A 56,203-nucleotide genomic window follows, 5' to 3' on the forward strand; every position below is an offset into this window, starting at 1 on the left:
GGTTCGAGCCCAAGTGCGTCCACCATTCCTCCCTTTCATTTGCTGCAGAGCAGCACGCGTGCCGAGTTGAGGCATCGAAGGGTTGAAGCACGGGAAACTTGATCTGCCGTGGTGGTTTTATTGCTCATGCCGAGCGAAATCGAGATTCAGCGTATCCAGCGTGAGACCGGTATGGACCGGATGCAGGCCATCTATCACCTTCAGGCACGCCACTTTCTGCTGCGCCGCACAAACCGCTTTCGGTAAGGCCGACGCCCGACTGACACTTCAGCAAGGACGGTTTTCGGACGATTGAGGCTTGCGCCTCATGGCCATGCGTGGAAGCGGTCGCTGCGACTTGTTCGTGGCAAAAGGATCGCCGGAAACGATGGCGCAGGCTTTCGTGCGTGATGCGCGCACTCCCGACCGGATCGGGCTCGGCACCATCCTCGGCATCGGCGGGGCGCTGCTCTTCTTCCTCCTGAGCGGCGCGCTTGCCTATTCGAACATCCAGGCGCTGCGCGGCGACACGGCCCGCGTCGTCCGCACGCACGAGGTCATCACCGAACTCGGCAACCTGCTCTCAGCGGTCCAGGATGCCGAGACGGGTCAGCGTGGTTACCTCCTCACCGGTAACGAGCGCTATCTGGAGCCCTACCAGCAGGCGCTGGCGAGGACCGAGGCGAGCGTCGCGACGATCGAGGCGATGACCAGCATCAGTTCCGCGCAGCGCACCAACCTGCAACGCCTGCGCCCTCGCCTCGATGCCAAGCTTGCCGAGCTCAGCCAGACGATCGAGCTTCGCCGGTCGCGCGACGTTTCGGGTGCGCTCGCGCTCGTCAACACCGACCGCGGCAAGATCGCCATGGACGCGATCCGCGACCAGATCAGCCAGATGCGGACGGAAGAGCGACGGTCGCGCGAGGCCCGCCTGACCCAGATGGACGCGGCGTTCTGGACCGCGACGATCAGCGGCATCGTCACCGCGCTGCTCGGCGGCGCGCTGGCGCTGGCGGTCGGGGTGCTGCTCCATCGCACCGCGCTCGCGCGCGTCCGCCAGAGCTGGTTCCAGGCGGGCGAGGTCGAGCTGGGCCAGGCGATGCTCGGCGACAAGAGCGTGCGCGATCTGGCGGCCAACATCCTCGACACGCTGACGCCCTATCTGGGCGCACAGGCGGGCGTGCTGTTCAAGGGCGAGCATGGCCTGTTCGAGCGGATGGCGACGCTCGGCGTGCCGGCCGATGCGGCAGTGCCGGAGCGGTTCACGCTGCGTGAGGGGCTGCTCGGCCGCGTCGCCGCCGACGGATCGCCGATGGTTTTGACCGACGTGCCGGAGGGCTATCTGACGCTCGGCTCGGCGCTGGGCCGTGATACACCGCGCCACCTCGTCATCGCGCCGCTGATCGCCGATGGCGAGGTCAATGCCGTGGTCGAGTTCGGCTTCCTCCATCCGATCGACGATCGCACGCTGGAGCTGCTGACGCGCATCGCCTCGCCCGTCGGCATCGCACTCCGCTCGGCCAAGTATCGCAGCGAGCTTCAGGCGCTGCTCGACGAGACCCAGCGCCAAGCCAACGAGCTTCAGGTGCAGAGCGAGGAGCTCAAGGTCTCGAACGAGGAGCTGGAGGAACAGGGCCGCGCGCTAAAGGAATCGGCGGTGCGGCTCGAGCAGCAGCAGGTGGAGCTGGAGCAGACCAACACGCAGTTGGAGGAGCAGGCCCAGCTTCTGGAAGCGCAGCGCGACGACCTCGCCAAGTCGACCGCGGCGGTGGAGCTCAAGGCGCGCGAGCTCGAACAGGCAAGCCAGTACAAGTCCGACTTCCTCGCCAATATGAGCCACGAGCTGCGCACGCCGCTCAACTCGCTCTTGATCCTGTCGAAGCTGCTCGCCGACAATCCGGACGGCAACCTGTCCGACGATCAGGCGCAATATGCACGCACGATCCAGGCGTCGGGCAACGACCTTCTCAACCTCATCAACGACATTCTCGACCTGTCGAAGATCGAGGCGGGGCATGTCGACATCCATGCCGAGCCGGTGTCGATCAACCGTCTGGTCGGCGACCTTCGCCAAACCTTCGATCCGATCGCGCGGCAGCGCGGGCTCGACTTCGCGATCGAGATCGATCCGGCGGCGCCCTCTGGTCTCGGCACCGACCGGCAGCGCCTGGAGCAGATCCTCAAGAACCTGCTCTCCAACGCTTTCAAATTCACCGAGCGCGGCACCGTCACGCTGGCGATCGCGCCCGCCGACGGCGATCGGCTGGCGCTGACCGTGGCGGACACGGGAATCGGCATCACCCCCGAGCAGCACCGCGCGATCTTCGAGGCGTTCCGCCAAGCCGATGGGGCGATCAACCGCAAATATGGCGGCACCGGCCTCGGCCTGTCGATCTCGCGCGAGCTGGCGCGGTTGCTCGGCGGCGCGATCACGCTGGAGAGCGAGCCCGGCAAGGGCAGTCGGTTCACCGTGACGATCCCGATCGATTACGACCCGTCGCTGGTCGAGCAACGGTCTGAGCCCGCCCCGCCGCGGCTTCGGCCGAACCCGCGCCGGCGCTCCCGCCCCGCTCCCGCCCTCGCCCGGCTGGCGCCCGTCGAGGATGATCGCGACCAGCTCGAAGCCACACGCCGCATCCTGCTGATCGTCGAGGACGATCGCGTGTTCGCCGGGATCGTCCGCGACCTGTCGCGCGAGGCGGGATTTCAGGCGCTCGTCGCCGGCACCGCTGAAGAAGCGCTGTCGCTCGCGCGCGAATATCGGCCGAACGCGATCGTGCTCGACCTCGGCCTTCCCGATCAGTCTGGCCTCGCGGTGCTCGACCGGCTCAAGCGCGAAGATGCGACGCGGCACATCCCGATCCATGTCGTGTCGGCGAGCGACCAGACGCACACCGCCTTCTCGCTCGGCGCGATGGGATATCTGGTGAAGCCGGTGAAGCGCGAGGATCTGGCTCAGGCACTCGGCGCGCTGGAGGCGCAGCTGACGCGCACGATGCGCCGCGTTCTGATCGTCGAGGACGATCCCGTCCAGCGCGAGGCGGTTGGCAAGCTGCTGGCCGGGCCGGAGGTCGAGGCGGTCGGCGCCGGAACCGCGGCCGAGTGCCTGCAATTGCTGCGCGAGCAGACGTTCGATTGCATGGTGCTCGACCTGTCGCTGCCCGACGCCTCGGGCTTCTCGTTGCTCGAGACGCTCAGCCAGGACGAGGAACACGGCTTCCCGCCCGTCATCGTCTATACCGGCCACGATCTGAGCCGCGAGGACGAGCAGAAGCTGCGCCGCTATTCGAACTCGATCATCATCAAGGGCGCCAAGTCGCCCGAGCGCCTGCTCGACGAGGTGACCCTGTTCCTCCACCAGGTCGTGTCCGAACTGCCGCCCGAGCAGCAGAAGATGATCCGCCAAGCGCGCCACCGCGACGCGCTGCTGGAGGGACGGCGCATCCTGATCGTCGAGGACGACGTCCGGAACGTCTATTCGCTCAGCAACATCCTGGAGCCGCGCGGCGCCAGGATCGCAATCGCGCGCAACGGACAGGAGGCGCTGGACGCGCTCGACAAGTCCGCGGGCACCGCGGAGGCGATCGACCTCGTCCTGATGGACGTGATGATGCCGGTGATGGACGGGCTGGATGCCACGCGCCGCATCCGACAGGATCGGCGCTGGACCAAGCTGCCGGTCATCATGCTGACCGCCAAGGCGATGCCGGACGATCAGCGCAACTGCATCGCGGCCGGCGCCAACGACTACATGGCCAAGCCGCTCGACGTCGACAAATTGCTCTCGCTGGTGCGCGTATGGATGCCAAGATAGCCCCGCCCGCGACCGAGGCGGTCGAGGATATCGAGATCCACCTGCTGCTGGAGGCGCTCTATCGGCGCTACCATTATGATTTCCGCCACTACGCCCGCGCGTCGATCAAGCGGCGCCTGCGGCAGGCGCGGGCGCAGCTCGGCTTCACGAGCTTTTCGGCGATGCAGGACACGCTCCTCCACGGCGATGCGCTGGTCGGGCAGCTGCTCGACTATCTGACCGTGCAGGTCAGCGAGCTGTTTCGCGATCCGGGCTATTTCCGCGCGATCCGCGAAAAAGTTGTGCCGCACCTGCGCACCTATCCCTCGCTCAAGATCTGGATCGCCGGGTGCAGCCAGGGCGAGGAGCTCTACTCCTTTGCGATCCTGCTTCACGAGGAGGGGCTGCTCGACCGCACGCTCCTCTACGCGACCGACATCAATCCCGCGGCGCTGGAGGCGGCGCAGGCGGGCGTCTATCCGCTCGACCGGATCGCGGCGTTCACGCAGAACCATCAGCAGGCGGGCGGCCGCACCTCGCTCTCCGACTATTACACCACCGCCTATGGTCGAGCGGTGTTCGACAAGAAGCTGCGCGCGCAGGTCGTGTTCTCCGACCACAGCCTCGTCACCGACGCCGTCTTCGCCGAATGCCAGTTCGTGTCCTGCCGCAATGTCATGATCTATTTCGATCGCCCGCTTCAGGACCGCGCGGTCGGGCTGTTCAAGGATTCGCTCAGCCGGCGCGGGTTCCTGGGGCTGGGGTCGAAGGAAACGCTGCGCTTCTCCGCCCATGCCGACGCGTTCAGCGAGTTCGTGCGGGAGGAAAAGATCTACCAGCGGGCCGAACGATGAGTGCGGTCGTCATCGGCGCGTCGGCGGGTGCGGTGGAGGCATTGTCGCGCATCCTGCCGCGGCTGCCCGTGGACTATCCGCTCCCGCTCCTCATCGTCGTCCACATCCCCGAGACGCCCTCGACGCTCGCCGCGCTGTTCGCGGACAAGTGCCGGATCGCGGTGCGGGAGCCCGAGGACAAGGAGCCGATCGCACCCGGCACGGCCTATTTCGCGCCGCCCGGCTATCACATGCTGGTCGAGGCGGGCGGCACGATCGCGCTCTCGGTCGAGCCGCCGGTGCTCTACTCGCGCCCCTCGATCGACGTGCTGTTCGAAAGCGCGGCGGATATCTTTGCGGCGTCACTGACCGGCGTGGTGCTGACCGGCGCCAATGACGACGGCGCCCGCGGCGCGGCGGCGATCGTGGCGGCCGGCGGCACCGTCCTGGTCGAGGACCCCGCCACCGCCTATGCATCGGCGATGCCCGCCGCGGCGCTGGCGCGATGTCGCGATTCCCAACCTATGTCACTCGACGCGGTCGCCGATTTCCTGCTTAGCCTTGTAGCATCATGACCCACGCCGCCGACATCACCCATTTCCTGATCGTCGACGACCTCGAGGAAAACCTGATCGCGCTGGAAGCGCTGCTCAGGCGCGAGGGGCTGGGGTTCCTGCGCGCACGATCGGGCGAGGAGGCGCTGGAGCTGCTGCTGACGCACGAGGTCGCGCTGGCGCTCCTCGACGTACAGATGCCGGGCATGGACGGCTTCGAGCTCGCCGAGTTCATGCGCGGCAGCGAGCGGACGCGGCACGTGCCCATTATCTTCGTGACCGCGGGCAGCGCCGACACGCACCGGCGCTTCCGCGGCTATGAAGCGGGTGCCGTCGACTTCATTCAAAAGCCGATCGAGCCCGACATCCTGCGCGGCAAGGCCAGCGTCTTCTTCGACCTCCACCAGCGCCGCCGCGCGCTCGCCGACGCCGCCGACCAGCTTGAGGGTCAGGTGCGCGACCGCACTGCCGAGCTGGAGAACGCGCTCGACCGGCTCCAGGCCGAGATCGCCGAGCGCGAGCGCGCCGAGGCGTCGCTGCGCCAGAGCCAGAAGATGGAGGCGGTCGGCCAGCTGACCGGCGGCATCGCCCACGACTTCAACAACATGCTGACCGGCATCATCGGCTCGCTCGACCTGATGCGGCGGCGAATGGCGATGGGCCAGTTCGAGGATCTCGACCGCTACATCGACGCGGCGACCACCTCTGCACAGCGGGCCGCGGCGCTGACGCACCGCCTGCTCGCTTTCTCGCGCCGTCAGTCGCTCGATCCGGCGCCGCTCGACCTCAACGCCCTGATCGGATCGATGACCCAGCTCGTCGAGCGCGCACTGCCCGAGCAGATCGAGTTCGAGCTGGCGCTCGCCGCCGAGCTCCCCAACGCACTCGCCGACGCCAACCAGCTCGAGAACGCGATCCTCAATCTCGCGCTCAATGCCCGCGACGCGATGGCCGACGGCGGCAAGCTGGTGATCGAGACGGGCGTGTCGACGATCCGCGATCTGGGCGACGGTCCCTTCGTGATGGTGGCGGTCTCCGACACCGGCACCGGCATCCCCGCCGACGTGATCGAGAAGGTCTTCGACCCGTTCTTCACCACCAAGCCGATCGGCCAAGGAACAGGCCTCGGCCTGTCGATGGTCTATGGCTTTGCCCAGCAGAGCGGCGGTGCGGTGCGGATCGACAGCGAGCCGGGACGCGGCACCTCGGTCAAGCTCTACCTCCCGACGACCCAGGCGCCGACGATCGCCGCCGTGCCCACGCCCGTCCTCGCGCGCGGCGGATCGGGCGAGCGCGTGCTGATCGTCGAGGACGACCAATCCGTCCGGATGCTGGTGCGCGAGGTGCTGGAGGAGTTGCGCTACGAGGCGGTCGAGATCGGCACGCCGACCGACGCGGTGCCGCTGCTCGCGTCCGACCAGCGCATCGACCTGATGATCTCCGACATCGGCATGCCGGGCATGAACGGCCGCGACCTGGCGACGCTGGCGCGGACGCATCGGCCCGAGCTGCCGATCCTGTTCATCACCGGCTATGCCGAACAGGCGACGCTGCGCGGCGATTTCCTGGGCACGGGCATGTCGATGGTGACGAAGCCTTTCTCGCTCGAGACGCTCGCTACGCGGATCGGCGAGCTGATCGTGAGCCGTCAGCCCGCCTGAACGCCGGTCAGATCACGCCCGCCTTCATCTGCTTGACCGCATGGTCCGCAGCGCGGGCGGTCATCGCCATGAAGGTCAGCGACGGATTCACGCACGACACCGACGCCATCATCGCCCCGTCGGTGACATAAAGGTTCGGCGCGTCATGCGCCTGGTTCCAGCCGTTGAGTACCGACGTCCGCGGGTCGCGACCCATGCGCGCGCCGCCCATCTCGTGGATCGCCTCGCCCGGAATGTGCGTGCCGCGGTTGCTGGTGACGTTGGTCAGGCCCGCCTGGCGGAGCATCAGCTCGCCCTGCGCCTGCGCGTCGTCCATCATCTTGATCTCGTTGTCGCGGAACGTGACGTCGAAGCGGAGCAGCGGCATGCCGCGGCTGTCGGTCTTGTCGAAGTTCAGCATCACGCGATTGTCTTCGTAGGGCAGGCACTCGCCGAACGCGCTCATGTTGAAGCGCCATGGGCCATAGTTGCGCATGCCGTGCTTCATCGACACGCCGAAGCCCTCTGGCACCGGCTGGCGGCGGCTGGCGCCGCCCTGATAGCCATAGCCGCGCTTGAACGGCAGTTCCTCGTCCTTGAGATTGCGGAAGCGCGGGACATAGACGCCGCCGGGGCGACGGCCATATTCGACGAACTCGGTCATGCCCGGCACGTCGCCGCCCAGATTGACCTTGAAGATATGGTCCATCACCGCGCTGCCGAGCGCGCCGTTCGAATGGAAGTGGCTGCGCTGGCTGCCCTCCGCCCGCGAGTTGAGGAGGACGTGGAGCGACCCCATCGCAGAGGCGCACAGGAACACCATTCGCGCCTGCACGACCTCGGCCTGGCCAGTATTGGCGTTGACCAGGCGAACGCCGGTGACGCGCTTCTTGGCCGGATCATATTCGACGTTGGTCGCCCAGGTGTCGGGCCGGAGCGTCAGCCGCCCCGTCGCGCGCGCCGCCGGGAGCGTCACCGCCTGCGTCGAGAAGTACGCGCCGAAGCTGCAACCGCGGTCGCACTGCGCGCGCTTCTGGCACCGCGAGCGGTTCTGATCGGGCTTGTCCTCGGTGATGTTGGACAGGCGCGCGTTGATGAGCTTGCGGCCCGGGAATTCGGACTCGAGCCGCCCCTTCAGCCACTTCTCCGCGACGTTCATCGGGAACGGCGGCATGAACTCGCTGTCGGGCAGATAGTCGAGATTCTCGCGCCCGCCGGACACGCCGATATACTTCTCGACATAGCTGTACCACGGCGCGACGTCGTCATACCGGATCGGCCAGTCGGTACCGATGCCCTCGCGCTTGTTCGCCTCGAAGTCGGTCGGCGCCCAGCGGAAGCTCCAGCGGCCCCAGGTCAGCGACTTGCCACCCACCACGCCGCCGCGCACCCAGTGGAACGGATTGGGCGCGTCGAAGTCGTACGGGTTCAGCCGATCGTTGGTGAAGAACGGCTGATTGGCCGGCTGAACCCAGAAGTTCAGGCCCTTATAGTCGCTCTTGGTGAACGCCGCCGGCATGCGGTTGCGCGCCGGGATCTCGAACGCGGACTTACCGTCATAGGGATAGTCCTCCCCATGCTCGACCATCCGGCCGCGATCGACCATCAGGACGCGCAGCCCCTTTTCGGTGAGTTCCTTGGCGGCCCAGCCGCCGCTCACGCCCGAGCCGATGACGATTGCGTCGAAGCGATCCGTTGCTGCCATGATGTCTGCCTGTCGAATTCTGAAATGGGGTCGAGCGAGCGGAGGGCGCTCAGGCCGAGAAGATGCGCGTCACCTTCGACGCCGGATAGGCGCCGTCATAGTCGCCGGGCACCGGCAGATAGGTCCGCTCCTGCGTGATCCCGATCTCCGACGTGAAATAGCCGGTGACGACGAGCTGGCGGAACGCCTCGAAGAACTTGGCGCCGTTCGGGATCTGGTCGTTCATCGCCAGCGTCAGCAGCGCGTCCTGCTGAGCGCCCGATACCTTGAGCGCAGGCTTCTTGTAGTCGGCCATGCTGCGTGCATCGATTGCGCCCAGTCCGCCGACGATCAGGTCGCGATCGTCGCTGATCGCCCAGTCGCCCATCATGTGCTCGATATACTCCGGCACTCCGGCGGCGATCGCGCCCGGCGTGTCGGTGGTCGGCATCACCCGCTCGCTGAGTGCGGTGACGAGCGCGCGCTGCGCGGGCGTGAACACGACCGCGGGCTTGCCCGTGTTGATCTTGGGGATCGGCTCATAGCCGGCCGCGCGCGCGAGCGGCGCGAACAGGCCGGCGCCGAACACGCCGGCGATCCCTGCCAGTGCGGTGCGGCGATCGATCGAGAACCCATTGGCCGGTTCGATCATCGTCACGCCCTCGCCTTTCGGCGATCCGCCAACCACTTAACCATCACCCTCTCCCGTCGATCGTTGATGGATCGTATAGGATCGATACAATCCTGTCGACAGGCTTCTACGTCAGGCGGCCTCTCGCGTCGACGATCCTTCGTCGACATCGGGCTCGTCCTCGGTATCGACGCCGCGCTCCAGCCGCGCCTCATCCTCGATCGCCTCGGCCTCGGTGATCCCGAAGCGGGCGGCAACGTCGGGTGCGTAGCGCAGCAGGTCGGGGCGCAGCCGCATCAGGCTCAGATCCTTGGACTTGCCCTCCAGCATCACGTCGAACACCAGCCCCTCGGCCATCCGCATGAAGGTCGCGAACTCGAAGGGGTTGGTGAAGTCGGCATGACCCGTCCAGATCGGCGGGCGCAGCACGGTGCGGACCCGCGCCGTCGGCTTGACCGGCGCCTTCAGCATCGCGCCCTTCTGCGCCCTCCCCGCCTTGGCGGCGGCGCGCTGCTTGGGCGTGATCTTCTGCTTGATCTCGCGGAGTTCGGTGCGGGGACTGGAGAAATGGATCTTCGGCCGCACGCCCGCGGGCCAGGTGGCGAGAAAGCGCTCCAGCGTCTCGCGCATGTCGAGCCGTTCGGGGTTGAGGCACCAGAAATGCTGATAGTCGAAGATCAGCCGCACCTCCGTCCGCTCGTGGATCCAGAGCGCATCGGCGGCGGAGAAGCGGATGTCGTCATTCTCGAGCACCAGCCGGCGGCGGACATGCTCCGGGCATTGCTCCCACCCCTCGATCCAGCGTGCGCGGCTCGCCTCGTGGTCGCCGTAAACGCCGCCGACATGCGTCACCATCACCGCCTCGTCATCAAGGCCCATCCGGTCGAGCATCTCGGCCTGGCTCGACAGGTCCCAGATGCTCTTGCGCGTCAGCTCCGGGTCCGGCGCGTTGAGAAGGACATATTGGGAGGGGTGGAACGACAGCCGGATGTCGTACTCGCGCGCCTTGGCACCGAACGCGCGCAGCTCCGCATCGCTCTCGGCGACCATACCGTGGAACTGCGGCAGGTCCGGATGCGTGGCATAGGGCGCGATGTCCGACGACAGCCGGTACATGTCGAGCCGCTCGGCCTTCAGATAGTCGAGCACCGCGTCGAGCAGCTCCAGCGAGCATTTGAGATGCGGGTTCTTCTGCCAGCGACGCGTGTCCTGCGTCTTCATGCCGGGCTTTCCCATCACCTTGACCGGAAAGCCGAGACGCAGCGGGCGGGAAGGATCGGTCAAGCGTGCACCTGTCGTAACATGAGACAGGGTCAACGACATCGCCCAGCCTAAGCTCCTTTCGCACCTTCAAATTTTCCTCGGCATATTTCCGCGGCGCATCCGTTTGCCCGGCACCGCGTTCCTGTCGCTGACCCCATCAAAGGAGCCCGGCATGGCGATCTTCAACAAGGACATGGTCGAACTCGCGACCAAGAACGAGCTTTGGCAGAAGGAGGTCTATCGCGACAACAAGGTGCAGGTCGTGCTGATGAGCATCCCGGCCGGCGAGGAGATCGGGCTGGAGACCCACCCCGCCGACCAGACGACCTTCATCGTCGCGGGCGAGGCGCAGGTGACCGTCGACGGCAGCCGGACCAAGGCGGGCGTCAACCACATGGTCGTCATCCCCAAGGGCGCCGAGCACAACATCGCCAACAAGGGATCGGGCGCGCTCAAGCTGTTCTCGGTCTACGCGCCCCCTGCCGAGCCCGAGGGCGCCGCCTTCAAGACCAAGGAAGAGGCGGAGGAAGCCGAGAAGGGCCTGCTCGCCAAGGCGGCCGAGAAGGTCAAGGAAGCGGTTGGCCGCTGAGGCGCGCGGGCGTGACGGGCACGAAGCGCGGCGACGTTCCCGTCACGCCGGACGGCCGGTACATCGTCGTGCGCGGCCGGCTGTGGCGCCGGTCCAACCCAGCGTTGGCCGAGGACGTTCGGCAAGCGCTCGTCGCCGATCTGATGAGCGCGCGCCGGGCGGTCGGCACGGCCCGGCGCGCGGGCGACAAGGATGCGCTCGCCGACGCGGGCAGGCGCGTGGATGACGCAAAGACGGCGCTGGGCGAGCGCGGGCCCGTCTGGTGGGACGATGGCGCTCCCGACCTCAACCGCCACATGGCTCGCACCACGCCCTATAGAGATTGGTTCGAGGGGCTCGCATAACGTTCATAACCTGTATCACAGGCGCAAACGCCGCCGGGTGCTAGGCTGGGTCCGACGCCACCAACGGGAGTAAAGATGGTCAAGCGCAGGTTGCCGCGACATGTGGGCTTCATCCCCGACGGCAATCGCCGATGGGCGACCGATCGCGGCCTCGCCAAGCAGGACGGGTACGCGCACGGCATCGAACCCGGTCTGCGCCTCTCGGACCAGTGCATGAGCCTCGGCATCGAGGAAGTGACGATCTATTGCTTCACCAAGGACAATCTGAAGCGGCCCTCGGCGCAGCAGGCGCGCTTTACCGAGGCGTCGGTCGCCTTCGCCCATGCGATCGCCGATCGCGGGGCGGCGGTGCTCGTCGTCGGTGACGAGCGTTCGGCCAAGTTCCCGCGCGAGCTGCTCGACTATCGCGAGCGCCGCGGCGACGGGATGAAGGTCAACCTCCTCATGAACTATGGCTGGGAGTGGGACCTCGACGGGCTGCGCGGCGACGGGTTGCGATCGAAGGACGTCTCGCGCCTCGACCTGATCGTCCGCTGGGGCGGCGGGCGTCGGCTGAGCGGCTTCCTACCGGTGCAGTCGGTCTATGCCGACTTCTACATCCGCGAAGAGCTGTGGCCCGATTTCGAACCCGATCAGTTCGACGCCGCGCTCACCTGGTTCGCACAGCAGGACCAGACGCTCGGCGGCTAGCCGCGCCCGCGCCGCGATCGGGTCGGCAGCACCAGATGCTCGACGAAGTTGCCGATCTCCCGGCACCGATTGCCACGGTCGGTGACCTGATCGTCCAAGCCGAGCCGCCAGGCGAGATCGCGGCGGCCGGGCTCGTCATGCAGCGCCTCGACCAACAAAGCATGCGCCTCCACATCGTCGTCGCTTTGCGCAAGCGAATGCTCGATCAGGTCGTCGGCCTGACGCCGAAGCGCCGCCGCCACCTCGAACAGGCTGAGTTCGGGATGATACTGAACGCCCCAGAAGATGCCCGGGCCGCTGCGGATCTCCGCTGCCTGCACCGTTGTCACGCCATTGGAGGCGAGCAGCACCGCTTCCTCGGGCAGCGACGCGACCTCATCGGTGTGGATCGCCGGCGCATCGAACGCCGCCGGCCGCCCGGCGAGCAGCGGATGCCCACGCCCCGCATCGGTCGGCGCGATGCGACGGGAAAAGCCTGCCTCGCGCCGGCCACCCATCGATCGCACCGTCCCGCCCGCGGCGACCGTCGCCACCTGAAGCCCGGCGCAGGAGCCGAACGACGGCGTGCCCGACGCAAACACCGAGCGCATGAACGTGATGATCCGGCGACACTCGGGCGTGTCGTCGTACAAGTGAAGCGGCGATCCGGTGAGGAACACCGCGTCATAGGCATCGAGGCCGTCGGGCGGCACCGCATCCTGCCCGTGGTCCGCCGGCGTCACCCGCGTCGTTCGTGCGCCAGGTGCGATCCGCTCCAGCAACGCCTCGTACGTCTCGCCCGAACTTCGCCCGACGCTTCGCCGCCTTCTGTCGCGCGCTTCGGGCGGCTCGCTTTCGGCGATCAGGAAATTCAACACATCTTGAAGCACATACGCCCCTTTGTCCGCGAGGCTTCCTAACGGATGATAGGCGGATCGGCTCCGCCCCGCGTCTTGTTCTGATCGCCCGGCCCCCGATATGCGCCGGCCAGACATGAAGGAGCATCCCGCATGAAGGCGATGGTGACCGGTTCGCCCGCGACACTCGAAACACTGGCCTTTGCCGACCGGCCCGACCCGGGACAGCCCGGCGCCGGCGAGATCCGCGTGCGCCTTCACGGCAGTTCGCTCAACTATCACGACCTGGGCGTCGTCACGGGTCGGATGCAGGGCAAACCGAACGGCATCGCGCTCGCTGACGGCGGCGGCATCGTTGAGGCGGTGGGCGACGGTGTCGCCGAATTCGCGGTCGGCGACGCGGTCGTCTCGTGCTTCTTCCCGGACTGGCACGACGGCGCGCCGACGATCGGCGACTTCAGCCGCACGCCCGGTGACGGGATCGACGGCTATGCCACCGAAGCCGTCGTCGTTCCGACGACCGCCTTCACCCACGCCCCGCGCGGCTATGACGCGGTCGAGGCGGCGACGATCACTACTGCCGGCCTTACCGCCTGGCGCGCGCTGGTCGGCGATGGCGGACTGAAGGCAGGCGACGTCGTGCTGCTGCTCGGCACCGGCGGCGTGTCGATCTGGGGGCTCCAGATCGCCAGGGCGATGGGCGCGACCGTTGTCATCACCTCCTCCTCGGGCGAGAAGCTCGAGCGTGCGCGCGACCTGGGCGCCGACCACGTCGTCAATTATCGTGAAGTCGAGGCTTGGGGCCGCGCCGTCCGCGACTGGACCGGCGGGCGCGGCGTGGACCATGTGCTTGAGCTTGGCGGCGCCGGCACGCTGGCGAACTCGATCGAGGCGGTGCGCGTCGGCGGGCACATCGCGCTGATCGGCACTGTCACCGGCACCGCGGGCGACGTGCCCACCGCCGCGCTGATGGCAAAGCAGGCTCGGCTCCAGGGATTGATCGTCGGATCGCGCCGCCAGCAGCAGGACTTTGTTCGCGCGATCGACGCGACCGGGATCAAGCCGATCGTCGACCGCCGCTTCCCGCTCGATGCGCTGCCCGAGGCGTTTCGACACCAGCAATCCTCCGCGCATTTCGGCAAGATCGGGATCGAGTGGTGAGGTGAGCGACGCTCGATCGATCGCGTCAAACATACGTCAGTTTGGGGGATGCCAAGGCGGGCGCGGCGCTGCTAGGCGTCGGCCATGATCGAACCGACCGTTCCCGCCCCCCTGCCCGTCCGGCGCGACTGGTCGGAGGATGAACGGCTGGCCGCGCTCGACCGCTATGACGTGCTCGACACCCCGGCCGAAAGCGATTTCGACGAGATTGCGCAGCTTGCGGCCGACGCGCTGGAGGCGCCGATCGCGCTCGTCAGCCTGGTCGCGCGCGATCGTCAGTGGTTCAAGGCGGCGCGCGGCTTCGGCCAGACCGAGACGCCGATCGAACAATCCGTCTGCGCTCATGCGCTGCGCACCGACGGCTTCCTCGTCGTGCCGGACCTCAGCGCCGACGAGCGCTTCGTCGCCAACCCGCTGGTCACGGCCGAAAACGGCATCCGCTTCTATGTCGGTGCGGTGCTGTATGGGCGGGAAGGATTGCCGCTCGGCACGCTGTGCGTGATCGACCGGGTCGCGCGGCCGAACGGCGTCACGCCGCAGCAACGCCGGCTGCTCGAGCTGCTCGCGCGGCAGGTGACCGCGCAGCTCGAGCTCCGCCGCGCGCTGGCGGAGGAACGCGCGCGCCATGCCGAGCGTGCGGCGATGGAGGCGCGCTACCGGCTCGCCGCTCGCGCGACCAACGACGCGATCTGGGATTGGGACCTCGTCGCCGATCGGGTCGAATGGAACGAGGCGCTGACGGTGGCCTACGGCCATCCGCTCGCCAGCGTCGGCAGCAGCGGCGACTGGTGGATCGGCCGCATCCATGCCGACGATCGCACCCGGATCGCCGACGGCATCCATGCCGCGATCGACGGGGCCGTCGTCAACTGGAGTGCCGAATACCGCTTCGAGCGCGCCGACGGCAGCTATGCGCCGGTTCTCGATCGCGGCTTCATCCTTCGCGACGAGGATGGCCGCGCGGTGCGGATGATCGGCGCGATGCTCGACCTGTCGGAGCGGCGCGCGCACGAGGTCGATCTGCGCGCGAGCAACGATCGCTTTCGCGCGGCCGTCGCGGCGATCGAGGGCTATGTCTGGACGAACACGGCCGATGGCGAGATGCGCGGCCCTCAGCCGGGCTGGGCGGCGCTGACCGGGCAAGGCGAGGACGAGTATCAGGGCTATGGCTGGGCGGCCGCCGTCCATCCCGACGATGCGCCCGGCACCATCGCGGTCTGGCGCGCCGCGGTCGAGGCACGCTCGACCTTCGCCTACGAACATCGGGTGCGGACGGTCGCGGGCGAGTGGCGCCGGTTCCTGATCCGCGCCGTGCCGATGTTCGACGCGGGCGGGACCATCACCGAATGGGTCGGTATCCACACCGACGTCACCGAACGCCGCGAGCAGCAGGCGGCGCTTCGCGAGAGCCAGGCGCGGCTCCAGTTCCTCGACGACCTCGGCCGCGCGATCGCCGAGGCGGTCGATGCGGATGCGATCATGGCGACCACCACCCGCATGGTCGCGCAGCATCTGGGCATCAGCAACTGCGCCTATGCCGACATGGACGAGGACGAGGACGGCTTCAGCATCCGCGGCGACTGGGCGGCGCCGGAAACCACCAGCATCGTCGGCCATTACAGTCTGCGCGACTTCGGCGAGCGCGCGGTCGAGACGCTGCACGCCGGTCAGCCGCTGGTGATCGCCGACAATGGCGTCGAGCTTCCCGAAGCGGCCGCGGCGACGTTCCGCGCGATCGGGATCACCGCGACGATCTGCATGCCGCTGGTCAAGGGCGGACGGCTGACCGCGCTGATGGCGATCCACGATCGCGTGCGGCGCGATTGGACCGAGGAAGAGCTCGGCCTGATCGCCGCGGTGACCGAACGGTCCTGGGCGCATATCGAGCGCGTCCGCATCAACAAGGATCTGGCCGACCTCGCCGCCAGCTTGGAGGCGCGCGTGACCGAGCGCACGCGCGAACTGCTGGCGGCCGAGGATGCGCTCCGCCAGGCGCAGAAGATGGAAGCGGTGGGCCAGCTGACCGGCGGCATCGCGCACGACTTCAACAATCTGCTGACGATCGTCATCGGCAGCGTCGACATCGCGCGCCGGGCGCTGTCGACGGGCGATTCGATGCGGGCGACGCGCGCGATGGGCAACGCGCAGAAGGGCGCCGAACGCGCCGCGGCGCTGACGCAGCGACTGCTCGCCTTCTCGCGCCGCCAGCCGCTCGATCCCAAGCCGCTCGACGTGGGTCAGCTCGTCGCCGGCATGTCCGACCTCGTCGCCCGCGCGCTGGGGGAGACGGTGGCCTTAGAGGTGTCAGGCGACCCCAATCTCTGGCGGACCGAGGCGGATCCCAACCAGCTCGAGAACGCGATCCTGAACCTCGCCGTCAACGCGCGCGATGCGATGCCGGATGGCGGCCGCCTCACGATCGAGACGCGCAATGCGTGGGTCGAGGAGGGCGACACCGCGGCCGAGATCGCGCCGGGCCAATATGTCCTCGTTGCCATCACCGATACCGGTCACGGCATGGATCGCGACACGGTGACCCGTGTGTTCGAGCCCTTCTTCACCACCAAGGAGGTCGGCCGCGGAACCGGGCTCGGTCTCAGCCAGGTCTATGGCTTCGTCAAGCAATCGGGCGGCCACGTGAAGCTCTTTTCGGAGGCGGGCATCGGGACGACCGTCCGCCTCTACCTTCCGCGCCTGATGCGCGAAGCTGAGGTCGCCGGGGACGAGCCGACGACGATCGCCGCGCTTCCCTCCCACCGCGAGGAGACGATCATGGTGGTCGAGGACGATGACGACGTCCGCGCCTACACCGTGGAGGTGCTGCGCGAGCTCGGCTACCGCGTGCTCGAGGCGCATGACGGCACGTCGGCACTCCGCCTGATCGAGCGGCGAGAAACCGAGGTCGACCTGATGTTCACCGACGTCGTCATGCCCGGCATGTCGGGCGCCGAACTCGTCAACCGCGCGCACGCGATCAATCCGGGCCTCAAGGTGCTGTATGCCAGCGGCTACACGCGCAACGCGATCATGCAGGGCGGACGGCTGGAACCCGGCGTCGAGCTGATTGCCAAACCCTTCACCTATGAGAGCCTGGCGCGAAAGGTCCGCGAGGTCCTGGAAGCAACCTAAATCCTCCCCTGCAAGGGGAGGGGGACCATGCCGAAGGCATGGTGGAGGGGTGTCGCCGAAAGCGCCACGCTCGGGGCGAGTACTCCTCCACCCCGCTTCGCGGCGGTCCCCCCTCCCCTCCTCCGGGGAGAAACTCGCGCCGTATCCTTCGCCTTTCCACTTGCGACCCTCGCCGCTTCGGCTAAAGCGCGGCGCGTTGTCGGGGTCCTGCCCCGGCGGCATGATCGCGCCGGTGCCCGCAAGGGCTTCAAAGGGAATGCGGTGCGGGCCGATCGGCCCCAATCCGCGGCTGTCCCTGCAACTGTAAGCGGTGAGCGAGACGTGCACGCGTCCCCGACCAGGGACGCAGCCACTGGGGCAACCTGGGAAGGCGCGCGTCGAGCCTTGACCCGCGAGCCAGGAGACCTGCCAGCGCTGTCGCTCATCGCCTTGGCCCAGGGGGTGGCCGCGGCGCGGGACCTGCTTCCGTTCGAGCGACGAAGCCGCGCGGCCTGGGGGCCGTGAACGGCGCCGTTCGTTCGGGGCACCGCGTTCGCCTCCTCGCCCGGCGCCCTCGTCCGCCACGGACAGCCCCCGACTGCGTCCTTTGGAGCAACGCGGGGGAAGAACCATGAACAAGACCCAGATTTCGTTGATCGCGCTGGCGGCCGCATCGTTCGGAGCGCCGGCCTTTGCCCAGACCGACCCGAGCCAGCCGGCGCGCGATGCCGACGGCAATCCCATCGTCGTCACCGCATCGCGCTCCGCCGGCGCGGTCGAGGCAGCGGACGTGCCCGCCTCGCTCACCGTCCTGTCCGCCGAGGATCTGGCCGAGCGGCAGACGCGCTTCGTCAGCGACGTGCTGCGCGACGTCCCCGGCCTGGCGGTCAGCCAGACGGGCGGTCGCGGTGGCCTGACGCAGGTCCGAATTCGCGGCAGCGAGAGCAACCACGTCCTCGTCCTGGTCGACGGGATCGAGGTGTCCGACCCCTATCAGGGCGAGTTCGACTTCAACACGCTGATCGCCGACGACGGCGCCCGGATCGAGGTGCTGCGCGGGCAGCAATCCTCGCTCTACGGCTCCGACGCGATCGGCGGCGTCATCCATTACATCACCGCCACGGGCCGCGAGGCGCCGGGCATCTCGATCCGGGCGGAGGGGGGATCGTTCGGGACCGCAGCGGGCAATGCACGCATCGCAGGGGCCGGCGAGACGGTCGACTATGCGGTCACCGGCACGCTTTATCGCACCGATGGTCAGCCGACCGCGCGGGGCGGCGTCCGCGATGTCGGCGTCACCAGCGCCGCGGGCAGCGCCAAGCTGAGCTGGACGCCGTCCGACAATCTGCGCCTGACGGCGGTCGGCCGCTACAGCTTCACCGATGCGCTGACCAACAACAGCGATGGCGATTTCACCAGCCCCACCTTCGGCTACACCGTCGACAGCCCCGGCGTCCGCACGCGGATCGACGGCGCCTATGGCCTCGTCCGCGGCGATCTCTCGCTGCTCGACGGCCGCTGGACCCATGCGCTGACCGGCCAGGTCGCCGATACCGTCCGCCAGGGCCTGTCGCCCGCCGGCGTCGATTACGGGAACAAGGGACGCCGCTGGAAGGGCAGCTACGAAACCGGCCTGCGGCTCGGCGACGACAATGTCGGCCACCGGCTGACCGGCGCGGTCGATTACGAGCATGAGGCGTATCGGACGACCACCCCCTCCCCCTTCGCGTTCCAGGGGCGTCGCACGACCGAGAATTGGGGCTTTGTCGGCCAGTATGAGCTGACCGTCGGCGACGCGCTGTCGGCCGGCGCCAGCGTCCGCCACGATGCCAATGACCGCTTCGCCGACACGACGACTTGGCGCGCGCAGGCCGGCTATCGCCTGCCCTTCGGCCTGCGTGTTCGCGGCGCCTATGGCGCCGGCGTCAAGAACCCCGGCTATTTCGAGCTCTTCGGCTATTCGGACGGGCGCTATATCGGCAATCCGAACCTCAGGCCCGAGCGGTCGGAGGGCTGGGAAGCCGGCGTCGATCAGGAGGTCGGCACGCGCGCGACGATCGGCGCGACCTACTTCGACAACCGGCTGAAGGACGAGATCTTCACGACCTTTCCCGCGCCCGATTTCGTCGCGACGCCGGCGAACCGGACGACCCGGTCGAAGCAGCACGGCGTCGAGGCGTTCGTGTCCGCGCGGCCCGTCGATCAGCTCAAGATCGATCTCGCCTACACCTATCTCGATGCCGAGGAGAATGGCGTCGAGGAGATCCGCCGGCCGCGCCACATCGGCAGCGTCAACGTCACCGCGTTCAGCGCCGACAAGCGGCTGTCGGGCACGTTCACCGCGCGCTATAACGGTCGCCAGCTCGACAGCGCCTTCATCGACCCCAGCTTCGTGCCCGTCACCGTCGAGCTTGAGGAATTCGTGATGGTCAATCTCGCGCTCGACTACCGCCTGACCGATGCGGTGTCGCTGTTTGGGCGCGTCGAGAACCTCGTCGGCGAGCGGAACGAGGAAGTGTTCAGCTTCGTCGGCACCGGCCGCGGCGCTTACGGCGGCGTTCGGGCGCGCTTCTGATGCGAGCGGCGGCGGCATCGCTGATGCTGCTGCTGTTGGTGGGCGGGTGCAGCCAGCATCCGCCCGCCGTCCCGTCCGCGGTCGCCCGGCCGCTGCGGGTGATGAGCGTCAACCAGTGCACCGACCAGATCGTGCTCGCGCTGCTTCCGCCCGAGCGGATCGCGTCGGTCAGCTGGTTGTCGCACGATCCGGCGGGGTCGCTGATGGCGCCCGCGGCCGCTCGCGTCGCCGTCAATCATGGCCAGGCCGAGGAAGTGCTGCGACAGGCCCCCGACCTCGTGGTCGCCGGATCGTTCACGACGCCGGCACTGCGCGGCATGCTGCGCCGGATCGGCTGGCCGATGATCGAGGTCGACCATGCCCAGACCTTCGACGATATCCGCCGCACCGTCCGCCAGGTCGCCGCGGCGGTCGGCGAGCCGGCGCGCGGTGAGGCGCTGATCGCCGATATGGACGCGCGCCTGGCACAGGCCGCTCGCGGAACGACGCGCCATCCCCGCGTCGCCGCCTGGGACGGCAGCGGCTTCGGCGCGGCCGCCGGCACGCTCTACGACGAAGTGCTGACAGCCGCCGGCGCGCGCAACGTCGTGCGGGAGATGGGCGGCTACAGCTATGGTCGCCCGGACATCGAGACGCTGCTCAAGCTGGACCCCGACCTAATCGTTCAGGGCGCCGCGGTGCGTTCGGGCGGCAGCCTGGGCGACGACGTCACCCGCCACCGCGTCGTGCGCGAGCACTGGCGCGGGCGGACGCTGCGCATCTCGCAGGCTTATTATGTCTGCGGCACGCCGATGATCGGCGAGGCGGTCCTGAAGTTGCAGGGTGAAATGGCGAGATGAGGCGCGCGGCGCTCGGCCTGATCGCGCTGGCGATGGTGGCGCTGGCGGCGGCGTCGCTGCTCGCCGGGCCGGTGTGGCTGTCACCCGCGACGGTGCTGGCGGCGCTCGCCGATCCACAACCGAGCCTCGCGCGATTGCTGATCGTCGAGGTGCGACTGCCCAGGCTCGTGCTGTCGTTGATGGTCGGCGGCATCCTCGGACTCGCGGGTGCCGTGCTCCAGGGATTGCTGCGCAATCCGCTGGCCGAACCGGGGCTGCTCGGCGCGTCGTCGGGTGCGTCGCTCGGCGCGGTGATCGCGATCTACTACGGATTTGCCGCAAGTGCCGGGCTCGCCACGCCCGCCTTCGCGCTGATCGGCGCGCTGGCCGCGGTGGGGATCGCGTTTGCGCTGTCCCGGACGGGCGGCACCCTGTCGCTGATCCTGGCGGGCGTTGCGGTATCGACGCTGGCGTCGGCGGGGGTCAGCCTCGCGCTCAACCTCGCGCCCAATCCGTTCGCGGCCTACGAGATCGTCACGTGGCTGATGGGCTCGCTCGCCGACCGGAGCTGGGACCATGTCACGCTCGCCGCGCCGTTCATCGTCATCGGCGCTGTCCTCCTGTCGCTGACCGCACGCGGACTCGATGCGCTGACGCTCGGCGAGCGGCAGGCCGAAAGCCTCGGCGTCGATGTCGGGCGGCTGCGACTGCTCGCGTTGATCGGCACCGCCGCTGGGGTGGGCGCGGCGACGGCGGTGACGGGAGCGGTCGGCTTCGTCGGGCTGATCGCCCCGCACCTTGCGCGCCCGCTCGTCGGCCATCGGCCCGGCGCGGCGCTCGCGCCTGCAGCGCTGATCGGTGCGGCGCTGGTGCTCGCCGCCGATGTCGCGACCAAGATCGCCGGACCGGCGCTCGACCTCAAGCTCGGCGTCCTGATCGCGGTCGTCGGCGCGCCCTTCTTCCTGTGGCTGGTTCTTCGCGTGCGGAGTACGGCTCCGTGACGTCGCTCGCCCTGGAAGGCGTCGGCCATCTCCGCTCGGGCCGCAAGGTGCTGGAGGCGATCGACCTGCGGTTCGCGCCGGGCCGGCTGACTGCGGTGATCGGACCGAATGGGGCGGGCAAATCGACCCTGCTGGAGGTCGCTGCCGGCCTGCTGCGGCCGACGACCGGCGTCGTGATACTCGATGGTGATCCGCTGGCGACGCTCCGCTCGCGCGATCTTGCAGCGATCCGCGCCTATCTGCCGCAATCGCCGCGTGCGGAATGGCCGGTCAGTGTGGAGCGGCTCGTCGCGCTGGGGCTCAGCCAGCATCTGCCCGCGTTCGGCCGCCTCCCTGCCACATGGCAGCCGGCGATCGACGCCGCGCTCGCCCGGTTCGACCTCACCACGCTTCGCGATCGTCAGGCGACGCGGCTGTCGGGCGGCGAGTTGGCGCGTGCGATGCTGGCGCGCGCGGTCGTGGCCGAGCCCAAGCTGCTGATCGTCGATGAGCCGAGCGCCGGGCTAGATCCGCGCCACGCGCATGAGGCGGGGCGCCAGCTTCGCGCTCTGGCTGACGAGGGGTGCACGGTGATCGTCGCGCTCCACGACCTCGATCTCGCCGCGCGCATCGCGGACGATGTGGTGGCGCTAAAGGAAGGTCGCCTGCTCGCCGCCAGTGCGGCACACGACGTGCTGACCGGGCCGCTGCTCGGCGCGCTCTACGACATGCGGGTGTCGGTCGAGCGCGGCGAGCGTGGCGCCACCATCCGCTTCGGCAACTGACCGCACCCTGACCCATCGCCGTGCTTCCCATCTGCACGGGCGAACGGTAACAGCGGTATCCATATGCGAAGCGACGACCCCATCAGCGAGGCCGATCCGGCGACCGGACGCGGGATCGTCACGTCGTTCGACGTCGCGGCGGCAGCGGGCGTGTCGCAGTCGACGGTGTCGCGCGCGCTCCGCAATCTCGACAGCGTCAGCGCCGAAACGCGCGAGCGTGTGCTTGGGGCGGCGCAGCAGCTCGGCTATCTTCCCGACCTGCGCGCCGCGCGGCTGCGACAGGCGACGACGGGCTGCATCGCGCTGGTCCTGATCGTGCCGCCGGGGACCGGCCGCGCGGCGCTCAATCCCTTCTATTACGACCTTGTCGCCGCGATCGAGGCGGCGGCGGCGGCCGAGGGGCGGCGGATCCTGCTCTCTTTCCAGGCCGAGGATGCCGGATTCGATGCCGAGTTCGAGCAGCGGCGCGAGGCCGACGGGATGATCGTCGTCGGCAGCGCGACCAATGGCGCGGGCTGGACGCACTTTACTCGCGCTGCGCAGCAGGGTCGCCGCGTGGTCGGCTGGGGCTCGCCGCACGACCGCCTTCCCACCGTTCGTGCCGATAATCGCGACGGCGCGCGCCAGGCGGTCGAGCACCTTTATGCGCAGGGTCGCCGCCGCATTGCCTTCGCCGGTCCGGGCTGGGAACGGCATGCCGCCTATGCCGAGCGGCGCGAGGGCTATCTGGCGGCGCTTGCCGAGCGCGGGCTCGAGCCGATCGACGTGTCGGGCGCGACGGTCGGCGAGCGCGAGGAACAGGGTGCCGCCGCAATCGCCGGTCTGACCGACGTGACGCCGCAGCCCGATGCGCTGTTCGCCGCGAGCGACCTGGTGGCGCTCGGCGCGCTGCGCGCGCTGCGGGCGCGCGGCCTTCGCGTGCCCGACGATGTCGCGGTGGTCGGCTTCGACGGCATCCAGGGCGTACGGCATTGCGATCCCGCACTGACCACCGTCGCGCAGGACGTCGGGGCGGCTGGCCGAGCGCTCGTGGATGCGCTCCTGCGCAACATTGCGGGCGCGCCCGCGCATGGCGGCCGCGTCCCCGTCCGGCTTATCGTACGCGGCAGTACCTGAGCGCGGCTTGCCCTTGCGGACCGCGCACCGCATCAATGTGGATCAAGCGCGTAGGAGGAGAGCCCGATGGCGACGGCGATAGACGATCGGTTGGTCCGCTATAACGGCGTGTCGCGCACGCTGCACTGGATCATCGCGGTGCTCGTCATCCTCAACCTTGCCGGCGGACTGCTGCACGACGCGCTAGAGGGTGTGGTCGCGGTGATGCCGTTCCACAAGGCGACCGGCATCCTGATCCTGGCGCTGACGCTGGCGCGGATCGGCTGGCGGTTGACGCACCGCCCGCCGGCCTATCCCACGCATGTTCGCGGGCTGGAGCTTGCCGGCGCCTGGACCGTGCATATCGGCCTCTATGCGCTGATGCTGCTGATGCCGCTCACCGGCTGGATCATGAGCTCGGCCGGTCGCTATCCGCTCACTTTCTACGGCCTGTTCGACATTCCCAAGTTCGCGGTCACGCGCGAAGACCCGATCACCGGCATCGCCGCCAACGGGCACGGTCTGCTCGGCTGGCTCATGCTGGCGATGGTCGTGCTGCATGTCGCGGCGGCGATGCGCCACCACTTCATCCTCAAGGACAATGTACTCCGCCGGATGGCGTGACCGGGCGCCGAAGTTCAGCGCCCGCCCCGCCCCTCACTTCAAGGTCGCGGTATCGAGGTTGAGCGCGCTCGCCGGCACGACTTCCAGGTTCGGATACGCCTTACGCAGCGGCTCGACGAAGCTCTTGGCGTCGCCGACGACGACGATGCTCGCGCCCTTGGTGTCGAACAGCCGCGCCGCCGCGGCCTGCACCGCCGCCGGATCGACCCCCTCGATTGAGGGAATGAAGCGATTGAGCTCATCGATCCCGACCTGCTCGACGACATAATCGCCCACCAGATCGGCGATCCCGGCGTTGGTCTCGATCGTCCGCCCGAAGCTGCCGACCAGCACCGCCTTGCGCGTGCCGAGCTCGGCCACCGGCGCGGGCTGGCTGCCCAGGCGCTGCATCTCGGCGGTGATGATCGACACCACCTCCGGCGCGGAGGGGTTCTTGGTCTGGGTGGCCGCACTGAACGGCCCAACGCCGCGGCGGGCATCCAGGCTCGACCGCGCGCCGTAGGCGAGGCCGCGCTTGATGCGGATCTCCTGATTGAGGCGTGAGGTGAAGCCGACGCCCAGCGTCGCATTGGCGACCTGGCCGGCATAGAATTGCGGGTCGGCGCGCGCGATGCCCGGCCGCGCGACGACGACGCCCGCCTGACCCGCATCGGGCAGATCGACGACCACCACCCGCGGCGCCGGTACCGCGCCATCGACCTTGGCGGCGGGGGCCGCCGCACCCTGCCCGCGCCAATCGCCGAACAGCTTCTGCGCCAGCACCTGTCCGGCCGCCGCCCGTACGTCGCCGACGAGGATCAGCGCGCTGCGCTCCGGCCGCCAGCTTGCGCGATAGGCCGCCGTCAGGTCAGCCGGCGTTATCGTCTTGAGGCTGGCCGGCGTGCCGCTCTCCGGATTGCCATAGGGTTGCGCGCCGAAGACTGCGCGCGCCGCGACGAACTGCGACAGCGCGCCGGGGTCCTTCAGCTGGACGGTCAGTCCGTCGATCGACTGCGCGCGGGCGCGGTCGAGTTCCTCGATCGCAAAGGCAGGGTTGCGGGCGACGTCCGCCAGGATCGCCATCGCCGGTGCAAGCTGGTCCGACTTGACCGACAGCGATACCGCGGCGCCGTCCCACTCGGCATCGCTGCCGATCGAGCCGCCGAGCGACTCGACCGCCTGCGCGATCTCGGTCGCGCTGCGCGTCCTGGTGCCCTTGGTCAGCAGCCCCGCGGTCATGCCGGCGAGCCCCGCCTTGCCTGCGGGATCGAGCGCCGCACCGCCCTCCGCGACCATTTGTGCGGACACGAGCGGCAGGCCGGGCCGGTCGACGACGATGACGCGCATCCCGTTGGCGAGCTTGGTTTCGACCGGCCGCGGCAGCGTCGGGACGATCGCCGCGCCGGGCGCGGGCGGCGCGATGCGCTCGGCAGCGCTCGCCTGCTGGTGGATGACGATACCCGGCGGAACGGTCAGCGGCGTGGCGCGCACGGTGGAGGCGATGGCGATCGTGTCGCCCTTCTGCCCGTTCGCCGCGTCAGTTCCGTTATAGAGGATCGTCGAGGCGCGCTGCGGCGTCAGGTATCGGCGCGCGACGCGCTGGACGTCGGCAGCGGTGACCGCGGCGACCGCGGCCAGCCGCTTGTCGGCGGCGGCTGGATCGCGTTCGACGATCACCCCTTGGGCGAGCTGGAACGCCTTCCCCTCCGCCGTTTCGCGGCTTTGCAGCGCTTCGGTCAGCAGCTCGTTCTTGGCCTCGGCGAGTTCGGCGGCGGTGACCGGCGCGTCGCGAAGCCGCGCGATCTCGCCCGTCAGGCCCGCCTCGCCCTGCGCGGCGGTCTTGCCGCCGGCCAGGATCGCGTAGACGCTGAACAGCCCGGTGCCCTGCTTGGCCTCATAGAAGCTCGACGCCTGCGCCGCGGTCTGATCGCGATAGACGAGGCTCTGGTACAGGCGCGAATTCTCGCCGCCCGCCAGCACGGTGTTCAGCACCGACAGCGCGGCGGCATCCGGGCTGTTCGCCGGCGGGATCGGCCAGCTCACCAGCACCGCCGGCAGCGGCGTGTTGGGCTCATAGACGGTGTAGCGCTTGGCCGCAGTCGGCTCCGGCTCGGCCACCGTCACGCGCGGGATCGGCCGATCGGGGCGCTTGATCCCGGCGAAATACTTGTCGACCCAGGCGTCCAACTGGCGCGGATCGAAATTGCCTGCGACCACCAGCACCGCATTATCGGGCCGGTAATAGGTCGCGTGAAAGGCGCGGATGTCCTCGACCGTGGCGGCGTCCAGATCCTCGATGCTGCCGATCCCCGGCCGGGCGTAGGGATGGACGCGGTACGCCGACATCGGGCGATAGAGGTAGAACAGCTTGCCATAGGGCTGCGCGAGCACGCGGCTGCGCAGTTCCTCCTTCACGACGTCGCGCTCGGAGGCGAACACCTTCGGATCGACGACGAGCGAGGCCATCCGGTCCGCCTCGGCGAACAGCAGCCGCTGGAGGTGGTTGGCCGGCACCACCTCGTAATAGTTGGTGTAATCGTCGTCGGTGGACGCGTTGTTGTAGCCGCCGACATCCTCGGTCAGCCGGTCGAGCTGCTCGTCGACCAGGTTGCGCGTGCCCTTGAACATCAGATGCTCGAACATGTGCGCGAAGCCCGATCGGCCGGCGGGATCGTCCTTCGACCCCACATCGTACCACACCTGCACCGACACGTTCGCCGTCTTGGTGTCGCGGATGGCATACACGCGCAGGCCGTTGGGGAGCGTACGCTGGGTGAAGGCGATCGGCTCGACACGGGTCGTGGCGGCGGCGGGCGCACGCTGCGCGAGCGCGGGGACGGGCGAGAGCAAGGTGGCGGCGAGCAGGACGGCGGCGAGACGGGGCATCGGTGACTCCGGAAACGATCGGGCGAGTTGTGGCGCCGCGGCGGCGGCTGTCAATCTTGCGCCGCCGTCGGTTAGCAGCGGCGCCGATCGTCCCGCGATCGGACAGCTGCGAATCGCCCCCTCAATTCTTTACGTCCCGTGCGTTATGGGCGGCGCGATGAAGGTGCGGCGGATCAGCGGACGAGCGGCGGCGGGCGCAATTGCGCTCGCCTGCGTCGCCGCGTTCGGCGCACACGCCACCATCGCCAGTCGCGATCAGGACGAGACGCCGGCGCCCGCCCTGTCGGACGGGTACGATGCCGGCGATCACTTCCCGGGCGCGGCGCTGGAGACGGCGATCGCCGACAACGCAGCGCCCGCGCCCGGCACGACGGGGACGATGCCGCTGCCCGACCTGCCGGTGCCGAGCGACGCCGTGCTGACCGCGGCGGCAGGGATCGTCGCCGCCCAGCCGTTTCGCCTGCGCGGGTCGGCGATCGACCAGTCGCGCGCGCTGCAATGCCTGACCACCGCCATCTATTACGAGGCGGCGAGCGAGCCCGATGCGGGGCAGCAGGCGGTGGCGCAGGTGATCCTCAACCGCGTCCGCCACCCGGCGTTTCCGGCGACGGTGTGCGGCGTGGTCTACCAGGGCTCCGACAAGCGCGGTTGCCAGTTCAGCTTTGCCTGCGACGGGTCGATGGCACGCGTGCCGGCGCGCCGCTGGTGGGACCGCGCGCAACGGGTCGCCGCCGCAGCGCTGAACGGTCAGGTGTTCGCGCCGGTGGGGCTGGCGACGCATTATCACACCTATGCGGTGACCCCGTCGTGGAACCGCGGCCTCGTCATGACCGATGTCGAGGGCGCGCACTTCTTCCATCGCTGGAAGGGCTATTGGGGCACCGCCTCCGCCTTCCGAGATCGATATTTCGGCGGCGAGCCGGCGCCCGCGCCGCTCCGGCCGGCGATCACCCTGGCTGCCGCGAGTCCGGCGATGCCGGTGGAAGTCGCGGCGCCCGCGCTGGTCGTGCCCGGCATTCCGGCCCCGCCCACCGCAGCGCTCGTCACCCCGCCGCAGCAGGTACAGGCGCCCTATGTCGACAGCGGCACCGCCGTCGCCGACCGATCGGGCGACTCGCAGATCCTCGACAAGTGGAAGGATGCGGGCAAGCCGATCCGGTGAGCGCATGTCCCACGAACACGACGTCACCCCGGACTTGATCCGGGGTCCCGCTTCTTCTGCGTTGACCAAACAGCGGGACCCCGGATCAAGTCCGGGGTGACGAAGGAAGGGCGGCCCCGCTTGGAGCCGCCCGCGCCCTGGTTACCAGCGGCGCCCCTGGCGATCGTTCTTCTGGACCTTGATCCGGGCCGACAGCGCATCGAAACGGCGGTCGAGGTCGCGGCGCTCGCCGACCGACAATCCGCCGCCCGAGCGGCGATACTGGCGCTCCAGCACCTGAAGGTCACGGAACTGGGTGCGCAGGCGCACCGCCTCGCGCCGGTTGAGCGAGCCCGAGCGGACACCCTGGTCGATCCGCTGCTCCAGCCGCGCCTGACGCGCATTGATAGACTGCCATGCCTGAGCACTGGCGGCGACGGGCAGCGAGGTCGCGGCGACGGCAAGGCCCGCGATCATCAGCGAAAACTTCTTCATGGTTTCTCTCCTCCGAACACGGCCGGGGCGGCCGATGGATGGAGATATGGAACGCACCTGTCGCACCGATATCGCGGGGATCGTGCGAAATTGTCGCAAGCCATCCCCGCTCCGCCGCGTTCGTTCAGGTCAGTCCATGCCGGGATAGGTGTTGAACTTGGGCAGGTCGGGGACGGTGTCGAGCCATGCCAGTCGGTCACGAACCATGATCTCGGCGCCCGGCGGCGCGGCCTCGGGCGTGTCGAGCGTCGCCGACTGGACGTCGACCAGCCCCGGCAGCACCGCGGGATTGCGATAGAAGAGCCCGGTGCCACAAGTGCCGCAGAACTCCCGCGTGACGCCCGGCGAGGATTCATGCCGCACCGGCGTTCCCTCGACCGAAACGGCCTCCTCCTTGAACGCGATCCAGCCGACCATCGGCGCACCCGATGCGCGGCGGCAATCGGCGCAATGACAGATCGCGTGATGCTCGGCGCTCCCCTCCGCCGAATAGCGGACCGCGCCGCACTGGCATCCACCCGTCATCGTCATGGCTTCCTCCCGACTCGTGTTCGATGTATGTTCCCACGGCGATGCCGCTGTGGCAAGCACCGCGCTTGCCGCTCCACCCCCCTCTCCCTACGTGCGAAACGATGACCGATCCGCGACAAGAACTGGCCGACCCACCGTACCTGAAGGGCCTCAACCCGCCGCAGCGCGAGGCGGTGCTGACCACCGATGGGCCGGTGCTGGTGCTGGCGGGCGCGGGTACGGGCAAGACCGCGGCGCTGACCGCCCGGCTCGCGCACCTCATCTACACGCGCAAGGCTTGGCCGTCGGAGATCCTGGCCGTCACCTTCACCAACCGCGCCGCGCGCGAGATGCGCGAACGCGTCGGCCGGCTGGTCGGCGACGCGGTCGAGGGGATGCCGTGGCTCGGCACCTTCCACTCGATCGGTGCCAAGATGCTGCGCCGCCATGCCGAACTGGTCGGGCTCCAGTCGAACTTCACCATCCTCGACACCGACGATCAACTTCGCCTGCTCAAGCAGCTCATCACCGCCGCCGACCTTGACGAGAAGCGCTGGCCCGCGCGCTCGCTCGCCGGACTGATCGACGAGTGGAAGAACAAGGGCTGGACGCCCGAGGACGTCGATGCGGGCGAAAGCGAGCGCTACGCCAATGGTCGCGGCCAGGATCTGTACCGCCAGTATCAGGCGCGCCTGCTCGCGGTGAACGCTTGCGATTTCGGCGACCTGCTGCTCCACGCGCTGACGCTGCTCAGGGGCAATCGCGAAGTGCTGGAGCAGTATCAGCAGCGCTTCCGCTATATCATGGTCGACGAGTATCAGGACACCAACAGCGTCCAGTATCTCTGGCTGCGCCTGCTCGCGCAGCAGCGCCGCAACCTGTGCTGCGTCGGCGACGACGACCAGTCGATCTATTCCTGGCGCGGCGCGCAGGTCGAGAACATCCTGCGGTTCGAGCGCGACTTTCCCGGCGCGACGGTGATCCGGCTGGAGCAGAATTATCGCTCGACGCCGCACATCCTGGGCGCGGCGGGCGGCGTGATCGCGCACAATGGCGGCCGGCTGGGCAAGACGCTCTGGACCGAGCTCGACGCGGGCGAGAAGGTGCGCGTTCTCGGCGTCTGGGATGGGCCGGAGGAAGCGCGCCGCGTCGGCGAGGAGATCGAAAGCCAGCAGCGCCGCGGCCTCAGCCTGGACGACGTCGCCATCCTGGTGCGCGCGCAGCATCAGACGCGCGAGTTCGAGGATCGCTTCATCGCGATCGGCATGCCGTATCGCATCGTCGGCGGCTTCCGCTTCTACGAGCGGGCCGAGATCCGCGATGCGCTGGCATATCTGCGCGTCGTGTCACAGCCGGCCGACGACCTCGCCTTCGAACGGATCGTCAACGTGCCCAAGCGCGGTCTGGGCGACAAGGCAGTTCAGAAGGTGCACCAGCTCGCCCGTGCCGAGGGCCTGCCGCTGACCAGCGCCGCCGCGCGCATCCTCGACACCGACGAGCTGACGCCGCAGGCGCGCCGGTCGCTCGGCAATCTGGTCGGCGACATCGCGCGCTGGCGGCAGATGGGCCAGGAGCTGCCCCACCCCGAACTCGCCCGGCAGCTGCTGGACGAGAGCGGCTACACCGCGATGCTCCAGAACGAGAAGTCGGCGGAGGCGGCCGGGCGGCTGGAGAACCTGTCCGAACTGATCCGCGCGATGGAGGAATATGAGAGCCTGGGCGCGTTCCTCGAGCATGTCAGCCTGGTGATGGAGCGCGAAGGCGGCGTTCGTCAGCCAGAGGTGACGATCATGACGATCCATGCCGCCAAGGGGCTCGAGTTCGACACCGTCTTCCTCGCCGGCTGGGAAGAGGGCCTCTTCCCCTCGCAGCGCGCACTCGACGAGGGCGGGACGGCGAGCCTGGAGGAGGAACGTCGCCTCGCCTATGTCGCGATCACGCGGGCGCGGCGGCGGGCGACGATCCTCCACGCCGCCAATCGTCGCATCTATGGTCAGTGGACGAGCTCGCTCCCCAGCCGCTTCGTCGGCGAGCTCCCGCCCGAGCATATCGAGGCGGAGACGACCATGTCGGGCGGGGAGAGCCTGTGGCGCGCCAACTGGTCCGAGCGCGCCGATCCGTTTGCCGACGTGGGCCGCGGCACCGGGCGGGGCCCCGGTTGGCAGCGGGCGGCTGCGGGCGGCTTCACCCGCGACCCGCCGCGCGTGGTCGAGGCGCGCGCATCGGCGATCAGCTTCGGCAACAAGGGGCGAGACGACCTGTCCAAGGGGATGCGCGTCTTCCACCAGAAGTTCGGCTACGGCACGATCGACGCGATCGAGGGTAACAAGCTTGAGGTCGAGTTCGAGCAGGCCGGGCGCAAGCGGGTGATGGACAGCTTCGTGTCGATCGGGTGAGCGACTGCGTCGACGTCACCCCGGACTTGATCCGGGGTCTCGCTTCTTCTGCTAGGTTGGAAAGGAGCGGGACCCCGGATCAAGTCCGGGGTGACGAGGGGTGGAAGCAACAACAGGTAAAGAATTGCCGTTTATGGCGGGCCGGTGACGCCGCCATCCCCCGCTCGTGACGCTACCGTGCCCGCCGGTGCCGCCCGCTGGATGGATGCGCTGCGCGGCGTGCTTGCGCTGGTTGTCGCCTTCTCGCACGGCTGGGGGCTGATCGTCGCCGATCACCGGCCGGGTGATGCGCTGGTCGGTCGCCCGTTCTTCTTTCTCGCCGGGTTTGCGCATCCGGCGGTCATGCTGTTTTTCGTGCTCAGCGGCTTCTGGATCGCCAAGAGCGTCGCCTCGCTCGACGCGCGGGGCTGGTCGTGGCGGAGCTACCTGACCGATCGCTGGAGCCGGCTCGCGATCGTCATCTATCCTGCGCTGGTGATCGGCGGGCTCCTCGATGCGGCGGGGCTGTGGTGGCTGCGCACGCCGACGCATCTGGGCCAGACCGATGTCTGGTTCCTGCCGACGGATCTCACCCCGACCCTCTCGCCGATCGCAGTGATCGGCAATTTTGCCTTCGTGCAGCACATCCTCGTCCACCCGCTCGGCAGCAATGGGCCGCTCTGGAGCGTGGCGTACGAGTTCTGGTTCTATCTCTGGTTCGCCGCGCTCTGGCTCGCGTTCCGGCATCGGCGGCCCGAGCCGCTGCTGCTGACGCTGGCGCTCGGCCTCGCCTTCCCCGCGATCCTCTACGGCTTCTCGGCCTGGCTGACCGGTGCCCTGGCCTATCATGCGCGCGGGCGCCTCGGTGCGCGGGCGCTGGTCCCGCTTGGGGTACTCCTGGGCGTCACGCTGCTCTGGGCGCGAATGGGCGATTGGTTCGCGGAGGACCTGATCCTTGCCGCTGCCGCCGCCTTGTTCGTGGCCGCGATGGTCACGCGTGACCCCAGATTTCCCCGTGCGCTGGAGCCGCTCGCTCGCTTCGGCGCGAGCGGCAGCTTCTCGCTCTACGCGATCCACTTTCCGATCATGACGATGGCGGCGGGGCTGATCGTCGGCTCGCAGCGGTTGACGCCCGGCGTGCCGGCGATCGCCGTGGTGCTTGGCGTGCTGGCGGCGGTGCTGCTGATTGCGATCCTGTACGCCCGGATGACCGAGGCACGCACGCCGCGGCTTCGCGCCTGGCTCCAGCGCTCACGGCGACCGGCGCAGCCCGCCGAGTAGAACTCAGCGTTCGACCGCGAACACGACCTCGCCGCCATATTTGTCGTCAAGCGGGTTGAAGAGCTCGCTGACCTCGAACGGCTCTTCGGTGCGGGCGATATCGTTGAGCCCGATCAGCTTGAACGTGCCGAGCTTGACCTCACGCGGCGGCTGGCCGTTGAGACGGACCGTAACCGCATCGACGAACATGTCCCCATGCCGCGTCCAGATCGCATGCGGGGCGAGCAGCACCTCGGTACGGTTATAGGTCGCCGTCACGCACGCCTTACGTACGATTGCCTCGAAGATGGTGGGCGCGGGGCCGGCGGGCGCAGCGGGTTCGGTCACGTTGGTCTTTCCTGAGGCTTCAAAAGCGACGTCCGCCTAGCGCCTTCGCCGCGATGCAGCAACGATTGTAACCATCGATCTTGTTCCCTTTTCGGCAAGAGCCGACCCTCGGTTAAGCGGAACGTGCACGCGGCGCGCTCGTTCGAGCGGCTCCATCTGAAGGAGCCTTTTCCAATGCCCTATGTGAAGACGCAGGACGGAACCGACCTCTACGTCAAGGACTGGGGCAGCGGCCGGCCGGTCGTGCTGCTGCACGGCTGGCCGCTCAACGCCGACAGCTGGGAGCCGCAGGCGATCGCGCTGGCAGAAGCGGGGCACCGCGTCATCGCCTATGACCGGCGCGGGTTCGGTCGGTCGGGCCAGCCCTGGAGCGGCCACGACTATGACACCTATGCCGACGATCTGAAGACGGTGCTGGAGGCGGCGGGCGCCACCGAAAACGTCGCGCTGGTCGGCTTCTCGATGGGCGGCGGCGAGGTCGTCCGCTACATGAGCCGTCATGGCGGCGCGGGCGTCACGCATGCCGCGCTGATCGGGTCAGTCGCGCCCGGCATCCTCAAGTCCGATGCCAACCCCGACGGCGTGCCGGAAGCACAGCTTCAGGAGATCGCCGGCCAGATCGCTGCCGACCGCGCCAAGTTCTTCCAGAGCTTCCTGCGCGATTTCTACGGCGTCGGCGTCATCTCGCACCCGGTCAGCGACCCGCTGGTCGAGCAGTCGTGGAACGTCGCGATGCAGGCGAGCCTCCATGCGACGCTCGAGGCGGCGAAGGCGTGGGGGTTCACCGACTTCACCCCCGACCTCGCGGCGGTGAACGTGCCGACGCTCATCATCCATGGGACCAGTGACGCGACGGTGCCGATCGGCGCGACCGCGCATCGGGCGGCGCAGGGGATCGCGCGCAATCAGCTCGTCGAATATTCGGGCGCGCCGCATGGCCTGTTCGCGACCGAGAGCGACCGCCTGACGCGCGACCTGCTCACCTTTCTGGGTGGCTGATCCTCAATCGTGATGGCGATGGTGCCGCCGCCGCCACTTGGCGGCGGTGCGCACCCGCCAGAACCAGTCGGCGGCGAAATAGCCGACCACCGCGCTGACCGCCGAAATGACGAACAGCCCGAACAGCATCGCCGGCGCGGCCTCCGATAGCAGCCAGCCGATCCACTGCGACACGCTGGCGTGCGAATCGATCAGCGCCATGAAGCCCGATACGTCGGCGCTGCGCCCCAGCAGGAAATTGCCGAGCCATGCCGACGCCAGCAGGATGAAGGGCGTCGTCAGCGGATTGCTGAGGAAGGTCATCCCCGCCGCGATCGGGATGTTCGCGCGGAACGGCAGCGCCAGCATGGCGGCGCCCGCGATCTGAAGGCCGGGGATCATCAGGAAGATTCCGACGAACAGCCCCAGCGCCGTGCCACGCGGGACGGACCGGCGAGTGAACCGCCACAGCGCCGGCGCAAGCACCCGGTGCGCGACGGGTCGAAGGATGCGGACCTGCTCGAGCTGTTCGCGCGTCGGCACGTTCGCCGCGATCTGGCGCGCCAGCCAGTCCTTGCGCTTGGGTTCACGCATGTCAGCCGCGGTCGCGCAGCAGGCGCTGCTGCTCACGCTTCCAGTCTCGCTCCTTGATCGTCTCGCGCTTGTCATGCGCCTTCTTGCCCTTGGCCAGCGCCAGCTCGACCTTCGCCCGCCCGCGTCCGTTGAAATAGATGCTGAGCGGCACGAGGGTCATGCCCTCACGCGCGACCGCGCCGTGGAGCTTGCCTATCTCGCGGGCATGAAGGAGCAGTTTACGCGGACGCTTGGGCACGTGATTGTGCCGGTTGCCGTGGCTGAATTCGGGAATGTTGGCGTTGACCAGCCACACCTGCTCGTCGCGCACCTCGGCGTAGCTCTCGGCGATCGATCCCTCGCCAAAGCGCAGCGACTTCACCTCGGTACCGGTGAGCGCCAGCCCCGCCTCGTACACGTCCTCGATGAAATATTCGAAGCGCGCGCGCCGGTTCTCGGCGACGACCTTCTTCTTGTCGAACAATGTGGGGCGGGGTCGCGACATGGGATCGCGGGAGATAGGCGCGCGTTGCAGGAAAGGGAAGCCGGGTTGCGCCGTTCGCGCGGTCGCGGCATCCTGAGCGTCACTAGGATGGAGGACGAGATGGTTCGACCGTTGATCTTCACCGCCCTGCTGGCGTCATTGTCGATCCCGGCAGCGGCGCAGACAGCGCCGCGGGCCGATGGTGGCTCGCTGAGCACAATCGGGTCGCCGACGAACACCTTCGGCCATGCGCGGCCCAGCGAAGGCGTCGTGTGCCTCTACAATCGGGGGCGGAAAGCGAACGAGTGCCACAGCCGCGCCGAATGGCAGCGGATCGCCGACCGGATGGAGCCGGCCCGGCGCTGACCGTCAGCCGATGCCCGCGTGGGCGAGCGCGGCATCGACCGCGCGCTTCGATGCATCGGACGGCTCGGTCATCGGCAGGCGCAGCTCCGGCGAGAAGCCCGGACGGACCTTCGACAGCGCATTTTTGACCGGGCCGGGCGAGGCGTCACTAAACAGCGCCAGGTGAAGCGGGAACAGCTTGTCCTGAAGCTCCAGCGCTGCGGTGTAATCGCCGCGCGCGCAGGCGGCCTGGAAATCGGCACAGAGCCGCGGCGCGACGTTGGCGGTCACCGACACGCAGCCGCTTCCCCCCATCGCCAGGAAGCCGAGCGCGGTGTCGTCGTTGCCCGACAGCTGGCAGAAATCCTCGCCGCACGCTGCGCGTTGCATCGACACGCGCGCCAGCACGCCCGTCGCATCCTTGACGCCGACGAACACGCCCGGGAAGTCGGCGACCAGCTGCCCCATCGTCTCGACCGCGATGTCGGTCACGGTGCGCGCGGGAACGTTATAAAGGACGATCGGCAAGCCGCCCTCGGCCGCCAGTTTGGCGAAATGGGCATAGACGCCCGCCTGATTGGGGCGGTTGTAATAGGGCGGCACCAGCAGCGCCGCGGCCGCGCCGGCCGCCTTTGCCGCGACCATGTGCTCCAGCGCGACCGACGTGTCGTTCGACCCGCAGCCGGCGATCACCGGCACCCGCCCGTTCGCCTGATCGATGCAGACGCCCAGAACGTGGTTGTGCTCGGCGATCGACATCGTCGCCGCCTCGCCGGTCGTGCCGCAGGGGACGAGCGCGCTCGATCCCTCCTCGATCTGCCAGTCGATCAGGGCGCGAAACGTCGGTTCGTCGAAGCGGCCATCGCGGAACGGCGTGGCGAGCGCCGGAATCGAACCCGAGAACATGCTGAGAAAACTGCCCGTCAAGAGGATTTTCGGGGGCGACAGATAGGGCCGGGGTGCATATCCTGTCCAGCATGACGGGACTGTTTTCCAAAGTCATCCTGATCGGCGCCGGCGTTTCGGGTGCCGCCCTTACCGCGCAGACGATGGTGCAGCCCCTGCCCTCGTCGGTGCCGCAGGCGCGCCAGACCTGGCCGCCACGCGGCCTCGACCAGGTGCAGCCGACGCAGCCATCGTCGCAGACGGTCCAGCCGCTGCCGCAGCAGGTAAGCGATCCGCTCGTCACGACGATCGACGAATGGAAGCGGCTACAGCAATCCGATCGCTGGCCGTTCTTCGACTATGCCAACTTCCTCCTCGCGCATCCGGGCTGGCCGGGCGAGGCGGGACGGCGCCAGGCGGCGGAGGCGGTGCTCGACAGCGGCGCCAGCGCGCCGGCGCTCGTCATCCGCTTCTTCCAGCGGTTTCCGCCCGTGTCCGGCGCAGGCCGCACGCGCTTTGCCGAGGCGCTGGAGGTCAGCGGTCGGCGTGGCGAGGCGCAGGAGCAGGCGCGGCTCGCGTGGCGCGGCGGCGTGCTGCGCACCACCGATGAGGCCAAGCTCATCACCGGCTTCCCTGGCGCGATCGGCCCGGCCGATCACGACGCGCGGATGGACGCGCTGCTCTGGGCCGGCTCGACGAGCTCGGCGCAGCGCCAGCTGGCGCTCGTCTCACCCGGCCGGCGCGCGTTGTTCGCCGCCCGTCTGGCGTTCCGCACCGGCGCTGCCGATGCTGGGAGCCTAGACGCCGCGGTGTCCCCCGCTGATCGCGACGATGCCGGCTACATCGCCGACCGGGCGCAATGGCTGCGGAGTGGCGGGTCGAGCCCGGCCGCGCGCGCCTATCTCGCGCAATCCCGTCGCACGCTGACCGCACCGAGCGATGTCGAGGCGTGGTACGAAGTGCTGCTGACCAACGCGCGCGCCGCCGCGGCGGATCGGCAATATCAGCTCGCCTATGACATCGCGCGCCAGATCGACGATGCCTATCCGCCTGGCACGGACGTCTCGACGCGGCCCTATGGCGAGCGCGACGACTATACCTCGCTCGCCTGGCTCGCGGGCCAGACCGCGCGCCGCAGCCTGGGCCGGGCGCGCGATGCGGCGAGCCTGTATGCCCGCTACGCCGGCGGCTCGCGCACGCCGCAGACGCAATCAAAGGGCTATTACTGGGCGGGCCGCGCGGCCGAGTCGGCGGGCGATTCCACGGCGGCGCAGGGCTATTACGCTCAGGCCGCACAGTGGCCCGATCTCTATTACGGCCAGCTCGCGGCCGAGCGGATGGGCCGCCCGATCCCCCGCGTGGCGCAGACGGCGCCGGCAGCGATCGATCCCGCGATCCGCGACGCGTTCTTCCGGCGCGAGGTGGTGCGGGCGGTGCGGCTGCTCGGCCAGCTTGGCCGCACCGCCGACCAGACGCTGTTCGTGCGTCAGATCGCCAACGACGCCAAGTCGGCCCCCGATCACGCGCTCGCCGCCGAGCTCGCCAGCCAGGTCAACCGACCCGATCTTCGCGTCATGGTCGGGCGCAGCGCCTCGCTCAACGGTCATGCCGCGCTGGTGAGCACGGGCTATCCCGTGCTGCCGACAACCGGCGCCGCGTCGGCCAACTTCACGATGGTCCATGCGATTACGCGGCAGGAAAGCCAGTTCGACCGCAACGCCGTCAGCCGCGCGGGCGCGCGCGGGCTGATGCAGCTCATGCCAGGCACCGCGCGGGAACAGTCGGGCAAGCTCGGGCTCGGCTACAATCTGGCCGGGCTGACCGGCGATCCCGGCTACAACGTGCAGCTCGGCTCCGCCTATATCCAGCGGATGCTCGATTATTATGGCGGCAGCTATCCGCTCGCCGTCGCCGCCTACAATGCCGGGCCGGGCAACGTGAACAAGTGGCTGGCGGCGAACGGCGACCCGCGGCGCGGCGTCGACATCGTCGAGTGGGTCGAGGACATTCCGATCAGCGAGACGCGCAACTATGTCCAGCGCGTGCTCGAGAACGCGGTCGTTTATGACCTGCTCTATCCCGATCGCGCGCGATCGCGGGGGCCGGCGAACCTGTCCTTCTATCTCGGCAAGTCGCGTCCCGGCTGAGCCCATGGCCGATCGCCCGAACTACATCACGCCGGCCGGCTATGCCGCGCTCAAGGCCGAGTACGACCAGTTGCTCGGCACCGAGCGGCCGGCGATCGTCGAGGTCGTCTCCTGGGCGGCGGGCAATGGCGACCGGTCGGAGAATGGCGACTATCTCTATGGCCGCAAGCGGATGCGGGAGATCGACCGGCGATTGGGCTTCCTCGCCCGCCGGATGAAGGCGGCGCGCGTCGTCGACCCGGCACAAGCCGAGGATCGCGGGCGCATCTTCTTCGGCGCGACGGTCACGATCGCCGACGAGGACGACAACCAGCGCACCGTGACGATCGTCGGCGACGACGAGGCGGATGCGAGCGCGGGCAAGATCGGCTGGAACGCCCCCCTCGCCCGCGCGCTCAAGGGCGCCGCATTGGGCGACCTGCGCACCGTCGAGCTGCCCGCGGGGCCGCGCGAATATGAGGTGCTCGCCGTCAGCTATCCGGCGAGCTGAAGGAACGGCCAAGCCGTCCAAGCGCTTGATTCCTCTACACGAAGGAGAATGAGCGATGGAACATCCCCGCACCGCCAGCGCCCGCGACCATGACGACAGCGCGATCATCGATGCTGCCGAGGATGCACCCGGCACGGTCGGCCGCGCGGGCGGCAACCTGGCCCGCGACGTCGGCACCCGCGACGAGCTTGCCAATATCGGCGATCCCGAGGGGCGCGAGGGCGTGGAAAAGCGCGATTCGATCGACCACGATCAAAGCGACGGCAACCGCTAGTCATCTTCTCATCTGCGCAGGCGCACGGCTTCACTGCGACCAACTTCGCTAAGGCTGCGACCAGCCGCGGTCGCACCCCGCTACGCTGCGCCGCCGCAATGCTAGGCTTGGGCAGCCGTCATGACGGCAGGTTCAGGCGTAGGAAGAAGAATGACGGTAATGGCAACGCAGCGATTGATCGTGTCGGGACGCGTGCAAGGGGTCGGTTATCGCGATTATGCGGTGCGACAGGCCAAGGCGCTGGGCGTGACCGGGTGGGTACGCAACACGCGCGACGGCCGGGTCGAAATGCTGGCCTCGGGCGAGGACGATGCACTGGGCCGGTTCGTCGACGCCTGCCGCTCCGGCCCCACCCTCGCGCGCGTCGATGCGATCGACGCACACCCGGGCGAGGAGGAACGCAGCGCCAAGGGCTTCACGAAGCGGTTCACGGCGTAACGACCGAATTGGGTCGCCAAGCCCAACCCGTTCGTGCTGAGCCTGTCGAAGCATGTGTGCCCGGGCACGCCCTTCGACAAGCTCAGGGCAAACGGCGGCGTGGCGAGGTCTAAAGCTTGTTCTTCGATCGTCATCCCGGACTTGGTCCGGGATCCCGCTTTCTTCTGAGACGAGAAGAAGCGGGACCCCGGCTCAAGGCCGGGGTGACGCAATTCTTAATCAGGCGGCCATGAACAGTTCGGGGTCGAGCGCCATGATGCTCTCCGCCCCGCCCTCGATCTTGCGGCGGAGTGCGCCGGCATCGGGGAGGATCCGCTCGGCATAGAAGCGCGCGGTCACCAGCTTGGCGTTCAGGAACTTGGCGTCGCCCTCGCCCGCAGCGAGCAGGCCGGACGCGGCGCGCGCCATGCGCAGCCACATCAGCCCGGTCGCGACGATCCCCATCAGATGCATGTAGCTGTGTGCGCCCGCGCCGACATGCTCGGGGTTCTTCATGCCGTTCTGGAGGAACCACATCGTCGCCGCCTGTAGCTCGTTCAGCGCGCGCTCCAGACGTCCGACGAAGTCCGCAACCGCTTCCTCACCCTTTGCCGCCGCGATCTCGTCACCGACCAGCTTGAAGAAGGCCTGCACCGCGCGCCCGCCATTCTGGGCAAGCTTGCGGCCGACCAGGTCCATCGCCTGAACGCCGTTGGTGCCCTCATAGATTTGGGCAATGCGCGCATCGCGGACATATTGCTCCATCCCCCATTCGGCGATGTAGCCGTGGCCGCCATAGACCTGCTGCGCGGCGGTCGCGATGTCGTAGCCCTTGTCGGTGCCGTATCCCTTGATGACCGGGGTCAACAGGCCGATCAGGTCGTCGGCAAGCTGCCGCTCCGCTTCGTCCTGTGCCTTGTGCGATAGGTCGACCTGCATTGCGCCCCACAGGCACAGCGCGCGCAGGCCCTCTGTCAGCGCCTTGGCCTCCATCAGCATCCGACGCACGTCGGGATGAACGAACAGCGTGTCGGCCTTCTCGCCCGGCTCCTTGGCGCCGGTCAGCGCGCGGCCCTGGCGGCGATCGTGCGCGTACTGGACGGCGTTCTGGTACGCGACCTCGGCGACGCCCAGGCCCTGGAGCCCGACACCCAGCCGCGCCGCGTTCATCATGATGAACATCGCGGCGAGGCCCTTCATCTCCTCGCCGACCAGCCAGCCGGTCGCGCCGTCATAGTTCATGACGCAGGTCGAATTGCCGTGAATGCCCATCTTGTGCTCGATCGACCCGCAGGACAGCGCGTTGCGCTCCCCCAGCGATCCGTCCTCGTTCACCAGGAACTTGGGCACGACGAACAGGCTGATCCCCTTTGAGCTGTCGGGCGCGCCCGGCGTCTTGGCGAGGACCAGGTGGATGATGTTGTCGGTCAGGTCGTGCTCGCCCGATGAGATGAAGATCTTGGTGCCGGTGATCGCATAGCTGCCGTCGCCTTGCGGCTCGGCCTTCGTCTTGATGAGGCCGAGGTCGGTGCCGCAATGCGGCTCGGTCAGGTTCATCGTGCCGCCCCACTCGCCCGACACCATGCGCGGGACATAGAGCGCCTTCTGCTCGTCCGAGCCCTTGGCCAGCAGTGCCGCGATCGCGCCATGCGTCAGGCCCGGATACATCGCGAACGCCATGTTGGCGGAGATCATATACTCCTCGAACGCGGTCGAGACGGTGTGCGGCATCCCCTGCCCGCCGAACTGCTCGGGCGCGCCCAGCGTCATCCAGCCCGCCTCGCGCAGCTGGTCATAGGCGGCCTTGAACCCCTCCGGCGTGGTCACGCTGCCGTCGGGATGGCGGGTGCAACCCTGCTGGTCGCCGACCTGGTTGAGCGGGAACAAGACTTCCGCGACGAAGCGGCCGCCCTCCTCGAGCACGGCATCGACCATGTCCGCCGTCGCGTTCTCGAAGCCGGGCAGGTTGGCGCGCGATTGCAGCCCGACGACATGGTCGAGCACGAAGCGGGTGTCGCGGATGGGCGGGTTGTATTGCGGCATGGGGATCCTCTCAGGCGTTCTTATGGTCGCTCGCCGCCTCGACGATGGCGAGAAAGTCGTTGAGCTCGGCGATCGCGGCGTCGATGTCCTGCTTCTGCGCCTCCAGAAGCGCCACACGCGCACGGCACTTTTCGATCGTCACCTGCCGCTGGATGCGGCGGTCGTCGCCGATGTCGTACAGGTCGATCATCTCGCGAATGTCGGCCAGGCTGAAGCCGACGCGCTTGCCACGCAGGATCCAGGCGAGCCGCGCGCGGTCGCGCTGCGAATAGATGCGCTGAAGCCCGCGCCGCTCGGGCGCGATCAGCCCCTCATCCTCGTAGAAGCGGAGCGCGCGCGGCGTGACGGAGAATTCGGCGCACAGATCGGAGATCGAGAAGGCGTCGCGGTCCTCCCGCGGGTCGATCGGCGCAAGCGCCTCATGCGTGGCGGCGGTGCTGAGCATGGCACCGGTCTAGCTGACCTTGACGTAAACGTCAACTCGCGCAGACCGCCCGATCCCGGTGGTCGCGCAAGGCCGACGCTTCCGACGCACTCGCCGAAAGCCGCTCGACCGACACGGCCGACATCGAAGCGCGTGGCGAACAGAAGCGGGCGCAGCCGTCCGGTAGCCGCGCGGGAAACACGATCCGTTCGCCGTCGAACGCAGCATCGAAACGGCAGTCCCCCGTTGTGCCAAGCTCCACGGCGATCGCCTCGCTACGCCGTGTCGCCGTGCCCGCGGCGGCACAGGCGAGGCCGTCGCCATAGTCGCTGACGATGCCGATCCGCGCGCCGCCGCCGCGCTCTACGATACAGATACGATCGGTCGCGCGCGCATAGAGGCCGGTGAGCGGCGCCTGTCCCGGATCGCCGACCAGCCCGCGTTCTCGCGCCGCCTCCTCAAGGCCCGCGTCGGTCGCCCCGCCCTCGCCCGCCGGCGTCCCGCCGCCGCACGCGCCGAGCAGCAGCGCCAGGCTAATCCAGCGCTTCGAGGCCATGCTCGGTCACGCGGCGATAGAAGCAGCTTCGCGCGCCGGTGTGACAGGCAGGGCCGGCAGGCTCGCACAACAGCCAGATCGCGTCCTGGTCGCAGTCGATGCGGATGTCCCTGACGGCAAGCAGGTGCCCCGACGTCTCGCCCTTTTTCCACAGCCGCCCCCGACTGCGCGACCAGAAGGTCGCCTCTCGCGTCGCGATCGTCGCGGCGAGCGCATCGGCGTTCATATGCGCGAGCATCAGCACCTCGCCGGTCGAGACATCGGTGGCCACCGCGGTCACGAGGCCGGCGGCGTCGTATCTGGGCTGGAGCGTCAGGCCGGTTTCACGGGGATCGGGCATGGACCTGCGATAGCGGGCCGCACCCGCCGCCTCAATGCCCGCGGATCGCCTTCACCAGCTCGGCCTTGGACATCTTCGACCGGCCCTCGATGCCGATCTTCTTGGCCTCGGCATATAGGTCGGCCTTGCTGCGATCCTCCAGCTCGGTCGACTTGTGCTTAAGCGTGCCCGCCGCCTTGGCGTTGGCGATCCGTGCCGCCTTCTCCTTCGACGCGCCGTCGCGGCGCAGGTCCTCATAGAGCTTGTCGTCCTTCACCGAGCTGCCGTGATCCGCCGCCTTCTTTGCCGCCATCGCGCGTCTCCTCTCGGATCAGCAACGCAGCGTTTCCCCGCAGGCTCCCGTATCCAATGTGACAATGGGGCGACAAACGCGAACCGCGTGCCTATATGCCCGCCAACGAGTCCCCATAGGGAAAGCACCGGGCGCATGCTGACCACCCATCCTTTCGACGATGACCATCTGCGCGAGGAGTGCGGCATTTTCGGCGTCTCCGGCGGCGAAGGCGCTGCCGCGCTGGTGGCGCTGGGGTTGCACGCGCTCCAGCATCGCGGACAGGAAGCCGCGGGCATCTCGACCTTCGACGGCGTCCAGTTCCATACGCACCGTGCGATGGGCCACGTCGCGGGCAATTTCGACCGCGACGAGGTGATCCGGTCGCTGCCGGGCGACGTCGCCGCGGGCCATGTCCGCTATTCGACGACGGGCGAGACGGCGCTTCGCAACGTCCAGCCGCTATATGCCGACCTCGCGAGCGGCGGCTTCGCGATCGCGCACAACGGCAACATCTCGAACGCGCAGCGGCTGAAGCGCGACCTCGTTCGCTCGGGCTCGATCTTCCAGTCGACCAGCGATACCGAAGTCATCATCCACCTCGTCGCGACGTCGAGCTATCGTTCGCTGCTCGACAAGTTCATCGATGCGCTGAAGCGGGTCGAGGGCGCCTATTCGCTGATCTGCATGACGCCGGAGGGCATGATCGCCTGCCGCGATCCGCTCGGCATCCGGCCGCTGGTGATGGGTCGCCTGGGCGAGACGATCATCTTCGCCTCGGAAACGGTGGCGCTCGACGTCGTCGGTGCCGAGTTCGAGCGGGCCGTCGATCCGGGCGAGCTCGTCATCGTCCAGGACGGCAAGATGCGCTCGATCCGCCCTTTCAAGCCGGTCGCGCCGCGGCCGTGCATCTTCGAACACGTCTATTTCAGCCGCCCCGATTCGATCGTTGAGGATCGCTCGATCTATTCGGTACGCAAGAATATCGGCGCCCAGCTTGCGATCGAGGCACCGGTCGAGGCCGATCTCGTCATCCCCGTCCCCGATTCGGGCGTGCCCGCGGCGATCGGCTACGCGCAGCAGTCGGGCATCCCGTTCGAGCTCGGCATCATCCGCTCGCATTATGTCGGGCGAACCTTCATCCAGCCGGGCGACAAGGTCCGGCATCTGGGCGTCAAGCTCAAGCACAACGCCAACCGCGCGCTGATCCAGGGCAAGCGCATCGTATTGATCGACGATTCGATCGTCCGCGGCACCACCAGCCTCAAGATCGTGCAGATGATGCGAGAAGCGGGTGCGGCCGAGGTGCATATGCGCATCGCCAGCCCCCCGACGCGGCACAGCTGCTTCTACGGCGTCGACACGCCGGAGCGCGCCAAGCTGCTCGCCGCCAAGATGGACGTGGGCGGGATGACCGATTTCATCCACGCCGACAGCCTGGCGTTCGTATCGATCGACGGCCTCTACAAGGCGCTGGGCGAGGCCAAGCGCGCCGACATCCGGCCGAGCCATTGCGACGCGTGCTTCACCGGCGACTATCCGACCAGCCTGACCGATCAGGACGAGTTGGGGACGGTCGAGCAGTTCTCGATGCTCGAAGAGCGCGTCGGCTAAACAACCGAGGGGATTTGAGATGACGGACGGCCCGCTTGCCGGACGGCTGGCGCTTGTCACCGGCGCATCGCGCGGAATCGGCGCGGCGACCGCAATTGCATTGGGTCGTGCCGGCGCGCATGTCGTGCTGACCGCGCGCACCGCCGGCGGGCTCGAAGAAGTCGAGGACGCGATCTACGACGCGGGCGGATCGGCCACGATCGCGCCGCTCGACCTCACCGAAACCGATGGCGTGGCGCGGCTGGCGACGGCGATTTCGGAGCGGTGGCAGGCGCTCGACATGCTCGTCCTCAACGCCGGCATGTTGGGGTCGCTGTCGGCGGTTCCGGCGATCGACATGAAGGAATTGGCCCAGGTGCTGACGCTCAACGTCAGCGCGCAGGCAGCGCTTATCGCCTCGTTCGACCCCATGCTTCGCCGCAGCGAAGGCGCGCGCGTGATCGGCGTGACGTCCAGCGTCGGGCGCACTCCGCGCGCCTATTGGGGCGGCTATGGTGCCTCGAAGGCCGCGTTCGAGACGCTGCTCGCCGCCTATGGCGAGGAAATGAAGAACATCAGCAAGGTGCGCACCGCGATCGTCGATCCCGGCGCCACCCGCACCAAGATGCGCGCGCGCGCCTATCCGGGCGAGGATCCGGCGAGCGTGAAGGCCCCCGATGTCGTGGCTGAGCGCATTGCCGCGCTGTGCATCGACGGCTTCGAGGCAGGCCACTTCGAACGCGTGGGCTGACTGGCTCAGCTAGCCTAGAGTAGAAGAGGGCCCCCGCGTAGGCGGGAGCCCAGAGCCAAGCAGGTCAGCGCCCGCGTCCCTGGCTCCCGCGTCCGCGGGAGCACGGTGCCTTACGCCACCAGCGCGCCGTGGCAGTGCTTGTACTTGCGCCCCGACCCGCACGGGCACGGCGCGTTGCGGCTGACGCGGCCTTCCCAGTTCGCCGGATCGTCGCCCAGATCCTCGAGCTCCGCCTGCGGGATCTGGAACGGCGGCATCACGCCGGCCGAACCGTCCTGGTCATAGGTGTCGTCCTCGCCCGTCAGCGGGTCGAAATGATGGGTCAGGAAGTCGGGCAGTTCGGGGAGCGGCGGTGCCGCCTGGAACTGGAACTGGGCATAGGCAAAGGTGCGCGTCACGTCCTCGCGGATGCTGCCCAGCATCTTCTCGAACAGGCCGAACGCCTCCTGCTTGTACTCGTTGATCGGCGTTTTCTGCGCATAGGCGCGCAGGTGGATGATCTGGCGAAGCGCGTCGAGCATCGCCAGATGCTCCTTCCAGTGATGGTCGAGATTCTGGAGCAGGATCGACTTCTCGATCCCCGCCCAGTCCGACGAATCGAGCTCCTTCGACTTCTCTGCGATCAGCGTATCGGCAGACTCGCGAATGCGCGTCTCGATATCCTCCGGCTCCAGCCCGTCCTGCTCGGCGATCCACTGATCGACGGGCGCCTCGACGTTCAGGATCTCTGCCGCGCGCGCCTTCAGGCCCTCGACGTCCCACTGCTCGGGATAGGTGCCCGGCGGGATCGCCTCGCCGACCAGCGCATTGACCGTCTCGGCGCGCATGTCGGCGACGACGTCGCCCACCGTCTCGGCGTCCATGATGTCGGCGCGCTGCTCATAGATGACCTTTCGCTGGTCGTTCATGACGTTGTCGTATTCGACGACCTGCTTGCGAATGTCGTAGTTGCGCGCCTCGACCTTCTTCTGAGCGGTCTCGATCGCCTTGGTCAGCCACTTCGATCCGATCGCCTCACCATCGGCGATGTTCGAGCGCATCATCTTGGCAAACATCGTGTCAGGCCCGAAGATGCGCAGCAGATCGTCGTCGAGGCTGAGATAGAAGCGGCTGAGGCCCGGGTCGCCCTGACGTCCCGACCGACCGCGAAGCTGATTGTCGATGCGACGCGATTCGTGGCGCTCCGTGCCGAGCACGAACAGGCCGCCGGCGGCGAGCACCTGCTGCTTCTCCGCCTCGATCTCGGCCTTGATGCGCTCGATCGCGGCATCGCGTTCCGGCCCTTCCGCCACCTCGGCGAGCTCGTCGGCCATGCGGAAGTCTAGGTTGCCGCCCAGTTTGATGTCGGTGCCGCGGCCCGCCATGTTGGTCGCGATCGTGACGGCACCCAGCCGCCCCGCCTGTGCGACGATGTGCGCCTCCATCTCGTGATAGCGCGCGTTCAGCACCTTGTGCGGCACGTTCTCCTTCTGGAGATACTCGCTCAGCATCTCGGACTTCTCGATCGAGACGGTGCCGACGAGCACGGGCTGGCCTTTTTCGGCATGCTCCTTGATCGATCGCGCGATCGCGATGAACTTGTCCTGGATCGTCTTGTAGAACTGGTCTTCCTCGTCGATCCGCCGAACCGGTACGTTAGTCGGGATCGAAACGACGTTCATCTTGTAGATGTCGAAGAACTCGGCCGCTTCGGTCGCCGCGGTACCGGTCATGCCCGACAGCTTCGGGTACATGCGGAAATAATTCTGGAAGGTGATCGAAGCGAGCGTCTGGTTCTCGGGCTCAATCTGGACCGCTTCCTTGGCCTCGACCGCCTGGTGCAGGCCGTCGGACCAGCGGCGGCCGTCCATCATGCGGCCGGTGAACTCGTCGATGATGACGACCTTGCCGTCCTTGACGATGTAATCGATGTCGCGCTTGAACATCATCACCGCGCGCAGCGCCTGGTTGAGATGGTGCACGACCTGCGTGTTCTCGAAGTCGTAGAGGTTGGCGCCCTGGAGCAGGCCGGCTTCCTCCAGCAGGCGCTCGGCCCGCTCGGTACCGTCCTCGGTCAGGACGACCGACTTCTGCTTCTCGTCCTTCTCGTAATCGTCGGCAGTGAGCTGCTTCACGATCGCGTCCACGCCCATGTAGAGCTCGGACTTGTCGTCGGTCGGGCCGGAAATGATGAGCGGCGTCCGCGCCTCGTCGATCAGGATCGAGTCTACCTCGTCGACGATCGCGAAGCTGAAGGGCCGCTGCACCATCGAGGCGCGGTCGTACTTCATGTTGTCGCGCAGGTAATCGAAGCCGAACTCGTTGTTGGTGCCATAGGTGATGTCGGCGCCGTAGGCGGCGCGGCGCTCGTGGTCCGGCAGGTTGGGAACGATCACGCCGGTGGTCAGGCCCAGGAAGCCATAGAGTCGACCCATCTCCTCGGCATCGCGGCGCGCAAGATAGTCGTTGACGGTGATGACGTGGACGCCCTCGCCCGCCAGCGCATTGAGATAGGTGGCGAGCGTCGCGACCAGCGTCTTGCCCTCGCCAGTCTTCATCTCGGCGATCTCACCGCGGTGAAGAACGATGCCGCCGACGAGTTGGACGTCGAAGTGGCGGAGGCCGAGCACGCGGATCGACGCCTCTCGCACGGTCGCGAACGCTTCAGGCAGGATCGCGTCCAGCGTCTCGCCATTGGCGAGGCGGTCGCGGAACGCCTGGGTCTGCGCCGTCAGCTCCTCGTCCGACTTGGCCTGCATCGCGGGCTCGAAGCCGTTGATCTTGCTGACGATGCCGCCGAGCGACTTGACGTAACGATCGTTGGAGGAGCCGAAAAAGGTCTTGGCAAGGCCGCCGAGCATGGATGTGTCCTGTCTAAGATACGCGCCGCCGCCGCGCGTCGCGCTGGCCGGAGGCGTAACGAAATGGGGAATGCGAAGCGCGCGGGAGGGTTCCCGCTAGCGCAAGGCTATTCGCGGCGGCGAGCCGGAATGCGGTCGATCGGCAGCGCGACGAGCGCCAGCATCGCGCCGGGCGCGTCGAGCGCTAGGCTCGGGGCCTGGCGGATACCCGCGACCGGATCGACCCGCCGGACGATGCGCGTCGCCACGACCTGCGCGACCGAGACGCTGGCGGCGACCGCCGGGCGTGCCGCCCGCAGCTCAACCCCGCCGCCGAGCGACAGCCCGGTCAGCGCAGCCAACAGCGCATAGAGAGCAGCGATCACATTCACGCGCCCCATCTATGCGGCGAAAGCCTGAACGTCCACCAAATAGGGGATGTGAATGCGATCAGCGAAAACCGAACGGCGTCAGTTCAGCGGAACGATAATCTCGTCCGGGTGCGCGACGTTCAGTTCCTTGCGGACCAGTTCGTCAACCATGTCCGGGTTCGCCCCGCGCTTGGGGTCGAGCAGCGCCACCTGGTTGCGAAGCGCGGCCCGGCGCTTCTCGAGGATCGTGAACTCCGCCTCGCGCTTGGCATAGGCGCGGCTGTATTCGCGATAGCGCAGGAGGCCGTTGGGCCCCATCACCGCGTAAAAACCGAAGAAGCCCATGAAGATGATGGCGAGTGCAGGAATCCCTGCACTTTGCAGCATCGGCGTCAGACGGTTCTTGGGCGCGCTCGGCATGATCGCTTTATCGTGCCGAACGCGCCGGTAATCAAGCGCGGCGAAGCACGTCGCGGCCGGCATAGCGGCCGACGTCGCCGAGTTCTTCCTCGATCCGGATGAGCTGATTGTACTTGGCGAGCCGATCCGAGCGCGCGAGGCTGCCCGTCTTGATCTGACCGCAGTTGGTGGCGACCGCGAGATCGGCGATTGTCGCATCCTCGGTCTCGCCCGAACGGTGCGACATGACCGCGGTGTAGCGCGAGCGATGCGCCAGGTTCACCGCCTCCAGCGTCTCGGTCAGCGTGCCGATCTGGTTGACCTTGACGAGAAGGGAGTTGGCAAGGCCGCGCTTGATGCCGTCGGCCAGCCGCTCGGGGTTGGTCACGAACAGGTCGTCGCCGACGAGCTGGACCTTGTCGCCGATCAGGTCGGTCAGCGCCTTCCAGCCCTCGAAATCGTCCTCGCCCATGCCGTCCTCGATCGACAGGATCGGATAGCGGGCCGCCAGTTCGGCGAGGTACGCGGCCATTTCCTGCGGCGACAGCGTGCGGCCCTCACCCTCCAGGTGATAGGCGCCGTCCTTGAAGAACTCGGTCGCGGCGCAGTCGAGCGCGAGCATGACGTCCTCGCCGGGCTTGTACCCCGCCTTCTCGATGCTCGCCATGATGAAGTCGAGCGCGTCGGGCGCGCTGGCAAGGTTCGGCGCGAAGCCGCCCTCGTCGCCGACCGCGGTGTTCAGGCCCTTGTCCGACAGGCCCTTTTTCAGCGTGTGAAAGATCTCCGCCCCGCAGCGCACCGCCTCCGACAGGCTGTCGGCGCCGACCGGCATGATCATGAATTCCTGGAAGTCGATCGGGTTGTCGGCATGCGCGCCGCCGTTGATGATATTCATCATCGGCACCGGCAGCGTCAGCGCGCCGACCCCGCCGACATAGCGATAGAGCGGCAGACCGCGCGCATCCGCCGCCGCCTTGGCGACCGCCAGGCTGACACCCAGGATCGCATTGGCGCCCAGCCGGCCCTTGTTGGCGGTGCCGTCCAGCTCGATCATCGCCTGGTCGACATCGGCCTGATCCTCGGCATCGAGGCCCAGGACGACTTCGGCGATGTCGGTGTTCACCGCCTCGACGGCTTCCGTCACGCCCTTGCCCATCCAGCGGCTCTTGTCGCCGTCGCGCCGCTCGACCGCCTCATGCGCACCCGTCGACGCGCCCGAGGGCACGGCGGCACGACCGAAGCTGCCATCGTCGAGCAGCACATCGACCTCGACCGTCGGGTTGCCGCGGCTGTCGAGAATCTGGCGGGCGTGCAGGTCGATGATTGCGGTCACGTAACGGTCTCCCTAAGCTTGGCCGCGCGGCCTCGGCGCCGCCCTCTAACCGCCATCGGTCCGGGGCGCAAACGGGCATGGCGACGCATTCGCGATGGAACCCGCCGGGGGCGATACGGTTGTTCGGCAAACGACGGAGGGAATTCAAATGGCTGACCAGAACAACCCTGCAAACACGGGCGCCGACGCCACGTTCGAGCCCGCCGTGCCGCTGAAGGCGGAAGCTGGCGACGTGTCGTTCGAACCCGCGGACACGATCACCGACGCCGCGACGGACACGCCGCGTACGACCAAGGAAACGATCAAGAACGAGGCCGGCAAGCTCGGCGCCCAGGCCGCCGACAAGGCGCGTTCGTTCGCCGGCGACGGCAAGACGAAGGCGAGCGGCGCGATCAACGAGTTTGCGCGGATGATGGAAGACGCCGCCGGCCAGGTCGACGAGAAGCTGGGCGAGCAATACGGCCAATACGCTCGTTCGGCCGCGCAGTCGCTCGGTGGCTTCGCCAACCAGCTCGACGCCAAGGATATCGACGAGCTGGTCGAGGACGTCCGCGGCTTCGTGCGCAAGAGCCCCGCGATTGCGATCGGCACCGCGGCGGCGCTCGGCTTCGTGCTGGCGCGCGTCGTCAAGGCGGGTGTCGAGCCGGTCGACACCGCGACGACGACGCCCGCGGCCTGATCGCGTGCGTTTGAACGAGCCCGAGGAGCCCGGCATCGCCACGTTGGCGATGCAGGCCGTCGACGACGCCAAGCGATGGGCGCGTGCCGAGATCGCCTATGGCAAGGCGGTTGCCGGTGAGCGCGGTGTCGATGCCGGTGTCGGCGTCGGGCTCGGCCTGGCCGCGCTGGCGCTGGCACAGGCGGTCGTCGTCGCGCTGCTCGTCGGCATCGTGCTGACGTTGGCGCCGCATGTCGGCCCTGGCGTGGCGACGCTGATCGTCGTCGTCGCCGCGCTGATCGTGACCGCGCTGCTCGGCTGGCTCGCGCTCAACCGCGTACGGCGTGCGTTTCGCGCGCCTGGAAAGGGCGCCGCATGACTGCCGCTCAGGCCCGGGCCGAAGCCGATGCCGCACGCCAGGCGCTGACCGCGCGGCTCGACCGGCTCAAGACGCGGCTGTCGCCCGCGACGCTCGTCAACGACGCGGTCGAGACGGCACGCGAAAAGGCGATCGACGTCGCCGAACAGACGGTCGAGACGGCGCGTGCCCGCCCAGTCCTCGCCGGATCGGTCGCGGGCGGCGCGCTGCTGCTCCTCGCCCGCAAGCCGCTGTTCGGGCTCTTTCGTCGGATCGCGCCCGCCTCGCCGCCCTCGCCGCAACCCGACCCCATCGACCTTGCCGAAGGACATCCGTCATGACCGAAGCTCAGACTGACACGACCACCAAGCCCTCGATCACCGCGCGTGCGCAGGACGCCGCGACCCACGCGGTAGAGGCGACGCGTGAGACGGCCAGCCACGCCGTCGAGGTAACCCGCGACACCGCCACCAAGGCGGCAACCCGCGCCGTCGACGGGATCGAGGCGAGCCCGCTCGCCGCACTCATCGGCGGGATCGCGCTTGGCGTCGCGATCGGCGCGCTGCTGCCCCGAACGGAGCGGGAGCGCGAGGCGCTGGGCCCGCTCGGCAAGCGCCTGACCGACGGCGCCGCCGCCGCCGCGCGCGCCGCTCGCGAGGCGGGCAAGCAGGAGATCGAGGCGCTGATCCCCGACAAGGCCGGCGCCAAGGATCGCGCCGCCTCGCTCCTCAGCAGCGTCGCCCAGGCGGCGCGCGACGGCGCCAAGTCGGCGGCGTAAGCCTCAAGCCGGAATGGCTGCATCTGATTGGCCGGCGCGCTCAACGCTTGAGCCGCCGGCCAATTTCGTTATGCGGTGCAGCGAAGCCCGTCGTCAGCGCGGGCGCACCCTTTAGCACCGGGACCCTGGCGAATGAGCAAGCTCCACCTCGTCTTCGGCGGCCGCGTGAGCGACCCGCAGACCCTCGACTTCACCGATCTCAAGGCGCTCGACATCGTCGGGCTGTTCCCCGACTATGCCAGCGCCGAAAAGGCGTGGCGCGCCGCCGCCCAGCGCACCGTCGACGATGCCGAGATGAAGTACGTCGTCGTCCATCTCCATCGCCTGCTCGAGCCGGACCCTGCGCTCAACCGCGGCGAATAAGCGCGTACAAGAAATTGGGGGTGGCTGGCCGCCGCCCCCGTCGCCTAATCGAAGGCGATGCAGATGCCCGTCGCGAGCGGCCTTGAGGCGCTGACCGAAAAGGAAAAGCAGACGCTACGGCTGATCGTGCGCGGTCACGACGCCAAGTCGTCCGCACGCGCGCTCGACCTGTCTGTCCACACCATCAACGAGCGGCTGCGAGAGGCGCGGCGCAAGCTGTCGGTCTCGAGCAGCCGCGAGGCCGCGCGGCTGTTGTTCGAGGCCGAAGGCAGCGAGGCGGGCCCCGAAAATGTCGGGGACACGCAAATCGGGGAAGCCGCTCACCCTCGATCGACCGATGAGAGCGACGCGCCGGTCGTCGGCGCCCCGCGGTCGCGGGTCCTTATCGGAGTTCTGCTCATGACCCTGACACTCGGCCTGCTCGCCCTGATCGGCTTCACCCAGCCCGTGTCCCCGCCGTCGCCGATGACCCAGCAGTCGGCTGCCAATGCCGAAGTGGTCGAGGCGGCGCAGCGCTTCTTCGCGCTGATCGACCGGAATGATTGGCGCGGAAGCTATCGCAGCTTCGGCAGCGGTTTCCACAAGACCAACAGCGAGCAGGCCTGGGCCGACGCGTCCGAAAAGATGCGCGAGCGCTTCGGCGTCGCGAAATCGCGCAAGTTCGAATCCTGGGAAGAAGTCCCTGCGCCGCCCGAGGGCTATGAAGTCGTACGCTTCCGTACGACCTACGAGAAGAAGCCCGACGCGATCGAACGCGTGGCGTTCGCCCGCGAAGGCGGCGCGTGGAAGGTGGTTGGGGTGACGGTGGAGTAGGCGCGCACCGTTCGTGCCCAGTAGGGGAGAGCATGTCGAAGCACCTGTGGCGCCCTTCGATACGCCGCTTCGACAGGCTCAGCGGCTACTCAGGACGAACGGATATGGCTTGCCCCGCAGCATCGGCCCAAGCGTCGCCGCCGCTGCAACCACCTGACCCACCTTTGCCTTCATCCCCAATCCGTTCGTGCTGAGTAGGGGCTGAGCTTGTCGAAGACCCGTATCGAAGCACCTGAAACGGTCCTTCGATACGCCGCTTCGACAAGCTCAGCGGCTACTCAGGACGAACGGGGTGGGCTTTTAGGGTTAACCCCGCAACACCGCCCCCAGCTTCGCCGCCGCCGCAACCACTCGGTCGGCGATCGCCTTCAGCTCCGCGTCCGTAAAGCTCTTCTCGCCCGGCTGCAGCACGATCTCGACCGCCAGGCTCTTCATCCCCTCGCCGACGCCAGCACCCTCGAACACGTCGAACAGCCGGGCCTCGACGATTGCGGCCTTGTCGGCCCCCTTGACCGCGCGCACCAGCGCGTCGGCAGCCAACGTTTGCGGCACGAGGAACGCGAAGTCGCGGCGGACCGCCTGGAGCGCGGGCGGCGCATAGGCCGCGCGCATGAAGCCCGAAGACCGCTTGCCCGGGATCGCATCGACATAGAGCTCGACCGCGGCGACCGGTCCCGACAGGTCGAACGCCTGCGCGACCGAGGGATGGACGATGCCGAACGCCGCCAGCACCGTCTTCGGCCCGAGCCGCAGCGTCGCCGACTGGCCGGGATGCCAGGCCCCGACCGCCTCACCCATCACCTGAAGATTGGCGACCGGAGCACCCGCCGCCTCAAGGAGCGCCAGCGCCTCCGCCTTGGCGTCGAAAGCATCGAAACCCTGCGCCTTGCCCGACTGCCAGCCGCGCGCACGCCGCTCGCCTGCCAGCACTGCGGCCAGCGTCGGCCGCTCCGCATCGGCGAGATAGCGGCGGCCGAACTCGAACAGCCGGACGCTGGTGGCGCCGCGCGCGAGATTGCGCTGGGCCGCGGCGAGCAGGCCGGGCAGCAGCGACGGGCGCATGACCTTCAGGTCCTCGCTGATCGGATTGGCGAGCGTCCAGGCGCCGCCGTCGAACACTGCCGCCTGTGCCTCCGGGATGAAGCTCCACGTCACCGCTTCGCTCAGGCCCCGCGCCGCGGCGGCGCGGCGCAGGCGACGCTCGGTGCGCTGCTCGGGCGTCGCGGTTGGGCGCGCCACGCCCTCTGCACGCGGCAGCGGCGTCGACGGCACGTTGTCGAGCCCCTCGATGCGGATCACCTCCTCGACGATGTCGGCAGGGCCGTCCACGTCGCGGCGCCACGTCGGCGGCGTCACCTGCCAGTCGTGGCCGACGTCGAACCCGAGCGAGGTCAGGATCGCGCGCTGGCGGTCGGATGCGATGGCGAGGCCGCCGAGCGTCTCGGCCAGCGCGGGGTCATAGGCGAAGCTGGACCGCTCGACCGGCGGCTGGCCCGCCCGCGTGACGCCGCTCGCCCGCCCGCCGCAAAGCTCCAGCACCAGCCGCGTCGCGATCGCCAGCCCGTCCTCCAGAAAGGCCGGATCAACGCCGCGCTCGAACCGCGCGCGCGCGTCGCTGGTCAGCGACAGCGCCTGCCCCGTCCGCGCGATCCGCTCCTGCGTGAAATAGGCGCATTCGATCAGCACGTCGGTCGTCGCGTCGGTGACGCCCGACTCCTCGCCGCCCATCACGCCGCCGATGTCGTGGACGTGCGCATCGTCGGCAATCACCGTCATGCCCTCGGCCAGCGTATAGGTCTTGCCGTTGAGCGCCAGCACCTGCTCGCCGCCACGCGCCGGACGCGCGACGAGCGCGCCCGAGAGCTTGGCCCGGTCATAAACGTGAAGCGGGCGGCCCAGATCGAACATGACATAGTTGGTGATGTCGACCAGCGCCGAGATCGGCTTCTGCCCGATCGCCTTCAGCCGGCGCTGCATCCATTCGGGCGCCGCGCCATTGATCACACCGCTCACATTTTGTGCGAAGAACGCCGGGCAACCCGCGGGATCGTCGGTACGAACGACCGGCCCCTCACCTTCGCCCTCGACCGGCGTGACCGTCATCGGCTTGAGCGTACCGATGCCCGCCGCGGCCAGATCGCGGGCGATGCCGCGCACGCCCATGCAGTCCTGGCGGTTGGGCGTCACCGACACTTCGATCACCGGATCGCCGAGGCCGGCATAGTCGGCGAAGGCGGTGCCGATCGCCGTATCCTCGGGCAGCTCGATGATCCCGTCGTGATCGTCGCCGAGCTCAAGCTCGCGGCTGGAGCACATCATGCCGTTCGATTCGACGCCGCGGATCGCGGAGACGCGAAGCTGCATCCCGTTCGCGGGCACCACCGCGCCGGGCGTGCCGAGCACGCCGACCAGCCCCGCGCGCGCGTTGGGCGCGCCGCAGACGACCTGAAGCGGCGCGCCGGCGCCGGTGTCGACGGACAGCACCTGAAGCTTGTCGGCCTGCGGATGCCGCTCGGCGGTCAGCACGCGCGCAACATGGAAGCCGGCGAACCGCGCCGCCGGGTCCTCGACGCCCTCGACCTCCAACCCGATGCGGGTCAAGGTGGTCAGGATGGTGTCGAGATCGGCCTCGGTCTCGAGGTGATCCTTGAGCCAGCTCAGCGTGAACTTCATCGTTTCAGCCCGTCATCCCAGCGAAGGCTGGGATCTTTCCAAGATAGAGCGTTGCGCTTCGCAACGAGGAGACCCCAGCCTCCGCTGGGGT

General features: G+C 68.4%; 53 protein-coding genes, 1 tRNA gene and 1 riboswitch (1 of these 55 running past the window's edge). Of the genes, 33 read left to right on the top strand and 21 right to left on the bottom strand.

The genetic code is table 11. From position 1 onward, the window contains the following. The 5 genes from RS883_RS10515 to RS883_RS10535 all read left to right on the top strand — a co-directional run. Positions 1-25: transfer RNA gene (locus RS883_RS10515), tRNA-Lys, on the top strand (it extends 51 nt beyond the left edge of the window). A gap of 342 nt (positions 26-367) precedes the next feature. Then, positions 368-3,793, top strand: coding sequence for a response regulator (locus RS883_RS10520; protein ID WP_315760153.1), 3,426 nt, complete (start codon positions 368-370; stop codon positions 3,791-3,793). Continuing rightward, a complete protein-coding gene (locus RS883_RS10525; protein ID WP_315760154.1) occupies positions 3,778-4,626 on the top strand; it encodes a CheR family methyltransferase in 849 nt (282 codons plus the stop codon). Before RS883_RS10520 ends, RS883_RS10525 begins: the two co-directional genes overlap by 16 nt. Further along, the gene (locus tag RS883_RS10530) at positions 4,623-5,180 is read left to right on the top strand and encodes a chemotaxis protein CheB (RefSeq protein WP_315760155.1); all 558 of its coding nucleotides are present in this window, start codon (positions 4,623-4,625) and stop codon (positions 5,178-5,180) included. The genes RS883_RS10525 and RS883_RS10530 overlap by 4 nt, the downstream gene beginning before the upstream one ends. Beyond that, positions 5,177-6,820, top strand: coding sequence for a response regulator (locus RS883_RS10535; RefSeq protein WP_315760156.1), 1,644 nt, complete (start codon positions 5,177-5,179; stop codon positions 6,818-6,820). The genes RS883_RS10530 and RS883_RS10535 overlap by 4 nt, the downstream gene beginning before the upstream one ends. A gap of 7 nt (positions 6,821-6,827) precedes the next feature. Here the strand turns inward: RS883_RS10535 and RS883_RS10540 are convergent, their stop codons facing one another. The 3 genes from RS883_RS10540 to uvsE all read right to left on the bottom strand — a co-directional run bounded on the left by RS883_RS10540 (position 6,828) and on the right by uvsE (position 10,398). Beyond that, positions 6,828-8,504, bottom strand: coding sequence for a GMC family oxidoreductase (locus tag RS883_RS10540; RefSeq protein WP_315760157.1), 1,677 nt, complete (start codon positions 8,502-8,504; stop codon positions 6,828-6,830). 49 nt (positions 8,505-8,553) lie between these two features. After that, on the bottom strand, positions 8,554-9,135 hold the full coding sequence (locus RS883_RS10545) for a gluconate 2-dehydrogenase subunit 3 family protein (protein ID WP_315765068.1): 582 nt from the start codon (positions 9,133-9,135) through the stop codon (positions 8,554-8,556). A 111-nt stretch (positions 9,136-9,246) separates the two neighbouring features. After that, a complete protein-coding gene (gene uvsE, locus RS883_RS10550; RefSeq protein WP_315760158.1) occupies positions 9,247-10,398 on the bottom strand; it encodes a UV DNA damage repair endonuclease UvsE in 1,152 nt (383 codons plus the stop codon). A 151-nt stretch (positions 10,399-10,549) separates the two neighbouring features. Here uvsE and RS883_RS10555 point away from each other — a divergent pair, with 151 nt between their 5' ends. The 3 genes from RS883_RS10555 (at position 10,550) to RS883_RS10565 (ending at position 12,000) form a co-directional block, all read left to right on the top strand. Beyond that, on the top strand, positions 10,550-10,966 hold the full coding sequence (locus RS883_RS10555; protein ID WP_315760159.1) for a cupin domain-containing protein: 417 nt from the start codon (positions 10,550-10,552) through the stop codon (positions 10,964-10,966). Between the two features lie 11 nt (positions 10,967-10,977). Then, positions 10,978-11,310, top strand: a complete 333-nt coding sequence (locus RS883_RS10560) for a hypothetical protein (protein ID WP_315760160.1) — start codon at positions 10,978-10,980, stop codon at positions 11,308-11,310. A gap of 75 nt (positions 11,311-11,385) precedes the next feature. Further along, a complete protein-coding gene (locus tag RS883_RS10565) occupies positions 11,386-12,000 on the top strand; it encodes an undecaprenyl diphosphate synthase family protein (RefSeq protein ID WP_315760161.1) in 615 nt (204 codons plus the stop codon). On the opposite strand, the gene RS883_RS10570 is transcribed toward RS883_RS10565, so the two are convergent. Then, positions 11,997-12,857 carry a type 1 glutamine amidotransferase gene (locus RS883_RS10570; RefSeq protein WP_315765070.1) on the bottom strand — a complete coding sequence of 287 codons (861 nt, stop codon included), beginning with the start codon at positions 12,855-12,857 and terminating at the stop codon, positions 11,997-11,999. The genes RS883_RS10565 and RS883_RS10570 overlap by 4 nt on opposite strands. Positions 12,858-12,989: 132 nt before the next feature. Here RS883_RS10570 and RS883_RS10575 point away from each other — a divergent pair, with 132 nt between their 5' ends. The 8 genes from RS883_RS10575 to RS883_RS10610 all read left to right on the top strand — a co-directional run bounded on the left by RS883_RS10575 (position 12,990) and on the right by RS883_RS10610 (position 23,982). Beyond that, complete coding sequence (locus tag RS883_RS10575) at positions 12,990-13,997, top strand: NAD(P)-dependent alcohol dehydrogenase (RefSeq protein WP_315760162.1); 1,008 nt, start codon at positions 12,990-12,992, stop codon at positions 13,995-13,997. A gap of 84 nt (positions 13,998-14,081) precedes the next feature. After that, a complete protein-coding gene (locus tag RS883_RS10580; protein WP_315760163.1) occupies positions 14,082-17,126 on the top strand; it encodes a PAS domain-containing protein in 3,045 nt (1,014 codons plus the stop codon). Positions 17,127-17,339: 213 nt separating this feature from the next. Next, positions 17,340-17,553: riboswitch (cobalamin riboswitch) on the top strand. A gap of 183 nt (positions 17,554-17,736) precedes the next feature. Then, positions 17,737-19,680, top strand: coding sequence for a TonB-dependent receptor plug domain-containing protein (locus RS883_RS10585; protein ID WP_315760164.1), 1,944 nt, complete (start codon positions 17,737-17,739; stop codon positions 19,678-19,680). Beyond that, on the top strand, positions 19,680-20,519 hold the full coding sequence (locus RS883_RS10590; RefSeq protein WP_315760165.1) for an ABC transporter substrate-binding protein: 840 nt from the start codon (positions 19,680-19,682) through the stop codon (positions 20,517-20,519). Before RS883_RS10585 ends, RS883_RS10590 begins: the two co-directional genes overlap by 1 nt. Next, positions 20,516-21,499 carry an iron ABC transporter permease gene (locus tag RS883_RS10595; RefSeq protein ID WP_315760166.1) on the top strand — a complete coding sequence of 328 codons (984 nt, stop codon included), beginning with the start codon at positions 20,516-20,518 and terminating at the stop codon, positions 21,497-21,499. Before RS883_RS10590 ends, RS883_RS10595 begins: the two co-directional genes overlap by 4 nt. Next, a complete protein-coding gene (locus RS883_RS10600; RefSeq protein ID WP_315760167.1) occupies positions 21,496-22,263 on the top strand; it encodes an ABC transporter ATP-binding protein in 768 nt (255 codons plus the stop codon). The genes RS883_RS10595 and RS883_RS10600 overlap by 4 nt, the downstream gene beginning before the upstream one ends. Before the next feature lie 63 nt (positions 22,264-22,326). Continuing rightward, positions 22,327-23,379 carry a LacI family DNA-binding transcriptional regulator gene (locus tag RS883_RS10605; RefSeq protein WP_315760168.1) on the top strand — a complete coding sequence of 351 codons (1,053 nt, stop codon included), beginning with the start codon at positions 22,327-22,329 and terminating at the stop codon, positions 23,377-23,379. 66 nt (positions 23,380-23,445) lie between these two features. Further along, positions 23,446-23,982, top strand: coding sequence for a cytochrome b (locus RS883_RS10610; protein WP_315760169.1), 537 nt, complete (start codon positions 23,446-23,448; stop codon positions 23,980-23,982). A 33-nt stretch (positions 23,983-24,015) separates the two neighbouring features. Here RS883_RS10610 and RS883_RS10615 read toward each other — a convergent pair whose 3' ends face one another. Further along, positions 24,016-26,847 carry a pitrilysin family protein gene (locus RS883_RS10615; protein WP_315760170.1) on the bottom strand — a complete coding sequence of 944 codons (2,832 nt, stop codon included), beginning with the start codon at positions 26,845-26,847 and terminating at the stop codon, positions 24,016-24,018. 145 nt (positions 26,848-26,992) lie between these two features. Here RS883_RS10615 and RS883_RS10620 point away from each other — a divergent pair, with 145 nt between their 5' ends. Further along, positions 26,993-28,009 carry a cell wall hydrolase gene (locus tag RS883_RS10620; RefSeq protein ID WP_315760171.1) on the top strand — a complete coding sequence of 339 codons (1,017 nt, stop codon included), beginning with the start codon at positions 26,993-26,995 and terminating at the stop codon, positions 28,007-28,009. A gap of 141 nt (positions 28,010-28,150) precedes the next feature. Here the strand turns inward: RS883_RS10620 and RS883_RS10625 are convergent, their stop codons facing one another. Together RS883_RS10625 and RS883_RS10630 are read right to left on the bottom strand one after the other, a co-directional pair. Beyond that, on the bottom strand, positions 28,151-28,483 hold the full coding sequence (locus tag RS883_RS10625) for a hypothetical protein (RefSeq protein WP_315760172.1): 333 nt from the start codon (positions 28,481-28,483) through the stop codon (positions 28,151-28,153). Between the two features lie 129 nt (positions 28,484-28,612). Further along, complete coding sequence (locus RS883_RS10630) at positions 28,613-29,014, bottom strand: GFA family protein (RefSeq protein WP_315760173.1); 402 nt, start codon at positions 29,012-29,014, stop codon at positions 28,613-28,615. A gap of 101 nt (positions 29,015-29,115) precedes the next feature. On the opposite strand from RS883_RS10630, the gene RS883_RS10635 reads away from it, so the two are divergent. Beyond that, positions 29,116-31,389, top strand: a complete 2,274-nt coding sequence (locus RS883_RS10635) for an ATP-dependent helicase (protein ID WP_315760174.1) — start codon at positions 29,116-29,118, stop codon at positions 31,387-31,389. A 144-nt stretch (positions 31,390-31,533) separates the two neighbouring features. Further along, positions 31,534-32,649 (top strand): acyltransferase family protein, encoded by a 1,116-nt coding sequence (locus RS883_RS10640; protein ID WP_315760175.1) that lies wholly within the window; start codon positions 31,534-31,536, stop codon positions 32,647-32,649. Positions 32,650-32,652: 3 nt separating this feature from the next. Here RS883_RS10640 and RS883_RS10645 read toward each other — a convergent pair whose 3' ends face one another. Then, entirely contained in the window at positions 32,653-32,976 is a 324-nt protein-coding gene (locus RS883_RS10645) for a hypothetical protein (RefSeq protein ID WP_315760176.1), read from the bottom strand. Positions 32,977-33,150: 174 nt separating this feature from the next. Here RS883_RS10645 and RS883_RS10650 point away from each other — a divergent pair, with 174 nt between their 5' ends. After that, positions 33,151-33,975, top strand: coding sequence for an alpha/beta hydrolase (locus tag RS883_RS10650; protein ID WP_315760177.1), 825 nt, complete (start codon positions 33,151-33,153; stop codon positions 33,973-33,975). Between the two features lie 3 nt (positions 33,976-33,978). On the opposite strand, the gene RS883_RS10655 is transcribed toward RS883_RS10650, so the two are convergent. Together RS883_RS10655 and smpB are read right to left on the bottom strand one after the other, a co-directional pair. Beyond that, positions 33,979-34,548, bottom strand: coding sequence for a DUF2062 domain-containing protein (locus RS883_RS10655; RefSeq protein WP_315760178.1), 570 nt, complete (start codon positions 34,546-34,548; stop codon positions 33,979-33,981). Position 34,549: 1 nt separating this feature from the next. Then, the gene (smpB, locus tag RS883_RS10660; protein WP_315760179.1) at positions 34,550-35,032 is read right to left on the bottom strand and encodes an SsrA-binding protein SmpB; all 483 of its coding nucleotides are present in this window, start codon (positions 35,030-35,032) and stop codon (positions 34,550-34,552) included. A gap of 45 nt (positions 35,033-35,077) precedes the next feature. Here smpB and RS883_RS10665 point away from each other — a divergent pair, with 45 nt between their 5' ends. After that, the gene (locus RS883_RS10665; protein WP_315760180.1) at positions 35,078-35,377 is read left to right on the top strand and encodes a hypothetical protein; all 300 of its coding nucleotides are present in this window, start codon (positions 35,078-35,080) and stop codon (positions 35,375-35,377) included. A gap of 3 nt (positions 35,378-35,380) precedes the next feature. Here the strand turns inward: RS883_RS10665 and dapA are convergent, their stop codons facing one another. Then, the gene (dapA, locus tag RS883_RS10670; protein WP_315760181.1) at positions 35,381-36,262 is read right to left on the bottom strand and encodes a 4-hydroxy-tetrahydrodipicolinate synthase; all 882 of its coding nucleotides are present in this window, start codon (positions 36,260-36,262) and stop codon (positions 35,381-35,383) included. Positions 36,263-36,333: 71 nt separating this feature from the next. Between dapA and RS883_RS10675 the strand changes: the two genes are divergently transcribed. The 4 genes from RS883_RS10675 (at position 36,334) to RS883_RS10690 (ending at position 39,590) form a co-directional block, all read left to right on the top strand. Further along, positions 36,334-38,388: a lytic transglycosylase domain-containing protein gene (locus RS883_RS10675; RefSeq protein WP_315760182.1), complete on the top strand. Its 2,055-nt coding sequence runs from the start codon at positions 36,334-36,336 to the stop codon at positions 38,386-38,388. Between the two features lie 4 nt (positions 38,389-38,392). Further along, entirely contained in the window at positions 38,393-38,878 is a 486-nt protein-coding gene (gene greB, locus RS883_RS10680) for a transcription elongation factor GreB (RefSeq protein WP_315760183.1), read from the top strand. 55 nt (positions 38,879-38,933) lie between these two features. Next, the gene (locus RS883_RS10685; RefSeq protein ID WP_315760184.1) at positions 38,934-39,152 is read left to right on the top strand and encodes a hypothetical protein; all 219 of its coding nucleotides are present in this window, start codon (positions 38,934-38,936) and stop codon (positions 39,150-39,152) included. 150 nt (positions 39,153-39,302) lie between these two features. After that, complete coding sequence (locus tag RS883_RS10690) at positions 39,303-39,590, top strand: acylphosphatase (protein WP_315760185.1); 288 nt, start codon at positions 39,303-39,305, stop codon at positions 39,588-39,590. Between the two features lie 219 nt (positions 39,591-39,809). Here the strand turns inward: RS883_RS10690 and RS883_RS10695 are convergent, their stop codons facing one another. The 5 genes from RS883_RS10695 to RS883_RS10715 are packed head-to-tail and all read right to left on the bottom strand — an operon-like array spanning position 39,810 to position 43,224. After that, positions 39,810-41,612, bottom strand: a complete 1,803-nt coding sequence (locus tag RS883_RS10695) for an acyl-CoA dehydrogenase C-terminal domain-containing protein (RefSeq protein WP_315760186.1) — start codon at positions 41,610-41,612, stop codon at positions 39,810-39,812. Between the two features lie 10 nt (positions 41,613-41,622). Next, the gene (locus tag RS883_RS10700; protein WP_315760187.1) at positions 41,623-42,057 is read right to left on the bottom strand and encodes a MerR family DNA-binding transcriptional regulator; all 435 of its coding nucleotides are present in this window, start codon (positions 42,055-42,057) and stop codon (positions 41,623-41,625) included. A gap of 31 nt (positions 42,058-42,088) precedes the next feature. Then, positions 42,089-42,592, bottom strand: coding sequence for a hypothetical protein (locus RS883_RS10705; protein WP_315760188.1), 504 nt, complete (start codon positions 42,590-42,592; stop codon positions 42,089-42,091). Then, positions 42,570-42,932, bottom strand: a complete 363-nt coding sequence (gene hisI, locus RS883_RS10710; RefSeq protein WP_315760189.1) for a phosphoribosyl-AMP cyclohydrolase — start codon at positions 42,930-42,932, stop codon at positions 42,570-42,572. Before hisI ends, RS883_RS10705 begins: the two co-directional genes overlap by 23 nt. A gap of 31 nt (positions 42,933-42,963) precedes the next feature. After that, positions 42,964-43,224: a DUF7218 family protein gene (locus RS883_RS10715; protein ID WP_315760190.1), complete on the bottom strand. Its 261-nt coding sequence runs from the start codon at positions 43,222-43,224 to the stop codon at positions 42,964-42,966. A 135-nt stretch (positions 43,225-43,359) separates the two neighbouring features. On the opposite strand from RS883_RS10715, the gene purF reads away from it, so the two are divergent. Then, complete coding sequence (purF, locus tag RS883_RS10720; protein WP_315760191.1) at positions 43,360-44,817, top strand: amidophosphoribosyltransferase; 1,458 nt, start codon at positions 43,360-43,362, stop codon at positions 44,815-44,817. A 19-nt stretch (positions 44,818-44,836) separates the two neighbouring features. Further along, positions 44,837-45,547, top strand: a complete 711-nt coding sequence (locus RS883_RS10725) for an SDR family NAD(P)-dependent oxidoreductase (RefSeq protein WP_315760192.1) — start codon at positions 44,837-44,839, stop codon at positions 45,545-45,547. A 110-nt stretch (positions 45,548-45,657) separates the two neighbouring features. Here the strand turns inward: RS883_RS10725 and secA are convergent, their stop codons facing one another. The 4 genes from secA to eno all read right to left on the bottom strand — a co-directional run bounded on the left by secA (position 45,658) and on the right by eno (position 50,469). Further along, positions 45,658-48,387, bottom strand: a complete 2,730-nt coding sequence (gene secA / locus RS883_RS10730; RefSeq protein ID WP_315760193.1) for a preprotein translocase subunit SecA — start codon at positions 48,385-48,387, stop codon at positions 45,658-45,660. Positions 48,388-48,494: 107 nt separating this feature from the next. Beyond that, positions 48,495-48,752 (bottom strand): hypothetical protein, encoded by a 258-nt coding sequence (locus tag RS883_RS10735; RefSeq protein ID WP_315760194.1) that lies wholly within the window; start codon positions 48,750-48,752, stop codon positions 48,495-48,497. Between the two features lie 84 nt (positions 48,753-48,836). After that, entirely contained in the window at positions 48,837-49,157 is a 321-nt protein-coding gene (locus RS883_RS10740) for an FtsB family cell division protein (RefSeq protein ID WP_315760195.1), read from the bottom strand. A gap of 31 nt (positions 49,158-49,188) precedes the next feature. Then, the gene (gene eno / locus RS883_RS10745; protein WP_315760196.1) at positions 49,189-50,469 is read right to left on the bottom strand and encodes a phosphopyruvate hydratase; all 1,281 of its coding nucleotides are present in this window, start codon (positions 50,467-50,469) and stop codon (positions 49,189-49,191) included. Positions 50,470-50,617: 148 nt separating this feature from the next. Here eno and RS883_RS10750 point away from each other — a divergent pair, with 148 nt between their 5' ends. From RS883_RS10750 to RS883_RS10775, 6 genes are all read left to right on the top strand, one after another. Then, the gene (locus RS883_RS10750; protein WP_315760197.1) at positions 50,618-51,148 is read left to right on the top strand and encodes a hypothetical protein; all 531 of its coding nucleotides are present in this window, start codon (positions 50,618-50,620) and stop codon (positions 51,146-51,148) included. A gap of 4 nt (positions 51,149-51,152) precedes the next feature. Further along, entirely contained in the window at positions 51,153-51,506 is a 354-nt protein-coding gene (locus RS883_RS10755) for a phage holin family protein (RefSeq protein WP_315760198.1), read from the top strand. Further along, positions 51,503-51,826: a DUF3618 domain-containing protein gene (locus tag RS883_RS10760; RefSeq protein ID WP_315760199.1), complete on the top strand. Its 324-nt coding sequence runs from the start codon at positions 51,503-51,505 to the stop codon at positions 51,824-51,826. The genes RS883_RS10755 and RS883_RS10760 overlap by 4 nt, the downstream gene beginning before the upstream one ends. Beyond that, positions 51,823-52,263 (top strand): hypothetical protein, encoded by a 441-nt coding sequence (locus RS883_RS10765; RefSeq protein ID WP_315760200.1) that lies wholly within the window; start codon positions 51,823-51,825, stop codon positions 52,261-52,263. Before RS883_RS10760 ends, RS883_RS10765 begins: the two co-directional genes overlap by 4 nt. Before the next feature lie 132 nt (positions 52,264-52,395). Next, positions 52,396-52,626: a DUF4170 domain-containing protein gene (locus RS883_RS10770; protein ID WP_315760201.1), complete on the top strand. Its 231-nt coding sequence runs from the start codon at positions 52,396-52,398 to the stop codon at positions 52,624-52,626. 63 nt (positions 52,627-52,689) lie between these two features. Next, on the top strand, positions 52,690-53,439 hold the full coding sequence (locus RS883_RS10775; RefSeq protein ID WP_315760202.1) for a DUF4019 domain-containing protein: 750 nt from the start codon (positions 52,690-52,692) through the stop codon (positions 53,437-53,439). A gap of 306 nt (positions 53,440-53,745) precedes the next feature. Here RS883_RS10775 and pheT read toward each other — a convergent pair whose 3' ends face one another. Next, a complete protein-coding gene (pheT, locus tag RS883_RS10780) occupies positions 53,746-56,112 on the bottom strand; it encodes a phenylalanine--tRNA ligase subunit beta (protein ID WP_315760203.1) in 2,367 nt (788 codons plus the stop codon). Between the last annotated feature and the right edge of the window lie 91 nt (positions 56,113-56,203).

The sequence above is a fragment of the Sphingomonas sp. Y38-1Y genome (assembly GCF_032391395.1).
In the GTDB taxonomy this organism is placed as follows: Bacteria; Pseudomonadota; Alphaproteobacteria; order Sphingomonadales; family Sphingomonadaceae; genus Sphingomonas.

Bases quoted from the DNA above. Each gene is read 5' to 3' on its own strand.
- RS883_RS10715 (WP_315760190.1), bottom strand. From the start codon at position 43,224: ATGGCGGCAAAGAAGGCGGCGGATCACGGCAGCTCGGTGAAGGACGAC.
- RS883_RS10595 (WP_315760166.1), top strand. From the start codon at position 20,516: ATGAGGCGCGCGGCGCTCGGCCTGATCGCGCTGGCGATGGTGGCGCTG.
- secA (WP_315760193.1), bottom strand. From the start codon at position 48,387: ATGCTCGGCGGCCTTGCCAAGACCTTTTTCGGCTCCTCCAACGATCGT.
- RS883_RS10520 (WP_315760153.1), top strand. From the start codon at position 368: ATGGCGCAGGCTTTCGTGCGTGATGCGCGCACTCCCGACCGGATCGGG.
- RS883_RS10545 (WP_315765068.1), bottom strand. From the start codon at position 9,135: ATGATCGAACCGGCCAATGGGTTCTCGATCGATCGCCGCACCGCACTG.
- RS883_RS10750 (WP_315760197.1), top strand. From the start codon at position 50,618: ATGGCTGACCAGAACAACCCTGCAAACACGGGCGCCGACGCCACGTTC.
- greB (WP_315760183.1), top strand. From the start codon at position 38,393: ATGGCCGATCGCCCGAACTACATCACGCCGGCCGGCTATGCCGCGCTC.
- RS883_RS10615 (WP_315760170.1), bottom strand. From the start codon at position 26,847: ATGCCCCGTCTCGCCGCCGTCCTGCTCGCCGCCACCTTGCTCTCGCCC.
- RS883_RS10690 (WP_315760185.1), top strand. From the start codon at position 39,303: ATGACGGTAATGGCAACGCAGCGATTGATCGTGTCGGGACGCGTGCAA.
- RS883_RS10610 (WP_315760169.1), top strand. From the start codon at position 23,446: ATGGCGACGGCGATAGACGATCGGTTGGTCCGCTATAACGGCGTGTCG.
- RS883_RS10540 (WP_315760157.1), bottom strand. From the start codon at position 8,504: ATGGCAGCAACGGATCGCTTCGACGCAATCGTCATCGGCTCGGGCGTG.
- RS883_RS10770 (WP_315760201.1), top strand. From the start codon at position 52,396: ATGAGCAAGCTCCACCTCGTCTTCGGCGGCCGCGTGAGCGACCCGCAG.
- RS883_RS10585 (WP_315760164.1), top strand. From the start codon at position 17,737: ATGAACAAGACCCAGATTTCGTTGATCGCGCTGGCGGCCGCATCGTTC.
- RS883_RS10620 (WP_315760171.1), top strand. From the start codon at position 26,993: ATGGGCGGCGCGATGAAGGTGCGGCGGATCAGCGGACGAGCGGCGGCG.
- RS883_RS10650 (WP_315760177.1), top strand. From the start codon at position 33,151: ATGCCCTATGTGAAGACGCAGGACGGAACCGACCTCTACGTCAAGGAC.
- RS883_RS10535 (WP_315760156.1), top strand. From the start codon at position 5,177: ATGACCCACGCCGCCGACATCACCCATTTCCTGATCGTCGACGACCTC.
- RS883_RS10565 (WP_315760161.1), top strand. From the start codon at position 11,386: ATGGTCAAGCGCAGGTTGCCGCGACATGTGGGCTTCATCCCCGACGGC.
- RS883_RS10555 (WP_315760159.1), top strand. From the start codon at position 10,550: ATGGCGATCTTCAACAAGGACATGGTCGAACTCGCGACCAAGAACGAG.
- RS883_RS10700 (WP_315760187.1), bottom strand. From the start codon at position 42,057: ATGCTCAGCACCGCCGCCACGCATGAGGCGCTTGCGCCGATCGACCCG.
- RS883_RS10530 (WP_315760155.1), top strand. From the start codon at position 4,623: ATGAGTGCGGTCGTCATCGGCGCGTCGGCGGGTGCGGTGGAGGCATTG.
- RS883_RS10580 (WP_315760163.1), top strand. From the start codon at position 14,082: ATGATCGAACCGACCGTTCCCGCCCCCCTGCCCGTCCGGCGCGACTGG.
- RS883_RS10775 (WP_315760202.1), top strand. From the start codon at position 52,690: ATGCCCGTCGCGAGCGGCCTTGAGGCGCTGACCGAAAAGGAAAAGCAG.
- RS883_RS10675 (WP_315760182.1), top strand. From the start codon at position 36,334: ATGACGGGACTGTTTTCCAAAGTCATCCTGATCGGCGCCGGCGTTTCG.
- RS883_RS10695 (WP_315760186.1), bottom strand. From the start codon at position 41,612: ATGCCGCAATACAACCCGCCCATCCGCGACACCCGCTTCGTGCTCGAC.
- purF (WP_315760191.1), top strand. From the start codon at position 43,360: ATGCTGACCACCCATCCTTTCGACGATGACCATCTGCGCGAGGAGTGC.
- pheT (WP_315760203.1), bottom strand. From the start codon at position 56,112: ATGAAGTTCACGCTGAGCTGGCTCAAGGATCACCTCGAGACCGAGGCC.
- RS883_RS10685 (WP_315760184.1), top strand. From the start codon at position 38,934: ATGGAACATCCCCGCACCGCCAGCGCCCGCGACCATGACGACAGCGCG.
- RS883_RS10725 (WP_315760192.1), top strand. From the start codon at position 44,837: ATGACGGACGGCCCGCTTGCCGGACGGCTGGCGCTTGTCACCGGCGCA.
- RS883_RS10740 (WP_315760195.1), bottom strand. From the start codon at position 49,157: ATGCCGAGCGCGCCCAAGAACCGTCTGACGCCGATGCTGCAAAGTGCA.
- RS883_RS10590 (WP_315760165.1), top strand. From the start codon at position 19,680: ATGCGAGCGGCGGCGGCATCGCTGATGCTGCTGCTGTTGGTGGGCGGG.
- RS883_RS10630 (WP_315760173.1), bottom strand. From the start codon at position 29,014: ATGACGATGACGGGTGGATGCCAGTGCGGCGCGGTCCGCTATTCGGCG.
- smpB (WP_315760179.1), bottom strand. From the start codon at position 35,032: ATGTCGCGACCCCGCCCCACATTGTTCGACAAGAAGAAGGTCGTCGCC.
- hisI (WP_315760189.1), bottom strand. From the start codon at position 42,932: ATGCCCGATCCCCGTGAAACCGGCCTGACGCTCCAGCCCAGATACGAC.
- RS883_RS10765 (WP_315760200.1), top strand. From the start codon at position 51,823: ATGACCGAAGCTCAGACTGACACGACCACCAAGCCCTCGATCACCGCG.
- RS883_RS10605 (WP_315760168.1), top strand. From the start codon at position 22,327: ATGCGAAGCGACGACCCCATCAGCGAGGCCGATCCGGCGACCGGACGC.
- RS883_RS10760 (WP_315760199.1), top strand. From the start codon at position 51,503: ATGACTGCCGCTCAGGCCCGGGCCGAAGCCGATGCCGCACGCCAGGCG.
- RS883_RS10575 (WP_315760162.1), top strand. From the start codon at position 12,990: ATGAAGGCGATGGTGACCGGTTCGCCCGCGACACTCGAAACACTGGCC.
- RS883_RS10655 (WP_315760178.1), bottom strand. From the start codon at position 34,548: ATGCGTGAACCCAAGCGCAAGGACTGGCTGGCGCGCCAGATCGCGGCG.
- RS883_RS10635 (WP_315760174.1), top strand. From the start codon at position 29,116: ATGACCGATCCGCGACAAGAACTGGCCGACCCACCGTACCTGAAGGGC.
- dapA (WP_315760181.1), bottom strand. From the start codon at position 36,262: ATGTTCTCGGGTTCGATTCCGGCGCTCGCCACGCCGTTCCGCGATGGC.
- RS883_RS10705 (WP_315760188.1), bottom strand. From the start codon at position 42,592: ATGGCCTCGAAGCGCTGGATTAGCCTGGCGCTGCTGCTCGGCGCGTGC.
- RS883_RS10625 (WP_315760172.1), bottom strand. From the start codon at position 28,483: ATGAAGAAGTTTTCGCTGATGATCGCGGGCCTTGCCGTCGCCGCGACC.
- RS883_RS10525 (WP_315760154.1), top strand. From the start codon at position 3,778: ATGGATGCCAAGATAGCCCCGCCCGCGACCGAGGCGGTCGAGGATATC.